The following is a 52,993-nucleotide window of genomic DNA, read 5'->3' on the forward strand; positions in this document are numbered from 1 at the left end:
CAAGACGGATTTTCAGGGTATAATGACGCCATGATTTTTCCACGACCACAATTACAGCAAGACATCACACATGCGCTGACGCGCAGCCGGGTCGTCGCGCTCATCGGACCGCGCCAATGCGGCAAGACGACCCTGGCCCGCGAGTTCGTCCCCGCGGACTCAATGAACTACTTCGACCTGGAAGACCCGATCAGCCTGGCCCGGCTCGACCAGCCCATGACCGCCTTGCAGGGTTTGACCGGATTGGTGGTGATTGACGAAATCCAACGCCGGCCCGAGCTTTTTCCACTGTTGCGCGTGCTCTGCGATCGCACGCCCCTCCCGGCGCGTTTCCTGATCCTGGGCAGCGCCTCGCCCGCCATGCTGCGCCAATCATCAGAAACACTGGCCGGCCGGCTGGAGATCATCCGCATGGCCGGTTTCAGCCTGGCCGAGGTCGGCGTCGAGATGCAAATGCGCCACTGGCAGCGCGGCGGTTTCCCCCTCTCTTTCCTGGCTGCATCGGACGCTGACAGCCTGGCCTGGCGCCGGAACTTTATCCAAACCTTTCTGGAACGAGACTTGCCACAGTTGGGCGTGAGCATTTCCGCGGCCAGCATGTTTCGTTTTTGGAACATGCTGGCCCATTACCACGGCCAGGTCTGGAATGCCGCCGAAACCGCGCGCAATTTCGAGGTCAGCGAGTCCACGGTGCGGCGCTACCTCGATCTGCTCGAGGGCGCCTTCATGGTGCGCCAGCTTCGGCCCTGGTTCGTCAACCTGGGCAAGAGGCAGATCAAGTCACCCAAACTCTATTTTCGGGATACCGGCATCCTGCACCAGATGTTGGGCCTGCGCGAGGAACGTGATCTCTGGCTGCATCCCAAGAGCGGCGCCTCGTGGGAGGGCTATGTGATCGAAGAGGTCATCAAGGCGGTTGATCCGGACGAGGCCTACTTCTGGGCCACGCACTCCGGCGCAGAGCTTGATCTGCTGCTGTTCACTGGTGGCCGTCGCGTGGGCGTCGAGTGCAAGCGCATGGACGCGCCGCGGCTCACCCCTTCCATGCGCAGCGCGCTGACGGATCTGGCGCTCGATCACCTGATCGTCCTCTATCCCGGTGAGCGCCCCTATCCCCTGGCCGAGCGCGTCACCGTGTTGCCCCTGGCATACCTGGCGCAGGGAAGCCAGGCCCTGGACGCGGCGTTGGCTGTCCACGGCGCCACATGGATCAGCCCGCCTTGATCTGCCCCCCGACCCCCCAACTTTGGGGGAGACGCATTCCCCCAGGATTGGGGGGCAGGGGGGCACTCCGGGCGCTATCGAGACCATTCTCACTGCCTGGCTGAGCAGTTACCGCGCGGCTCTGATTGCCAGCCGCGGGGCGAAGATGCTATAATCTCCCTGGGGCGCTATCTCACCCTCAACGCGGCGCGGCAGACGGGCAGGACCACCCTCTTTCGTGAGGCGGAGGTGGAGGCTGGTTGATCATTGACGAGTTCGACGCGGTTCAGGAGGAGGTGCAATGATGCTCAAACTGTTGCCCATCGGCATCCAGAGCTTTCGCAAGCTGATCGAAGGCGGCTATCTGTATGTGGACAAGACGCGCTGGATCTACGAACTGATCCGCAACCCCTCGGGCGTCTATTTCCTGGCGCGGCCGCGACGCTTCGGCAAGAGCCTGCTGATCTCGACCCTGGAGGAGATCTTCCGCGGCAACCGACCGCTCTTCCGCGGGCTGTGGCTCGACGACCAGCCCTACGACTGGCAGCCCTTCCCGGTCATCCGCATGGATCTCAGCCTCTATCGCGCCGAGAACGCTGAGCACCTCAAGCTCGTGCTGGCCGAGATGCTGGGCGAGTTGGGGGAACGGGCCGGCATCGCGCTGGGGCCGGGCGACCACCTCAAGCGCTTGCGCGAGCTGGTCTGGCGGCTGGCGGGCGACGGCCGCGTCGTGATCCTGGTAGACGAGTACGACAAGCCGCTGCTCGATCACCTGGACGACCTGGCCGAGGCGCGCCGCGTGCGCGAAGTGTTGCGCGGCTTCTATGGTGTCATCAAGGGCATGGACGCCCACATTCGCTTCGTTATGTTGACCGGTGTGAGTAAATTCAGCAAGGTCGGCGTCTTTTCGGGATTGAACAACCTGGAGGACATCAGCCTGGACACTCGTTTTGCGACCTTGCTCGGCGTGACCGAGGCGGAACTGCTCGACCATGCGACCGGCTATCTGGCGCAAATGGCCGATCAGGAACAGGTTGCCTTCGATGCGCTGCTGGCGCAGGTGCGCAACTGGTACAACGGTTTCTGCTTTGCGGCCGATTGCCAATCGGTCTACAACCCCTTCTCCTTGTGGCTCATGCTCAGCCAGAAGCGATTCGGCAATTTCTGGTTTGACACGGGCACGCCGACCTTCCTGATCAAGTTGATCGAGCAGCGCGGCTACGACGTGCGCGAGCTGGGCAACCGCGACTCAAGCGACCTGGCCTTCAGCGCCTACGATCTGGACGAGCTGCCGATCGTGCCGCTGCTCTACCAGACCGGCTACCTGACCATCAAGCGCTACGATCCGACCAGCCGCCTCTATCGCCTGGGCTACCCCAATTACGAAGTCGAGCACGCCTTCCTGACCTACCTGCTGGCTGCGTTCACACCATCTGACATCGGCGCGGCCGGCGCGGAGTTGTGGCGGCTGCGTGAGGCGCTGCAGGCGGCCGATTTCGATCAGGCCTTCGCCATCCTGCGCGCCTTCTTCGCCAGCATCCCCTATGACATCCAGATGCCCCAGGAGCGCTATTACCAGACCGTCTTTTACCTGGTGTTCCGCCTGTTGGGGCTGCAAACCGGCGTGGAGGTGCGCTCCAGCCGGGGTCGGGCCGATGCGATCGTCGAGCTGGCCGAAGGGGTGTTCATCTTCGAGTTCAAGCTGGAAGGAACCCCGGCCGACGCGCTGGCCCAAATCCGGCGGCAAGGCTACGCCGAGCCGTACCTGGGCAGCCTCAAGCCGGTCTACCTGATCGGCGTGCGCTTCGACCTGGCTCAGCGCACCATCGCAGGATGGGAAATGGCGCGCAACTGAACAGGTGTCGGTCATCGTCCCCGTCTACAACGACGAGCGCTTCCTGACCGGGGCGATCCAGTGTGATCCCTTCGGCCAGCAGGCTGATCATCAATCGTATCGGCCTGCTGCTCAAGCAGGCGGTGCGTGATGACCTGACCCCCGCGCCGCCGCCTTCGACGCCCGCAGCGCACGCAGTGTGACCCACGGGTTGGGCTGCTTTTTGGCCCCGAAGTCGGTCCAGGTCTTGCCGGCGTAGTCGTACTCCAACGGCCAGCGCCCCGCGGCATCCTGCTTGGCGCGGATCACATCGAACGCGTGGGCCAGGCGCGGGTCGTGACCGTAACCCAATGCGACCAGCGCTTCGACGTTTTGCAGCAGATCGGTGACGTAAAAAACGGGAAAGCCGAACTTCCACCAGTTGCTGCTGGGCTTCTCGGCCCAGCCATTGGGGTATCCGGCCAGGGCGGGGTCTGTGCCCAGCAGGAAGGCGATCCCGCGGCCGATGGCCCGTTCCATGGCGGGTGTTCGCCTGGCGGCCGGCCAGCGCCCCAGGGCCAGCATCACCTTGACCGCGCCCCAGGCGCACGGCAGCTTGTTGTTCGACCCGCAGGCGAAGTCCGGACCGCATTTGCCCGCGTAGTAGCGGACCGGCGCACTCTTTTCCTCCAGCGGTGCGATCCCCTCGCCGGTGACGCTGCGCGCCAGCCAGTCGAAGGCGGCTTCCAGCCGCGAATCGGCGCAGCCCAGCTCCAGCAGCGCCCAACAGAGGTTGCCCTGCAGGCAATCGGCCGTGCCGGAGGGCGCGCCGTTGACCGAGAACTGACCGCCGGGCGTCAGCGCGTGATCCAGCAGGTAGGCGCAGGCCCGGCCGATGCGCTCATCTTCACTGCTCGCAGCGCCCAACTGCGCCAGCAAGATGACTGCCCAGACGGAGCCGCGATACTTGGGATAGTAACCGGGGCCAGGCTCGGCCCAAAAGCCGGCCGCGTCCATCTGTGCGAGGACGGCGGCAATCGGCCCGGCGCGGTGTGCGGCGCGGCGCGCCTCCGCCAACTGCGGGTCATCGGCCGGCCGATCGAGCAGGTCACGCAGCGCCAGGTAGCGCACGCCCGGCCCATTCTCGGCCAGCAGCCAGGGGAGCGGATCAGCTTTCAGAAGAGTTTTCCCGGTCATGGATTGCCTCCGAAGACATCGAATCAAAGCTCCATTCTCGTTGAGTCAACCTATCACGAATTGTAGCACAAGGGTTCACGTTACACCATCCGTGGGTTCAGTAATTCCAATTGACCTTTTCTTGACCTGTTCACCCTCTTTCTTGTCTCCTCTTTGACGCGCTCCTGAGTACACTGTTGTCATCTTCGACAAATCTCAGGATTTCTTTTTATGCTAGATAACCAACGACTTGATTCGAGTAAGGGCTACACCGTCATCGAGCGCACAGAAGCGCCCATCGCCCCGCAAAAGTCCATCTGGGTACGGCTTATCGGCCAACCCCTGCGTAGCATTGACCTGCCGCATCAGACGGTCGGGAAGCTCGTGGGGCTGGCGGTGTTCGCCTCCGACGCGCTTTCCTCCACCGCGTATGCCACCCAGGAGATTCTGATCATCCTGGCGGCGGCCGGTACGATGGCGCTCGGTTATGTCTTTCCCATCGCCATCGCCATCACCGCCCTGCTGGTAATCGTCACTGTGTCCTACGAGCAGACGATTCACGCGTACCCCGGCGGCGGCGGCGCCTACATCGTGGCGCGCGATAACCTGGGCGAATTACCCGCGCAGACCGCCGGCGCGGCCCTCCTCACCGACTACGTTTTGACCGTGGCGGTGTCCGTCTCATCTGGCGTCGCGCAAATTGCCTCTGCGTTTCCAGATCTGTTTCCCTATCGCGTACCGCTCGCAGTGGCCCTGGTCGCTGTTGTCATGTTGATCAATCTACGCGGGGTCAAGGAATCCGGTGCGACCTTCGCCTTGCCCACCTACTTCTTCATCGTGATGATGTTTGCCACGGTTGGCGTTGGCCTGTTCCGCGCCCTCTCTGGGACGCTGGGAACCGTGAGCAATCCCCCCCATGCGGTGCTGGAAACCGGTTTGGGCGTCGTGACCCCCTTCCTGCTCCTGCATGCCTTCTCCAGCGGCACGGCCGCGCTGACCGGCATCGAGGCGATCTCCAATGGCATCACGGCCTTCCGCGAGCCGCGCAGCCGCAACGCCGGCATCACCTTGATCTGGATGGCGGCCATCCTAGCCACGTTGTTCCTCGCCATCAGCTTCCTCTCGCGCGTCATGGCCGCCGTGCCCTCCGAGGAGGAGACAGTCATCTCGCAGCTGGCCCGGACCGTGTTCAATGGACAAGGCCCTCTCTACCTGGGCCTCATCGCCGCCACCACCCTGATCCTGGTCCTGGCCGCCAACACATCGTTTGCCGACTTCCCGCGGTTGGCTGCCCTTCACGCCGGCGACGGCTTCCTGCCCCGTCAGCTCACCTTGCGAGGCAGTCGGTTGGTTTACTCGTATGGCATCGTGGCCCTTGCACTGGTTGCGAGTCTGCTCATCATTGCGTTCAACGCCAGCGTCACCGCCCTGATCCCGCTCTACGCGATCGGCGTCTTCCTCTCCTTCACGCTGTCGCAGGTTGGCATGGCCCGGCGGTGGTGGAAAGCCGGCCATTTGTCTCCCGGTCAGGAGGTGAACGAGCCGGGGTCCGTGCTGCGCTACCAACCGGGCTGGCAGGTCAAGATGGTGATCAATGCCTTCGGCGCCTTTTGCACCGCCGTCGTCGTCATCGTCTTCGCCGTCACCAAATTCAGGGATGGCGCCTGGATCGTCATCTTCCTGACGCCCACCCTGGTCTTCATCTTTTTCCGCATCCATGCGCACTACAAGCGCCTGGCGAAGCAGCTTTCGCTGGAAAACTACCAACCGCGCGTGCCTTCGTTTCGTCACCGCGTCATCCTTCCCATCGGCGGTGTCCACCAGGGGACCCTTGAAGCGCTGCACTATGCCCGCATGCTGTCCCATGATTTGACCGCCGTCCATGTCTCCGTGGAGCCGACCGAAACCGAGCGCATCAAGGACAAATGGGCGACCTGGGGTGAAGGAATCCGCCTGGTGGTTCTCGATTCACCCTACCGCGTCATGTACGAACCGCTGCTCGCTTACATCGAAGAAGTGGCCAGCCGGCGCCAGCAGAACGAACGCATCACGATCGTCGTACCCCAGTTCGTACCGAAGCACTGGTGGCATAACCTGCTGCACATGCAGACTGCGACTTTCCTGCGATTTGCGCTGCTGTTCAAGAAGAACATCGTAGTGACCGACGTACCCTACCAGGTCGAGTAGCATAAGCCGCGCTGGGTGTGAATGGATGGTTGGGGTACATCATGGAGGTGTCTCGGTGAGCGATCTCGCGTTCGTGGGCCTTGCACTGGCTTTCTTCGCCGCCAGTTGGGCTTTCGTGTGGATGTGCGAATGGCTGAAGGGAGGTGACGCATGAGCCTGATGGTTGTGGCTGTCGGTCTGATCACGCTGTCGCTGTTGGTCTATCTGTTCGTGGCTCTGTTGAAACCGGAGAAATTCGGATGAGTACTTTGGATTGGCTCTTACCTGTTGTCTATCTGGTTGTCCTGCTGCTGCTCGTCAAGCCGCTGGGCGGGTTCATGGCGCGCGTGTATGGCGGTCAGCGGACCTTTCTTCACCCCGTGCTGGCGCCCGTCGAGCGCATCTCCTATCGCGCCGCGGCGGTGAACCCCGATGCCGAGATGACCTGGAAGACGTATGCCGTGGCGATGCTGGTCTTCAACCTGCTGGGTCTTCTGGTTGTCTATCTGCTGCAACGGCTCCAGGGTATCCTGCCGTTCAACCCGCAGGGACTCGCGGCGGTGTCGCCCGATTCATCCTTCAACACCGCGGTCAGCTTTGCTACCAACACCAACTGGCAGGGCTACGGCGGCGAAACGACGATGAGCTACCTCACGCAGATGCTGGCGCTGACCGTGCAGAACTTCGTCTCCGCGGCGACGGGCATGGCCGTGCTGATTGCTTTGGCTCGCGGGATTGCCCGTCATACGGCGCAGACGATCGGCAATTTCTGGGTTGATCTGACGCGTTCGACCCTCTACATCCTGCTGCCGCTCTCGATCCTGCTCGCCCTGGTGCTCGTTTCGCAGGGCGTGGTGCAAACCTTCAATCCCTATCAAAATGTGGCCTTGTTGCAGCCCGCGATAGACGCCAATGGCAATATGGTGACGGAACAGGTGCTCGCCGTCGGCCCGGCGGCTTCACAGATCGCCATCAAGCAACTGGGCACCAACGGCGGCGGCTTCTTCAACGTCAACTCGGCGCACCCGTTCGAGAATCCCACACCGCTGTCCAACTTCCTGGAGCTGTTAGCGATCCTGCTGATCCCAGCGGCGCTCTGCTACACCTTCGGCAAGATGGTGGGCGACACGCGCCAGGGCTGGGCCATCCTGGCGGCCATGACTCTCATCTTCGTCGTGCTGGTCGCGGTAGCTGTCTGGGCGGAACAGAGCGGCAACCCGGCGCTCGCTGCCTTGGGCGTTGACCAGGTGCAAAGTGCTGCCAACCCCGGCGGCAACATGGAAGGCAAGGAGGTGCGTTTCGGTGCTGCCAGTTCTGCGCTTTGGGCGACGGCCACAACAGCCGCGTCGAACGGCGCGGTCAACGCGATGCACGACTCCTTCATGCCGTTGGGCGGTCTTGTGGCGATGTGGCTGATGCAGTTAGGTGAGATCATCTACGGCGGCGTCGGCTCCGGGTTGTACGGAATGCTGGCGTTCGTCATCGTCGCGGTGTTCGTCGCCGGGTTGATGGTCGGCCGCACGCCGGAATACCTCGGCAAGAAAATTGAAGCCTACGAAATGAAAATGGCTTCGCTCATCCTCCTGATTCCGATCCTCGCGGCGAAGATAGGCACCGCAGTGGCAGTTCTGGCTCCTGGCGGCATTGCCACCATCTTCAACCCTGGGGCGCATGGTTTCAGCGAGGTGCTCTATGCCTTTTCGTCGGCGGCCGGTAATAACGGCAGCGCCTTCGCCGGCTTAGGCGCGAACACGCCGTTCTACAACACGGCGCTCGGCATCGTCATGCTGATCTCACGCTACTGGCTGGCGATCCCAGCCCTGGCGATTGCCGGCTCGCTCGTGAGCAAGAAGAAAGTTCCCGCGGGCGCGGGGACGTTGCCCACGCACACGCCGCTCTTCATCGCGTGGCTGATTGGCGTCATCGTGATCGTCGGCGCGCTTAGCTTCATCCCGGCGCTAGGACTTGGGCCGATTGTCGAGCATCTCATGGTCTTTGGCCGCTAGTAAGATAGGTATTGCAATGACTACCCAACTCAAGAAACAGACTCCCATGCGGCGTGAGCTGTACCAACGCGCCATCCTGGAGTCGTTTGTCAAACTGAATCCGCGCTTGATGGTGCGCAATCCCGTCATGTTCGTGGTGGAAGTGGGCAGCGTACTCACCACGCTCCTCTGGATACAGGCTCTGTTCGGCCGCGGGGAAGCGCCCGCAGCCTTCATCGGCGCCGTCGCGATCTGGCTGTGGTTCACCGTGCTGTTTGCCAACTTCGCCGAAGCCGTGGCCGAGGGGCGTGGCAAGGCCCAGGCCGAAGCGCTGCGCCGCACACGACATCAGACCCAGGCCAGGAAGCTGTCGCAGCCTGTTGATGCGATCCTCCGTGAGCTGCGGGCGGCCACGAACGGCGCGCTTGCGGAGCGTCCTTCCTATAAATGTGAATCTGTTTCCTCGGCCGCGCTGCACCGTGGCGATGGCGTCCTGGTCGAGGCCGGCGACACCGTCCCGGCCGACGGCGAGGTGATCGCCGGCATTGCGTCGGTGGACGAGAGCGCGATCACCGGTGAGAGCGCGCCCGTGATCCGTGAGGCCGGCGGCGACCGCAGCGCCGTCACGGGTGGGACGCGTCTGCTCTCAGACTGGCTCCTGGTGCGCGTCAGCGCTGACCCCGGCGAGGGCTTCCTCGACCGCATGATCAGCCTGGTGGAGGGCGCGAAGCGCCAGAAGACGCCGAACGAGATCGCCCTGAACATCCTGCTGGCCGGTTTCACGATCATCTTCCTGGTCGTGTGCGCAACCCTGCTGCCCTATTCGGTGTACAGCGTTAGCGCCGCCGGTCAGGGCACGCCGGTCACGATCACCGTGCTGATTGCCCTGCTGGTCTGCCTCATCCCGACTACCATCGGCGGCCTGCTCTCGGCCATCGGCATCGCCGGCATGGACCGCTTGATCCAGCGCAACGTGATTGCCATGTCGGGCCGCGCCGTGGAAGCAGCCGGCGATGTGGACGTGCTGCTGCTGGACAAAACGGGCACGATCACGCTCGGCAACCGCCAGGCGGTGGCGTTCATCCCGGTGAATCACACCGATCCGCGCGCCCTCGCCGAAGCGGCGCAGCTTTCCTCGCTGGCTGACGAGACGCCGGAGGGCCGCAGTATCGTCGTGCTGGCGAAGGAACAGTACGGCCTGCGCGGCCGCACCGTCGGCGCGGGACCCGAGGCGCCTGAGGGTATGCACTTCATCCCCTTCACGGCGCAGACGCGCATGAGCGGCGTGGATATGGATGGGACACACATTCGCAAGGGCGCGCCCGACGCCATGTTGACATACATCCTGGGTTTCGATCGGCCGGTGCCGCCCGACCTGAGACCCGCCGTGGACGAGATTGCACGCACTGGCGGCACGCCGCTCGTGGTGGCCCGCAATGGCGAGGCATTGGGTGTCATCCACCTGAAGGACATCGTCAAGGGCGGTATGAAGGAACGTTTCGCGCAACTACGGCGAATCGGTATCAAGACGATCATGATCACCGGCGACAACCCGCTGACGGCCGCCGCCATTGCCGCGGAAGCGGGCGTGGATGACTTCTTGGCGCAGGCGACGCCCGAAGCGAAACTCAAGCTGATACGCGAGTACCAGGCCGGCGGCCGGCTGGTGGCGATGACCGGCGACGGCACGAACGACGCGCCCGCGCTGGCCCAGGCCGACGTCGCGGTGGCGATGAATACCGGCACGCAGCCGGCGCGCGAGGCTGCCAACATGGTGGATCTGGACAGCAACCCGACCAAGCTGATCGAGATCGTGGAGATCGGCAAGCAGTTACTGATGACGCGCGGCGCGCTCACCACGTTCAGCATCGCCAACGACGTCTCCAAGTACTTCGCCATCATCCCGGCCGCGTTCGCTTCGACTTACCCGGCGTTGGCCGCGCTCAACTTCATGCGCCTTACGTCCCCGACCAGCGCCATCCTGTCGGCGGTGATCTTCAACGCCCTGATCATCATCGCGCTGATCCCGCTGGCGCTGCGCGGCGTGGCCTATCGGCCGGCGCCGGCCGCGCAACTGCTGCGCGACAACCTGTTGATTTACGGCGTGGGCGGGCTGGTTGCGCCGTTCGTCGGTATCAAGCTGATAGACATGTTTTTGGCATTTCTGAGGTTAGCATAGTAGAGACGTTGCATGCAACGTTTCTACTATGGCGCATTTGGCGCATCATGGAAGAGGTCCACAATGATGAAAACCCTGTTTCGGCCGGCGGCTGTGCTGCTGGCCTTGTGTACTCTCCTGACCGGCATCGTCTACCCGCTTGCGGTGACCGGCCTGGCCCAGGTGATATTCCCGTCTCAGGCCGACGGCAGCCTCATCTGGCAAGATGGTCGGATCGTCGGTTCGGCGCAGATCGGCCAGTCGTTCGATGATCCCAGGTATTTCTGGGGCCGCCCATCGGCAACGGCGCCGTTTCCCTACAACGCGGCGGCGTCATCCGGCTCCAACCTCGGGCCGAGCAACCCCATGCTGTTGGAAGCCGTTGACGCACGCATCGCCGCGCTGCGTGCTGCCGACCCAGGCAACATCCAGGCGGTTCCGGGCGATCTGGTGACCGCCTCCGCCAGCGGCCTCGATCCGCACATCAGCGTCGCGGCGGCGCTCTACCAGGCGCCGCGCGTGGCGCGGACGCGTGGCCTCACCGCCGAAGCTGTCGTGCAACTTGTGGCGCAGCACACCGAAGACCGCCAGTTGGGATTCCTGGGTGAGCCGCGCATCAACGTGCTGAAGTTGAACCTGGCGCTGGATGGGGTAGAATAGGCCCCAGACGTATCTTCTCGATAATCCGGGGTAGGGGCATGGCCTTGCGCCTGCCCGCGTGGGCGACCGCAAGGGTGCGCCCCTACAAATTGAGAAGATACCCCCAGACGATCAATCCGAGGCGAGAGACGGACGCCATCGTCAATCGCCCGCAGAGGACACCTGTGTCTGAAGAACACGTCCGCCCCAACCCTGACGATCTCCTGGCCCACGTACAGGCGGAGGAGGCGCGCCAGGCGCGCGGCAAGTTGAAGGTCTTTCTGGGCTACGCGGCCGGTGTCGGCAAGACATACGCCATGCTGGAAGCTGCGCACCAGCGTCTTGCCCAAGGCATAGATGTCGTGATCGGCTGCGTGGAGACCCACAACCGGCCGGAAACCGAGGCGCTGGTTGCCCGGCTCGAGGTCATCCCGCGGCTACAGGTTGCCTATCGCGGAGCCACACTACCCGAGATGGACGTGGAGGCTGTGTTGGCGCGGCGGCCCCAACTCGCGTTGGTGGACGAGTTGGCGCACACCAACGCGCCCGGCTCGAGCCATCCCAAACGTTACTTCGACATCCAGGACCTGCTGGCAGCCGGCATTGACGTTCATACCACGCTGAATGTCCAGCACCTGGAGAGCCTGAATGATGTGGTGGCGCAGATCACCGGCATTACGGTACGCGAAAAGGTGCCAGACAGCATCCTGGACGCGGCCAGCGAGATCGAGGTGGTAGACCTGCCGCCGCCGGAGCTTTTGCAGCGCCTGCAAGAGGGAAAAGTTTACGTACCCGAACAGGCCGCACGCGCGATCCAGCAGTTCTTTCGGATGGGCAACCTGACAGCCTTGCGCGAGCTGACCCTGCGCCGCACCGCGGCCCGAGTAGATGAGCAGATGCGCGCGTACATGCAGACCCGCGCGATCTCCGGCCCCTGGCCAGCGGGCGAACGGTTGCTGGTTTGTGTCAGTTCGCACCCCTTGGGCGAGCGGTTGGTGCGCGCCGCGCGGCGCCTGGCCGACGAATTGAAGGCCGAGTGGTTCGCTGTTCACGTGGAGACGCCGGGCAACGCACGCCAGCCGCAAACACGCGCAGAGCAGGTCACGCGCATCCTCCAGTTGACCGAAGAACTCGGCGGCAAGGCGTTCACCGTGCCAGGCCAGGACGTCGCAAATGCCATCCTGGATTATGCGCGGCGACACAACGTCACCAAAATCATCGTAGGCAAACCATTGCGCCCGCGCTGGATCGAGTACCTGCGTGGTTCCATCGTGGATCGCCTGATCGCGCAGAGCGGCAACATAGATATCTATATCATCAGCTCAGAAGTCGAGAACAAACCTTCGGCTGCATCTGCACCGTGGCGGCCGCATCGCCCCTGGCAGTGCTACGCGTGGAGCGCCGCGCTTGTCGGCGCGGTTACGCTGCTCGGCATACCGATCCATCGCGTGATTTCGCCGGTCAACCTGGTCATGCTCTACCTGGCTGCGGTGGTTATCGCTGCCATCTACCTGGGCCGCGGGCCGGCAATCCTGGCATCAGTGTTGGGGGTGTTGACGTTCGATTTCTTCCTGATCGAACCGCGGCTCACCCTGACCGTGGCCGATACGGAGTATATCTTCACCTTCATCGGACTGTTCGTCGTCGGCCTGGTCATCAGCTCGCTGGCGGCCCGCTCACGCGAGCAGGCCGAAGCGGCGCAGCGTCGCGAGCTGCAGGCCGTCGCGCTCTACGAACTCAGCCGTGATCTGGCTGCGGCCGGTGGGTTGGATGACATCCTGCAGGCGGTCATCCGCCACGTCGGTGAGACGTTCGGTCGCGAGGGCGTCATTCTGCTGCCCGTGGGTGATTCACTGCAGCCGCGCGCGTTCAGCCCAGGCCTGACGCTGAAAGAGAACGCGCTGACTGTCGCTTTATGGGCGTTCAAGCACGGACAACCGGCCGGCCGCGGGACCGATACCCTCCCGGCCGCCGAACTGCGTTGTATGCCCCTCAAGACCGTGCGTGGTGTGGTGGGTGTCTTGGGCGTGAAACCAACCGATCCAGGCTCATCCCTGGCGCCAGAGCAGCGGCGTTTGCTCGAAGCCTTTGCCAGCCAATCTGCCCTGGCCATCGAACGCGCCGAGCTGGCCGAACAAGCGCGGCAGGCCCGACTCTTGCGTGCTACCGAGGAGCTTCAGCAGGCCCTGTTGAACTCGATCTCGCACGATTTGCGCACACCGATGGTGTCCATCACCGGCGCTCTTACCAGCCTGGAGGAGGACGGCGCCAGGCTCGATGAGGCGACGCGGCACAGCCTGACGGTCATGGCGCGCGAGGAGGCCGAGCGCCTGAATCGCCTGGTGGGCAATTTGCTGGACATGACCCGGATCGAGGCCGGCGCGCTGAAAGCGGTGGAGGAGCCTTGCGACGTTCAAGAGGTGATCAGCGCCACCCTCGAGCGGCTGCAGGGAAGGCTGGCGAATCGGCCGGTGATCGTGGATGCGCCCCCGGTGCTGGCGCCGATGGATTTCGTCCTGATGGTCCAGGTGTTGGGCAACTTGCTGGACAATGCACTCAAATACTCGCCCGACAACACGCCCATCGAAGTGACGGTTCGTTCGACCGGCGGCGCGCTGGAGATCGCGGTCGCCGATCGCGGCGTTGGCGTGCCGCCAGAAGACCTGGAGCGAATCTTCGACAAGTTCTACCGCGTCCATCGCCCAGGGGAAGTAAGCGGCACGGGCCTGGGCCTGGCGATTTGCAAGGGCATCGTCGAGGCGCACCGCGGCCGTATCTGGGCGCAGAATCGGCCGGGCGGTGGAACGATCATCACCATGGCGCTGCCTTGCGAACAGAGCAGCAGCGGCAAGGGCAGTGGGAATGACGTTGGGAAGGAGGAATGAGGCAGAATGAGCGACGGTGGACCGCGCGTGTTGGTAGTGGATGACGAGCAGGCTATTCGCCGCTTTCTACGCGTTTCTCTGTCTGCGCACGACTACGTCGTCCTGGAAGCGTCCAACGGCCGCGAGGCCTTGTTGGCCGTGGCCGCGCACCATCCCGACCTGGTGATTCTCGACCTGGGCTTGCCCGACCTGGACGGCATCGAAGTCACGCAGCGGCTGCGCGAATGGACACAGACTCCCATCATCATCCTGACGGTGCAGGAGCAGGAAGCCGCCAAGATCGAGGCGCTGGATGCCGGGGCTGACGACTACGTCACCAAGCCGTTCGGTATGGGCGAACTGTTGGCGCGTATGCGGGCGGCGCTGCGTCGTGGAACGGCGCCGACAGGAGAACCGGTATTTACCGTTGGGCAACTGACCGTTGACTTGGGCCGACGGTTGGTCACTGTGGCCGGCGGCGAGGTGCAGTTGACTCCAAAGGAGTATGAGCTGCTGCGCATGTTGGTGACGCATGCGGGGAAGGTTCTGACGCATCGCCAACTGCTGCGCCAGGTGTGGGGGGTGGCCTATCAGACCGAGACGCATCTGCTACGCGTGAACATGAGCAACCTGCGGCACAAGCTGGAACCGGATGCTGCCCGGCCAAACTACATCCTCACCGAACCGGGCGTGGGCTATCGGCTGCGTGCGAATGAGTGAACGGGCCTGCAGCCTGGCATAGATGACCGTGCGCCGCCTGCTCAACCAGGCCAGCGGCCTGGGCCTGCCGCTGGCGTCGGTCAGTTCCACAGAAGCAGAAAGCGGGCGGCATCAGGCCTTGTGAGCGATGGTCACTTCCCACTCGGTCGCATCAGCGAAGGGCAGGCCGGCCCAGGCAGGAAAGGAATCGAAACGGTCAAAGCCGGCTGCCTGCAGGGCTGCGCAAGACAGCCGGGCGATAGGCCTGATCGCTGAGTCCGTAGGTCTGCAGCTCTCCTGTCTCCAGGTTGAACACATAGAAGCGCTCCAGGATCGCCTGCTGCGCCTCGTCCCAGGTGCGCTCGCCCAGGTGCAGATGCTCGAAATCGCCCCACAGGCCGCCGCGGCCTGTAAACCACCAGGCGCCGGGCTTCTTGTCAATGCCCTCATAGGCCAGCAGCTCCAGCGCCAGGCGACCGCCCGGCCGCAGGGCCGCGGCCGTGTGCTGCAAAAGCGCCGCGCCGCTGGCCGGCGGGAAAACCGAGAACTGGCCGTAGAGAAAAAGTGCGGCGTCGAAGGCTTGCCCGGCCAGGAGGGGCAGCGCGGTTTCCACATTGGCCAGGCGGTAGTCAATCTCCAGACCGGCCGCCTGCGCCTGCATCCGTGCAAATCGAATCGCGGCCGGGCTGAAGTCAATCCCCGTGACCCGGCAGCCGCGGCCGGCCAGGCGCTGACTGTACAGCCCCGGCCCGCAGGTGATGTCAAGCACACGCGCGCCCGGCGCCAGGTCAAGCCACGACCAGAGCGCGTCTACCTGCTGTTCGATCTCCTCCAGCCGGCGGCTGCCCGCGCCGTGACTCTGATCGAGATGCTCGGCCAACATGCGTTCGCTGAAAATCGGATCGTTCCAGGGCAGGTTGGCGCCGTCTTGCCAGGGTTGACCGGGCTGCGGGCGGTTGACCAGGAACTGCAGCCCGCGGCGCACCTGCTCGCCGAAGGCCTGCGGATCGGCCGCGCCGGGGATGAAATGGGACAGTGAGCGTTTTCTTTTCATGAAACCTTCATCTTATTCTCTCCCTCGGGGGCCGTCGGGCCCGGGCCGGCGGCGGCGGCGGCGGCGGGGGGGGGGGGCGCCGGGGGGGCGGGGGAGGGCCGGGCGGCGCCGGGCGGGGGGGGGGGGCCGCAATATCGAAAGCCTGGCCTGCGCCACCGCGCCCTATGCGCCGGACCCCTACAACTTTCGCGCCGGGCAGACCATCACCATCCCCGCGCTCAACACCATCTGCCACGAGGTCACAATGGGGGAGACCATTGACCATGTGGCGACCCTCTACGGCGTGACGGCCGACAGCATCGTGGAGATCACCTGGAACGCGCTGCGCCAGCCGCCCCACCTGCTGATGACAGGCCAGCACCTGCTGGTGTATCAGCGCGAGGGGGTGGAGCAGCCGCTGATTGCCCTGCCGCGGCGCAGTCTGCCGCGCTGGGACCTGTCCGCGCTGCCGTTCGATCCGGCCCATCCCCCGGATGGCACCCATGTCACGCCCGATGGCTTTTACTGGCAAGGCGTGTGGCCCTACGGCGATGGCAACTTCGCCTGGCCGCTGACCGGCGCCCGCATGACACAAGGTTTCGATCAGGCGCGTCACCGCGCCCTTGACCTGGCTGTGGCAGCCGGTACTGAGGTCACCGCGGCCGACAATGGCACCGTGGTGTTGGCCGGTTGGAACAGCCAGGGTTACGGCTACCGCGTGGTCATTGATCACAACAATGACTATGTCACCCTCTATGCTCACCTCAGCAATTACTACGTGCAGCCCGGCGATGTGGTGGAGAAAGGCGCGGTCATCGGCGCGGTCGGCTCCACCGGCAACTCCACCGGCCCGCATCTCCACTTCGAACTACGCGACTTTGGCCGCCTCGTAGACCCGGCAGGGTTTTTGCCCAGACGGTGAGGAAGTGCAGAGCGCAGAGTGCAGAGCGCAAAGTGCAGAGTGCAGAGCGCAAAGTGCAGAGTGCAGACGATGTACTTTTGTTGTTGCTGCTGTACTTTGTACTTTGTACTTTGTACTTTGTACTTTGTACTTTGTACTTTGTACTTTGTACTTTGTACTTTGTACTATGCTTTGTACTTACGGCTCCAGGATCAACTTTCGTTCCAATACCTCTTCCACCTGGGCGCGGCTCCAACTCAGCGGGTGATATTCGCCTTCGCGCCACGGTTCGATCTGGTCGCTGTAGTGCCGGTTGCCGGGTTGACCCGACTGGCCGACGTTGAGTACGCTCAGACTCTGATCGAAATTGTCGAGATCAATGATCTGCCGGTAGGCCGAAGCCACGGTGACGAAGCCGAGGGGCATCTTGAGCGGGAACGCGCTCTGGGCCACGGTGGCGCCATCGCCATCCACGGCAACCGGTCCGCGGCTGAAGAGCCAGCCCAGGCGCGTCTCGCCCAGCGGATGGCGGAAGACGGCCTGATGCAGGCGTCCCCACTGCCAGCGCCGCGGATTGTCGCCCACCGTCTCCAGCAGGGTTTTGACCGCCTGCGTCAGGGTTTCCTGCAACAGCTCATCGCGGGTGCGGGGATGGGCGCCATTCGCAAACCAATAGGCGTCCGGCTGTTCGAGCAGTTGCAGCAGACGGTGGCTGGCGCGGCCCAGGAAGGGGGTCAGCGGGAAGAGCGCACTGTGCGCCTGCCCCAGGTAGGCCGCGAACGCGGGGCCGAGTTTGTCGCCAAAGACTTTTTGCAGCAGATAGACGTGACAGAGGGCAAAGATGGCGGCGCCGGCGCTATCGCGATCGGCGCGGTAGTTCCATTCGACCAACAGGCGCAGCGCGGTGCGTTCCCACGGGTCGTCCGGGTTGAGCACGCTGAAGTAAGACACCATCTGCTGCGCGGGCAGCGAGAGCACGTCATTTTGCAGCACCTCGAAGTCGCGACGCGTGTGGCGCGGTTTGCTGCGCAAGACATCGGCAATGCGTCGGGCGCGAAAACCATCGGCCCATTCCAGCGTCAGGAAAAAGGGGTAGTCGTCCCCCACCAGCTTCTGATTGGCGCTGACCACGTATCCTGACGCCGGGTTGAGCGCCTGCGGCAGCGCATCGGCCGCCACCCAGCCGCTCCATTCGTGCGTGCCGGTCCAGCCTGGCGCGGGCGCCAGGCCCAAACCCTGGCTGCGCGCCGGAACCAGGCCCACCAGCAGCGAGGCGATGGCGCCCTCGCGGTCGGCGTAGACCACGTTCTGCACCGGAGTCGCCCATTGCTGCGCCGCGGCCTGAAAATCGGCCCGGGTCTGCGCCCGGTTCATGCCCAGCAGCGCATGCACAAAACCGCCCGCCTCATGCCCGCTCCAGCGCAGGGCCAGCGGAGGATAATCGCCCTCCGCGCCTGGCAGCAACCCATTGAGCAGCGGCCCGTGGCGGGTGCTGATGATCTCCAGCCTCTCCGGCTGCGCCTGCCCGCGCACGCGGATCGTTTCGATCAACACCTGCGCCTCTTCCCAACCCTCCTGGAAGCGAAACAGGCGGGGATCGGTCGGGTGGCGCTGTTCCACGAACAGGTCTTGCGTGTCCACCGGCGCGTTGGTCAGCCCCCAGGCCAGGGCGGCGTTGTGCCCGTGCAGGATGCCCGGCAGGCCCGGCAGGCTGGCGCCCGTCACGCGCAGGCCGTCGGCCGCGGTGACCTCCAGGTGATTTTCGTAGAGGGGACAGGGCATCTGCACTGCCAGGTGAGGGTCGCTGGCCAGTAACGGTTTGCCGGAGGCCGCGCGCCTGCCATCCACCGCCCAGGCATTGCTGCCCGCGCCAGGCTGACCACCGGCCCCGAACCAGGCGCGCATCTGATCGTACTGGCCGAGCAAGAGGCCGGCCACCTGCTGTAAGCCCTCGACGCCGGGCACGATGAGCGGGACGCCGGGCGCATGCTCCGGCTCCAGGTCCGCGGTGCGCTCTGGCCCCAGGCGGGCCAGCAGGGTTGTGCGCAGCAGTTCGCTCTCCCAGTTGCCGCTCAGGCTCCAGGCGAAGACGCGGGCGCAGGCCAGGCAATCGAGCGGCGTCCACGGCTCGGGGCTGAAGCGCAGCAGGGTGAACTCGGCCGGCGGCCGCGGGCCGAGGCGGGCGATGATGGCGTTGACGCCATCCGCGTAGCGCTGCAGCGCGGCCAGCGGCCGCGGCGGCAGCGCGGCCAGCTCACGGGCGGCGCTGCGCTGCAGGCCCACCGTGCGGCTGAGGCGATCTGCTTCCAGGCCCTGGCTGCCGAACAGTTCGGCCAGGCGCCCCTGGGCCACGCGGCGGCTCAGCTCCATCTGCCACAGGCGGTCCTGGGCATGAATCACGCCCTGGGCAAACCACAGATCGGCCTCGCTGCCGGCGTAGACGTGCGGGATGCCCCAGCGATCGCGCAGCACTTCCACCGTGGCCTGCAGGCCGGGCAGGCGCAGGCTGCCCTGGTGCTGCGCCAGGGGACGCAGCACCACCCAGGCGTAGACGATGACCAGGCCCAGGGCCAGGAGGCCGGCGATGATGAGCAAAATGAGTGTGATGAGGATGGCCGTAATCATGAAGAATCCGTTCGTGGGGGCCACGCGTGCGCCGCCCTTGTGAGATCGAGCTAGAGCTGGCTGGCGACGGCCTGCAGATTGGCCACGCGCTGGGCAAAGGCACGCGACTCCGCGTACCAGCGTTGGATGTACTGGAACAGATCGGGGTCAATGAAAATCTCGAGCTGCGACACGCCCTCTTGCGTCCAATAGCGCTCGATGGCTGCGTCAAGCGCGGTCGCATCGGCCGCCAGTTGGTTCAGCAGGGTCTTCAGGTCGCCCTGCGCGGGTAAACTCATGTGGATCTCCTCTGTGGTGGGCTGGCGGGGGACCGGCGAACGGGCTTATTATAAAACATCCGGCGAAGAACGGTCAACTCAGGCGCAACAGGAATTCCAAACGTGGCCGCACTTGCCCGATGGCGTGACTTGTGCTAAACTAAACAAGCGACTGAGGTGCGCTCTAAGATAGGCTCGATGACCTCGGGCCGATGATCAAGAACGTTTCGATGCTTGCAGCGTTATCATGTACGATTGCGTAGGCTTGCCCGCTCATGGCCAGCGCCTCCCGAGTCACCGAGATCGCGGTAGGATTTGCAGCAGTCCTCCGAAAGCCGGTATGAAACGTAACCAGGCCCCTGATGTTTGTCTGCTATGGCCCGCCTAATCCTGACCGTACACGATCGGTTGGCTCTGTCACACTTCAGAGCCGCCGCCTATCCGCTCATGGGGGACATGACACTGATCTGTCATTGCAGCTTCACGCCTGTATGTTCTCCCTCAAACCCCAACTGCCAGCATCGAAAGAACGTCTCTCTTTAGTCTTGGACTGACGCTAATAGAGGTTTTGGGTCGGTCTGCGGCCTGAAGCCGGCAAGCAGCGTGTTCGTTGCAGCCTTCGCTCCGACGCGTGATCATTCGTTCGTATCTGCTCAGGCCGCGGCGACCCGCGGGCCGGCGCTTGCAGTTGCACCTGGAGCACATGCCGCACGGGCGTCCACCTGCGCTGAGCCGTTACGTTGTCCTGTTCGTTTCACCAGGGGCCGCCAGCGCCCAGTGCCTGGCAGCCGGGCGGTGCATTGCCTTCGACCGCCAGTCAGGAGTCACCCATTTCTCAGAATCTTCCACTGCCGGCCCCGGTCATCGTCACGGGCTGCGCCGGTTTCATCGGCGCACGTGTTTGCCAACACCTGTTGGCGGCCGGTCAACCGGTGCTCGGTCTCGACAATCTGAACGACGCGTACGATCCGCGCCTCAAGACGTGGCGCCTGGCGCAGCTTGAGCATCAGCCGGGCTTTGTCTTTCAGCGCCTGGACATCGGCGACCGCCCCGCGCTGCGCAGCCTGCTGACCGCCAGCCAGCGCCAACCAGGCCCGGCCGGCGGGTTCGCGGCCATCATCAACCTGGCCGCGCGGGCCGGCGTGCGGCCCTCGGTGGACGATCCCTGGGCCTACCTGGAGACCAATGTCATCGGCGCGCTCAACCTGCTGGAGGCCTGCCGCGAGTTCGACATTCCCAAGTTCGTGCTCGCCTCCTCCTCCAGCCTGTATGGGCAAAGCACAGACCTGCCCTACCGCGAGGATCAGTCAACCGCCCGCCCGCTGTCGCCCTACGCGGCGTCCAAAAAGGCGGCCGAGGCGCTGTGCTACGCCTATCATCACCTGCACGGGCTGGACATCAGCGTGCTGCGCTATTTCACGGTCTACGGCCCGGCCGGACGGCCCGATATGGCGCCGCTGCGCTTCGTGCAGTGGATCAGCGAAGGCCGGCCGGTGACCATTTTCGGCGACGGGCAGCAGTCGCGTGACTTCACCTACGTGGATGATATTGCCCGCGGCACGCTCGCGGCCCTGCGCCCGCTCGGCTACCAGGTCATCAACCTCGGCTCCGACGCGCCGGTCATCCTGCTGGATGTCATTCGCCTGGTGGAGCGCCTGGTGCAGCGGCCGGCGCAGCTGATTTTCCGCCCGGCGCACGCGGCCGACGTGTCCGCCACCTGGGCCGACATCAGCCTGGCCCGGCGCCTCCTCGCCTGGCAGCCGCAAACCAGCCTGGAGCAAGGGTTCACGCAGTTGGCGGCCTGGTACCAGGCCAATCGCGCCTGGGCCAGCCAGATCATCACACAGTGAAGGGAAGAGAGAGGGAATCATGACCGTTGCGGTAATCGGCTGTGGGTATTGGGGCAGGAACCTGGTGCGCAATTTTCAGCAGCTCGGCGCGCTGGCCCTGGTGTGCGATGCTACTACAGCCGGGCGGGCCACTGCGGCCCAACTGGCGCCGGCCACTCCCATTGTGGCCGACGTGCAGGAGGTCTGGCAGGCGGACGTGCCGGCCGTGGTGATCGCGACGCCGGCCGAGACCCATTTCGACCTGGTGCGCCAGGCTCTGCTGGCCGGCAAGGACGTTCTGGTCGAAAAGCCGCTGGCATTGACCTATCGCCAGGGCGCGGAGTTGGTGCAGTTGGCCGCGCGGCAGGCCCGCATCCTGATGGTGGGGCACGTGCTGGAGTATCATCCGGCCATCGTGCGCCTGCAGGAGCTGGTGCGCAGCGGCGCCCTGGGCAAGGTGCGCTACGTCTACTCCAACCGCCTGAGCCTGGGCAAGGTGCGCCGCGAGGAGAACATCCTCTGGAGCTTTGCCCCGCACGATGTGGCGGTCATTCTGCGCCTGCTGGGCGAGCTGCCGTTCCAGGTGGTGGCCTGCGGCGGCAACTACGTGCAGCCGAACATCGCCGATGTCACCGTGACCAACCTGCTGTTCGACAACGGCGTGCGCGCTCACATCTTCGTTTCCTGGCTGCACCCGTTCAAAGAGCAGCGCCTGGTCATCGTGGGCAGCCAGAAGATGGCGAGTTTCGATGATGTCTCCAAGCAGTTGGTGCTCTACGATCAGCGCGTGGACATCGAAGCAGGCATGCCGGTGCCGGTCAAAGGCGAGGGCGAGGCGGTGCCGTTCAGCGACGCGGAGCCGCTGCGGCAGGAGTGCCTGGCCTTCCTGGAGAGCCTGCGCAGCCGCCAACCGCCGCTCACCGACGGCGTCAGCGGGCTGCGGGTGCTGAGCGTGCTGCAAGCCGCGCAGCGCTCCCTGGTGATGAACGGCGAGCCGGTGTCGTTGGCGATCGAGGGGGGAGTGCAGTAGGAACGACTCGCCCTATCAGCGTTCGAGGGTTGTGGGGAGGTGTATGATGGCGGGTTCACCAGCGACGATCGTGAAGGAAACATACCCCGAAGCGCTGCCGTCCCAGGCCGTAGGATATGCAAAGCGGCCGTACCGATGGCAAGGGGTCAGGCAAAGGCTCGGGCGTCAGACGCGCCCAAAGATAAGTTATGCTGAGTTTCTAGCCTGGATGGATGAAGATACCCTGGCCGAATGGGTAGATGGAGAGGTAGTGATGACCAGTCCGGCGTCGCAACGACATCAACTGCTGATCGGGTTCCTGGAAAAGGTGTTGGGGGTGTTTGTCGAACAACATCACCTGGGCCTGGTGCTGAGCGCTCCTTTCCAAATGAAAATGAAACAAGGCCGCGAACCGGACTTATTGTTTGTCGCCCAGGAACACCTGGACCGACTCCAGGAGACTTATCTGGACGGGCCGGCCGACTTGGTGGTGGAAGTTGTCTCGCCGGAAAGCCTGGCGCGAGATCGGGGGGCTAAGTTCGTGGAGTATGAGGCCGGCGGTGTGCCCGAGTACTGGCTGCTGGACCCGTTGCGGCGATGGGCCGAGTTTTATTGTCTGGGGGAGGATGGGCGGTATCGCGCTGCTTTTGCTGGAACGAAGGGCACGTATCACACAAAGGCTTTACCGGGCTGCTGGCTGCGTGTGGAGTGGCTGTGGCAGGAACCGTTGCCGGACGTGGCGCGCGTGACGTGGGAAATCATCGGGGTCGAGAAACTACGCCAGTTGCTGGCCGAGCTGGAAGGACAGGCAGCCGATCAGCAGCCGACACCCTGAATCTGTTCCGGTTCGGAGAACTTCATTATGGATATTCAGAATATCCCGATCTGGGCCTTCATCCTGGTTGGCTTCGTGGCCCAGATGATTGATGGCGCGTTGGGCATGGCGTACGGCGTCAGCTCCACCACCGTTCTCGTCAGCCTGGGAGTGCCGCAGAAGTTCGCCAGTGCGGCCGTCCATGCCTCCGAGGTGGTTACCACGGGCATCTCGGGCCTTTCGCACTGGCGCGCAGGCAACATTCACTTCGACCTGGCCAAAAACCTGCTGATCCCCGGTGTGTTGGGTGGTGTGATCGGCGCGTACCTCCTGTCGAACTTCGAAGGCGACATCATCAAGCCGTTCGTGGCGGTCTATCTGATCATCATGGGCTTGATCATCATCTTCCGGGCGTTTCGCAGCCTGGCCCCGCGCGAAGTGCGTTCCTGGCTGCTGCCGCTGGCGTTGGGCGGCGGGTTCATGGATGCAGTAGGCGGCGGCGGCTGGGGCCCCATCGTCACCTCCACGCTAGTGGCGCGCGGCAACATACCGCGCTTCACCGTAGGGTCCGTGAATGCCACGGAGTTCTTTGTCACCCTGGCGCAATCCATTACCTTTGTGATCGCGCTGGGCAGCGGTGAATTCATCAAGTATGGCACGGTCATCCTGGGATTGTTGATCGGCGGCGCCATCGCCGCCCCGCTGGCCGCGTTTGCGACCAAGCGGCTGCCGCACCGGCCGTTCATGCTGCTGGTGGGCTTGTTGATCGTGGTCCTGAACGTGCGCACTCTGATCCTGACGCTGCAATAGATCTATCATGAGTAATTATTCGTGGCGCCTCCCTGGCCTCCGGTCGCGGAGCAACCGCCGGAGCTGGCCGTCGAGATCGCCTGACGCAGCGCCAGGAGCACGAATCCGAACACTTCGTGAAAATCAGTGAAATTCGTGGCAAAAAGACCTGATCTCTGCCACGAATTACACCAATTACCACGAATCCGAACACTTCGTGAAAATTAGTGAAATTCGTGGCAAAAAAACCTGTTCGTGGCAGGCATAGCGCATGAACCCTGACTGGCCCAACAGCCACACCTTCTGGCGCGACCAACGCGTCACCGTCACCGGCCGCCGCCGGCTTTCTCGGCTCGTTTGTCGTCGAGAAGCTCCAGGCGCGCAACGCGGCCGAGATCTTCGTCCCGCGCATCGAGGACTATGCCCTCCGCGACCTGGCCGTGATCGCGGGAGATCTTGAAGAGGAGGATCGGAATGAGTGCGAGTTTGACCGTTGTTATGGAGCCTTTGATTCGACGCAAGATATTCACGACCGAGGAGCAAGCCATCCGGGAGTTGCTGCGGGATTACATCCTGCGCCAGATCGCCATGTTGCAGCGGGAAGCGACGCGTTTTGAGCGCAAGTACGGTATGCACTTTGAGCGATTTGGCGAGTATCTGCACGAACGCTCGGTTCTTCTAGAAATGAGCCAGCTTCCTTCCCAACAGCATCAGGCCCTGGGGCAGGCCATCATGCAAGAAGAAGATGACTGGCTGGATTGGAAGGTCGCTCGGGAGATGCTGGAGAGTTGGCTGGGCCTGCGGCAAGAGACGGTGTCGTGACGTCTCTGCCAGCTATCCTGGGCACTTTGAATGCCATCTTGCAGGCAGACCCTTTGTGCAAACGGGTGGCTAACGTAGAGACCAAGGAATTTGCACCCGACCAATTCCTCTTGAAAATTCGTGCCGAATTGACGGGTAAGACCAGCCTGCAGGTGCGCGTGTATTACAACCGGGGTCATGTAGACTATGCCTATCAGCTTTTCGCCGAAATTCCCTTGCTCCGCACGGATTGTTCGATCCTGGTGATGGCTCAAAGGTTGGGGATACCGCACGTCTTCGCCTTCGATGAGCACATTCATCAGATGTCAGGGTTGGGGATCACCCCTGTACCTGGCGCATAGACACTTGCGGGCACGGATCCACGGAGAACCCGGATGCACGGGCACAAAGCGGAACGCGGCATGATTTGATTGGCGAGAACTCGTGTCATTCGTGGCAAACGGAATCTCCGCCACGAATTGCACGAATTACCACGAATCGAAACCCTTCGTGAAAATTAGTGAAATTCGTGGCAAAAACACTCAATCTCCGCCACGAATCACACCAACTACCACGAATCAAAAACACTTCGTGAAAATTAGTGTAATTCGTGGCAAGAAAACCCCAATCTCTGCCACGAATGCCACGAATTACCGCGAATCAAAACACTTCGTGAAAAATCTAAACGAGGCGAGCTTTGGGATATGTCAACAAAATCAGATGCTGAATTGGATATTGCTAAGGTTGTCGCTTTCTGGATGACGGAGGCTGAAGAAGCTCTGGAAGTAGCTGATCATTTGATAGCCAAGGCCGACTACTCGTACGCACTCTTTTTCGGCCATCTGGCTGTCGAAAAGGCGCTGAAGGCGCAGTATGTCTTCAGGCAACAACAGCATGCACCACCTCTTCACAATCTTCTGCGTCTCGCCCGCGCCGCAGAACTGGACATTGATGAGGAGACTTCGGAGAAACTGACCACGGTGACTGCCTTCAATTTGGAAGCCAGGTATCCCGATTTCAAACGTTCTTTTCGTCAAGCCTGTACGCCCGAATACACGGCGCAGCAGATGAGCGTGATCAAGGAGTTGATGCGATGGCTGAGATCTCAGTTGCCGTCCAGCACAGCGTAGGAGAATTTCTCGCTGCAGTTCGTGAGCAGCACCGCATCACTGCGGCCTATCTCTACGGGTCAGAGGCCCGTGGGCAGGCTGGCCCATGGAGCGATATTGATGTAGCGATCATCTCGCCCGATTTTGGTGATGATCTGTTTGTGGCACAACTTGCCCTGATGAAACTTGCCGCCAAGATGGATGACCGTATCGAACCGCGCGCTTTCAGCCCGGAGAACTTCAACATCAATAACCCATTGGCTTGCGTGATTCAGGACACGGGTGTTCGGATCGTCTGAACAGCGAATCCAGCACGCATCCGGAGTACGAGTCGTACAGTAGACCCCGCCACGAATCAAAACACTTCGTGAAAATTAGTGAAATTCGTGGCAAAAACCATTCGTGGCAGGCACATCGCATGAACCCTGACTGGCCCGACAGCACCACCTTCTGGCGCAACAAACGCGTGACCGTCACCGGCGGCGCCGGCTTCCTCGGCTCCTTTGTGGTGGACAAGCTGCGAGAGCGATGGGCTGCAGACATCTTCGCGCCCCGCAAACGGGAGTACGACTTGGCGCAGTAGGACGCGGCGCCTGCCCTGTTGGAAAAGTGGAGGTATTTTCTATGTCCAGAGTCATTGAAATGGTACTGCCTGACCAACTGGTGACCGATGTACAACCAATGTTGGTTCAGGGTGGGATGAATCTGAAGGACTACATCCTGGAGGCGGTGACATGGTACACGCGCTACCTGCGTCAAGAGCCGAGACGACCCTTTGGCTTTGCTCAGGGCATGCCTGGGATGGTCAGTTGGACAGACGATAACGCCGGTGAGCAAGCGTTGCTTCTGCGGCAAATTCACGAGGAGTTGGCCCCCTACAGTATGGAGGCCCTGCAAGCGGCTCTGGGTGAAGAGGAGGAAGAGTGGGAGGCGTTCCTTGCCTGATCCGAAGTTGCGTCGGGGCGCTGTGTACTTGCTGCGTGGGTACACGTTCCCGCATGAGAGAGATTCGGAAGGCGTGGCCAAAGCGCGTCCAGTGCTGATCCTACAGGACGATGTGGAGAATGGGAATCCACGCTATCCGTTTGTGATCGTTGTGCCCCTGACAAGTCGCAAGGTAGATGCTATCTATGCAGAGGATGTGTTGTTGCCGAAGGGCACAGCCAATTTGCCAGAGACATCCAAGGCGCTGTTGGGGTTGATCTTCACAGTCAGCAAAGAGGCGTTGATACGCTGGATTGGTCAGGTAGATGAGGATCACCTGGCTCAGGTCGACGCTGTACTACAGCGTTTGTTAGGGCTTTCTCATCGAAGTGAAGGGAGAGGCAGCCCGGTGAGTAGAGGTTGAACAACGATGAGCAATGATTGGCCCAACAACGCCACCTTCTGGCAAGACAAACGCGTCACCGTGACCGGTGGGGCTGGCTTCCTCGGCTCCTTCGTGGTGGAGAAGCTGCGGGAGCGAGGCGCGGCCCCCCTGCCCCCCAATTCTGGGGGAGACCTGGTGCAGCGCGAGGCGGCGCTGGCCCTGCTGCACGATGCCCGGCCTGACCTGATCACCGGCCTGGCTATTCTTAGCCTAATGAGATCACGCCAGACAGCACGAGAACGATTATCATGCCTACCGCTCTAGAACTTACACGAGAGGGCTGGAAGCCTTATCTGGAAGCACCCAGACGTCCGCCCTCTCCGCCCAAACCAACAGCAGAAGAACGGCGAACGCGAGAACGGCTGGTAACGACTGCGCGCCAGGCCGCAGCATTGCTCAAGCGCCGCTTTGCCGTGCGTCGTGTGATACTCTTTGGCTCCCTGGCAGACAGCGACTGGTTCTCCGTTGACTCGGATGTTGATATGGCGGTCGAAGGGTTAGCCCCTGGTGATTACTGGGAAGCCTGGCGACTGGTGGAAGGCGTGATTGGAGAGCGTCCGGTTGACCTGGTTGAGATTGAATTGACCGGGGAGTCGTTGCGACGTATGATCGAGCGCGAAGGGATAGAGCTGTGACGTCACCCTATCAACTGCTGGCCGAGCGGATTCAGGGTGAGGTCTTGGAGCTAGATCGGGTGGTGCAACGCTCGCTGACAGGCTGGGCCAGATCTCGACAAATGCCCGAAGAGGATATGTACTTGGACGGGGTAGCCTTGAATCTGCACAGCTTTTACTCAGGGATAGAGCGGCTGTTCGAACTGGTAGCGCAACGGATTGATCACAACCTTCCCACGGGGCAGACCTGGCATCGAGACCTGATTGAACTGATGGCGCAGGATGTCTCAGGTGTACGCCCTGCGGTAGTCGGCAAGCAAAGGGTTCGTGCGCTCGACGAATTTCGCCGCTTTCGCCACCTGGTGCGTAACGTCTACACGATGAATCTGGTTCCTGAAAAGATGAGCGGTCTATTGATGAGCCTCGATGAAGAATGGCAGCTACTCCGTGCTGAACTGCTGGCCTTCGCGGACTTTCTGGAAGGCCTGGCGCGGGTGGGTGAGGATCAGGATGAGCGTTAAATACGCCCGACCCGCAGCCGCCCATGTCGAACCTGCAACCCCATCCTGGCCCAACAACGCCACCTTCTGGCGCAACCAACGCGTGACCGTGACCGGCGGGGCTGGCTTCCTCGGCTCCTTCGTGGTGGACAAGCTGCGTGCGCACGGCGCGGCCCCCCTGCCCCCCAATTCTGGGGGAGACCTGGTGCAGCGCGAGGCGGCGCTGACCCTGCTGCACGATGCCCGGCCTGACCTGATCATCCACCTGGCGGCCAGGGTAGCGGTTCGGGTTCGAGGATGGGCTGCGGCGGACGATTGAGTGATATTTGACAGTGAGCAAGATCAATGGTTAATTGCGGAGTGGGAAGTAACGCATGAAGTTCGCCCACTTAGCCTGTTTTCGACACACCAATGGGTAGTAGGTCATAAGGGACTTGCCACAAGCCGTCGCGTAGAACGTTTGAGCGAAAACAGAACTGTTCCTACAGGTTGTATGCGATTTGCCAATGACCACAAGCTGTTGTATAAAACTTCGCGAGCTGAAAGCAGCGCTGCTTAGGGCAGGATTCATCCGGCGGGCAGGTAAAGGCAGTCACACACCTCCGGAGTTCCCTTCCGCGCACACGCATGGTGACTCATACGAAGAAGCTGCCAGGCGCGGGCGAGAGGTCCTCGATCTGCTACAGGAGTGCTACACAGAAGCACACCATCCCTTGCCTGAGCCTGTAGGCTTTGAGTTGGTTACGGCGTGAAATGCAAATATGATTGCCGATGGCGAACATGCGCGACATCATTGCGTTGTGCCTTGCGACGAACCGACCTACACCGTCAACGCATAGCATTTCACATCACACGTTGAAATTCGTGGCAAGAAAACCCATTCGTGGCCGAAGGACGATACAGAGTCATTCGATGAAAGACCAACTTCTTTCCAAGATTCATGATCACACCGCGGTTCATCGAGCGCATCGTGCCGGTGTCATCCACCCAGGCGGCGGAGATGGTGAAGCTGCTGGAGAACACCTTCCGGGCGGTGAACATCGCGCTGGTGAACGAGATCGCGGTGATGTGCGACAAGCTGGGGCTGGATCCTGGGAAGTGATCGAGGCGGCCGCCACCAAGCCTTATGGCTTCATGAAGTTCACGCCGGGGCCGGGGGTGGGCGGGCACTGCATCCCGCTGGATCCGTTCTATCTGTCGTGGAAGATGAAGACGCTGAACTACAACGCCCGCTTCATCCAGTTGGCCGGCGAGATCAACAGCGACATGCCGCGCTACTGGGTGGCGAAGGTGGTGGATGCGCTGAACGAGGCCGGCAAGCCGCTCAAGGGCAGCAATGTGTTGGTGTTGGGGGTGGCGTATAAGAAGGACATTGACGATGTGCGGGAGTCGCCCGCGCTGGACATCATCGAGCTGCTGCGTCAGCGGGGCGCCGATGTGCGCTACCATGACTCTTACGTGCCAGTTATCCGCCACAACGGTTTCGCGATGGCCGGCGAGACCGCCCTGGACGCCGCCCTGGCCGCGGCCGACTGCGCGGTGGTGGTGACGGATCATGCGTGGTATGATTGGGCGGCGATCAGGCAGCGGATGGAGTTGATCGTAGATACGCGACATGTGGTAGGACGGGAGTAATAGCCGGTATCGCGACGAGGGCAAACGGGAGGAAGCTGACGACATGTTGACAGAATATCTGGGCACAGCTTTGGAATCGGCGCACTACGAATTGATTGACGACTTAGAGCCGTACTACGGTCACATTCCGGCCTTGAAAGGTGTCTGGGCGGTCGGTCAGACGTTGGAGGACTGCCGCCGGCGCCTGGCAGCGGCGTTAGAGGATTGGGTGCTCTTCAGTATCGCTCGAGGTATGGAGTTGCCAAGCCTGGGCGACGTCGCAATTCGGCTTCCGCAGCGAGTGGCCGTCTGATGCCTGGACGTCTCGTGCCGGTGTCGCGTCGTGAGTTCATCCGACGCATGTTGCGACTGGGCTTCGAGGGTCCGTTATCTAGCGGGCGCCACGAGTTCCTTGTACGCGCTGATCGCCGGTTGATCGTCCCGAACCCGCATCGCGGTGACATCAGCGTTGACCTGCTCGTGCGTCTGCTGGATGAAGCCGGTGTGACACGCCAAGAATGGGAAGCAAGCGCTTGAGGTAGTCAACCTTCTTCGGTCGCTGGCGCTGGACGTGATCGAGCTGCTGCGACACAAAGGCGCGGACGTGCGCTACCACGAAACCCTTTGTGAAAATTAGTGAAATTCGTGGCAAAAACCCAATCTTTGCCACGAATGACACGAATTACCACGAACAGGAAAACAATTCGTAAAAACTCGTGGCAGAGAAAGAAATCCATGAATCACTCTCTCGATCGTGAAACGTCGCGGCTCAACACCCGCGCTGGTGTGGCTTGTCGTCGTGGGGATAGCCCTCGTTGGTCTGATGGCAATGTCCAACACACTGCTTGTAGATCTGACCTCATCGGCGCCGGCGAGCGTTGCGCAGGCGCCGCTGGCGCCGGGCACGGAAGGACTGCTGCGCCAGACCGCCAGCCATCTCTCGAAGCTGCTGAGCGGTGCCAGCGTCGGCGGCTTCCCAGGCTTCGAACCGCCGAAAGATGACAAAGAGTATCAGCGCAAGGTCAGAGAGCGGGATTACAAGGCTCAAGACGTCAACGATTGGGCCAAAGAGATCACCAATTTTCTGAGCCAGATCGTGAAAAAGAATCCTGGCATGTCACTTGAAAAGATATTGCAGGAACAGGGATTGTCGGAGTTTCAGGTTGACGACTTTGTCGGAGCCTTGAAGAACCTACACTATACAGCGGATGGAATGAAGGGCTCCGGCGTGAGTGCAGAAACAGTCGCGAGACTAGAGACGCTGATGGAAAAGTTGAGGGTTCCCACATGGGGCTATTAGGTAGTTATCGCGAGTTCCGGCGGCGACAGAACGGATTACTAATTTGGTTGCGTCTGGAGGAATGGCCCAAAGATATTCCTCTTGCCCCAGGGACGCGGGTTGCCGAAACGGGCGAGGGGCCATTCGATCCATACTGGCGCATCGTTCTGGAACCCGACAAGACGATTGAAGTGGTAGTCGGATGGTTTGTCGTACCGCTTGGCTTTGAGGAGACCATTGCTTGGTATCGGACCAAGTTGGTGGAGTTGGGTTGGACAAATGGATCAAAAGATGGATACGTAATGTCTGAGAAGGCATTGTTGCGCTTTCAGCATCCGGAGACACATGTGCAGTTAGAAGCAAGCATCCAATGGTGGCAGTATAAAGAAGAAACCACCGCCATGATCCGCCGCATCGTCGAGCATCCCTGGTCGCCGGTCGCGGAGCAACCCCTGGAGCTGACCGCCGAGATCGCCTGACGCAGCGTCAGGGATACGGGCGCTGAGCGAGGATCTCCTGCTCAACTGGGATTTGGCAGTCTCTGGTGAGCCGCCTTTCAGGATCGCGCCACTACAGTAGGAATACAAAAGATGTTGATTGATGTCGTGAAGGTGGCGCCTTATCCAGACTTTACCCTGGAACTTGAGTATGCTAATGGAGAGAGACGCCAATTCGATACAACTCCCTTGTTGACGCTCCGCCCCTGGACAACCCTGGCGACTTGGTCACTGTTTCGTTGGGCGCGGGTCGAATATGGTACAGTCGTTTGGCCTGGCGACATTGATATCGCTCCTGAAACGCTCTATGAGTGCTCGAAACCGATCGTGGGGGAGTTGGGAGAATCTGCGATGGGCAGCCATAGTCAATCGGTTGACACGAACCAAGAAAACGCATGAATCAAATGCCACAGGGCGTAATGTTAGGGGAGACGGGTGAAGGGCCGTTCTCCCCCTACTGTGACTTGATTCTCAAGAACGACCAAACGATTCAAGCAATCGTTGGTTGGTTCATTATACCCCTGGCGCTTTCTGAAACGATTGCCTGGTATCAAGTTGAGATGGCGAAACAGGATTGGGCATATCAAGCAGACAAAAGCTCGCGACTTGCAGAATCGGCGATTTTGCGCTTCGAGCAATTGACCACCAGTCTCCGCGCCATGATTGATCTGCGAGCACGATCGCACATCCTGCAGACGGACGCCATGATCCGGCGCATCGTGGTGCATCCCTGGGCGCCGGTCGCTGAGCAACCCCTGGAGCTGACCGCCGAGATCGCCTGACGCAGCGTCAGACCACGAATCAAAACCCTTCGTGAAAATTAGTGAAATTCGTGGCAAAAAACCCATTCGTGGCCGAAGGACGATACAGAGTCACTCGATGAAAGACCAACTGCTTTCCAAGATTCACGATCACACCGCGGTCGTGGCCGTGATCGGCCTGGGCTATGTGGGCCTGCCGCTGGCCGTGGCCTTCGCTGAGAAGGGCTTCCCCGTCGTCGGCATCGAAGTGGACGGCAGTAAGGTCGCCGCGGTTCAGCGCGGCGAGTCGTACGTGCAGGATATTCCATCGGAGCGGCTGGCAGCGCTGACGAACGACGAACGACGAACGATGGAGGGCCATCAGCCACCCTGGCATGTTGGTGGTGCTGGAGTCCACGACCTATCCGGGCACGACTGAGGAGTTGCTCTTGCCGATGCTGTGCCAGGCCATGGGGGTCGAGCGCTGCGCGGTCGGCCAGCAGTTCTTCCTGGCCTTCTCGCCGGAACGCATTGATCCGGGCAACCAACGGTATACGGTGGAGAACACGCCGAAGGTGGTGGGCGGGACCACGCCGGCCTGCCGGGAGGTGGCCGAGGCGCTCTACGGGGCGATCATCGAGCGGATCGTGCCGGTGTCGTCCACCCAGGCGGCGGAGATGGTGAAGCTGCTGGAGAACACCTTCCGGGCGATGAACATCGCGCTGGTCAACGAGATCGCGGTGATGTGCGACAAGCTGGAGTTGGATCCCTGGGAAGTGATCGAGGCGGCCGCGACCAAGCCCTACGGCTTTATGAAGTTCACGCCGGGGCTGGGGGTTGGCGGGCATTGCATCCCCCTCGATCCCTTCTATCTTTCCTGGAAGCTCAAGACGCTGAACTACAACGCGCGCTTCATCCAGTTGGCCGCTGAGATCGCCTGACCCAGCGCCAGACTACGAATCAAAACACTTCGTGAGAATCAGTGAAATCTGTGGCAAGAATCTCCGTCCTTGGCATGATGATCTCTTGTCCTGAGGAGATTGCCTACCGCATGGGTTTCATCGCCCTGGACACCTCATGGAGCAGAACGTGCGAGGCGATAGCGCACGGCGCGACCCTGACCTATCCGTTCAACTTTTTGCAGGTCTAATAGTTTGTTTATGACCTGACTCACCGTGGGACGAGCAACTCGGGTGTGTTGGACAATCTGTAAAGGTGATGCTTCGGGCACAGTTTGCAGATAACGCCAGACTGCCAGTTGATTGGGCGACAACGTCTTCTCAAAATTTGCGTCAGAGAGTAAGGCAACCGCCATCTGTGACTGTAATCGGACGATCTTTAAGAAAAAAGTGAGCCAGGGAACAATGTTTTCTTGCTCAGAGCCGAGCGTCTTTTGGCTAGTGCGCAAGGCCAGGTAGTAGTCTGGTTTGTTGTCTTCAATCAGCTTTTCGTGCGAGACATAGGGCATGTAAAGATAGCCAGCTTTGAGCAATAGCAAATTGGTCAGAATACGCGATAGGCGACCATTGCCGTCCTGAAAAGGATGAATTTGCAGGAATTCAACCAGAAAGTTGCCAATCACTAACAATGGATGAAAGGCGCCGGTCTGCAATGCTTGTGTGGTCCATGCAATCAATTCCTGCATGGCAGTGGGCGTTAGGTAGGTAGGTGTCGTGTCAAACAGAATGCCGATCGATTGACCGGCTGCATCAATCATATGCACCTTGTTGTCGATTTTCTTATAGTCGCCGCGGTGCAACGCATCTTTTTCAACGTACTTGAGCAGTTCTTTGTGAAAATGCTTGATGATGCTTTCACGCACAGAAAGTTCCTGCCAATTCTCGAAGACGTTCTGTAACAATTCAAAGTAGCCGGTTACTTCTTGACTGTCGCGGTCGGCAAAACGTTGGATGGCAATGCCACGCATGAGTTTTTCAATCTCTTCATCAGAGAGGCGGGCGCCTTCGATGCGGGTTGAAGCGCCAGTTGACGTGACCAGCACGGACTGTTTGAGGCGGGCTAAAGTTTGGGGATTGAGTTGAACGCCGCCTATCCACCGGCCTTTGAGCTCATCAATCTCGGCAATAGCGGTTAGGATGGTAGGCGGAAGCAGTTGCAAGCGTTGGTCAAATTGATCCATAGCTAGACATCCTTTCTCACATAGTCTGTGTATGAGATTATATGAGATTATATGAGATTTTTCAAAATCAGACTAGACGCTCATGCGTTGGATCCCTGCGCCAACCGTGGATGAAAATGCAGCGCAAATTTGTAGTGTCCACGAACATGTCAAACACTTAACATAAGACGTGACGCGCCATTTTGGCCGATTAGATGTGTGCTTCCCCGGCGCTAATGGCCATTTGTGGCGGAACACGTCCCGACGATCCGCTGGCGCCGCGGCCGGGACTGTTCAAGATGTTAGTGGACACTACACGAACAGGAAAACAATTTGTAAAAACTCGTGACAGAGAAAGAAATTCATGAATCACTCTCTCGATCGTGAAACGTCGCGGCTCAACCCCGCGCTGGTGTGGCTTGTCGTCGTGGGGATAGCCCTCGTTGGTCTGATGGCAATGTCCAACACGCTGCTTGTGGAGCTGACTGCATCGGCGCCGGCCAGCGTTGCGCAGGCGTCGCTGGCGCCGGGCACGGAAGGACTGCTGCGCCAGACCGCCGGCCATCTCTCGAAGATGCTGAGCGGGGCCAGTGTCGGCGGCTTCCCAGGCTTCGAGCCGCCAGACGACGATAAGCGCTACAAGGACAAGATTCGCAATCAATCGTATAGCGGAGAAGAGGCGAATTACTGGACGAAAGAGATCAACAACTTTCTGAGTCAGATCGTCAAGAAGAATCCCGGCTCGACGCTGCAAGAGATACTGCAAAGGCTGGGTTCGACATCAGCGGAGATTGACGACTTTATCAAGGCGTTACAGCAGACGTACAGCACTGCCGAAAGTATGGAAGGTTACGGCGTGAATGAGATCACGGTAGAGACGCTGAAATCTCTGTTGATCACTTTGGGAGTTTCTCTATGATCAGAGCACCTAGCCCGCGTCCGATCAAGCGACGCCGCGACGAGTTGTTGATCTTTTTGCATCCCGATGAGTGGGCGTCGGATGTGCCTTTGCCGGAGGGAAGCACGATTGTCCATTTGGGCGAAAACCATGAAATACCGTTTCACCCCCAATGGCACTTTTTCCTTCAACCCGATCAGACGGTTGAACTTCTGGTTGGATATTTCATCTTGCCGCTCTCGTTTGAAGATGCCATTGTCTGGTATCAGACTGAATTGGCGAAGCAGAGTTGGATACGCGGGCCCAAAGAAGGCTATTATATGCCGCCTAAAGCGTTGCTGCGCTTTCAGCATCCCGAGACTTGCGCTCGGGTAGAAATAAGTCTTTTATGGTGGGATCATCGGCAAGAGACCACCGCCATGATCCGCCGCGTGGTCGAGCATCCCTGGACTCCGGTCGCGGAGCAACCCCTGGAGCTGACCGCCGAGATCGCCTGACGCAGCGTCAGACCACGAATCAGAACCCTTCGTGAAAATTAGTGAAATTCGTGGCAAAAACCCCCCCCATTCGTGGCAGGCATATCACATGAACCCTGACTGGCCCAACAACACCACCTTCTGGCGCAACAAACGCGTGACCGTCACCGGCGGCGCCGGCTTCCTCGGCTCCTTCGTGGTGGAGAAGCTGCGCGAGCGGGGCGCGGCCCACATCTCCATCCCCCGCCGCCAGGACTACGACCTGGTGCAGCGCGATGCCGTGCTGGCCCTGCTGCACGACGCGCGGCCCGACCTGATCATCCACCTGGCGGCCAGGGTGGGCGGGATTGGCGCCAACCTGACCCATCAGGCCGAGTATTTCTACGAGAACCTGATGATGGGCACGCAGCTCCTGCACGAAGCCTATGTGGCCGGTGTGCCCAAGATCGAGGATGTCGGCGTGCTCAAGGCCGTGCATGCAGGTCTGCGTCGGGCGGAAACGCCTGAGGAACTGCGCCGCCTGTATCAACGGTAGCCGTGAGATTTCGACGCGGCCCACTGTAGGGCAGTCAGCTTCAATCTGTGTGAATCCTGACAATCCGTATCATCCATGTCCTTATTTTCAGGACAGGCGACACGATTGAGGACACTGATAACGATGAAAAGCGGACGCTGATTATCGCTGAAACAACTGATCACGCAGATCAATTCAGATCAGCGTCATCTGCGTCCCGCATTTTCACATCAGCGAGCCATAGATCGGGCGTGAGTGTGCGTATTCATGGGGAAGCAGGCTGAAAGGTAGGAGGTAAATCATGCTAACAATCGCTTATTCTCAGGTTCAAGAGCTAGTCATGCGCCTGCCAGTCAAGAAGCTACCACTGGCCTACGATCTATTGGCTAGTCTAGTTGAGGAGAAAGAAGCTGAACCATTGTCTCCTCAAATCCAATTCATGCTTTTGCCTTTGGCCGAGCGACGACACCTGATGGCACAACAAGCAGAAAAGATGGTGACATATTATGAGCAGTCGGCAGTAGAACGGCAGGCATGGCAGATGGAAGACTTCAGCGATGCGTATTAACCGTGGCGAGATTTGGCGGGTGAGCCTGGATCCAACCATCGGCAGCGAGATTCGCAAGACACGTCCAGTTGTCGTTGTCAGTTCTGATGCCATAGGCGCGTTGCCAATTAAATTGGTGGCTCCGCTCACTGAGTGGAAGGATTACCTTGCTCAGAATATCTGGCACGTGAAGGTTGCGCCAGATAGCACGAATGGACTGACGAAAATATCAGCGGTTGATACTCTGCAACTACGGGGGGTAGATACTCAACGGTTCGTCCAGAAACTGGGCAGTGTCTCTCCTTCAGTCATGCGGTCAATCGTAGCGGCGATAGCAGCAGTGATTGAATACTAGCTCGTCTTCAAGCATTGCGGGGACGAGGTGGTGGTTTCCCGCATGTCGGACCTGGCCCAACAGCCACACCTTCTGGCGCAACCAACGCGTCACCGTCACCGGCGGGGCCGGCTTCCTCGGCTCCTTCGTGGTGGAGAAGCTGCGGGAGCGGGGCGCGGCCCATATCTTCATCCCCCGCCGCCAGGACTACGACCTGGTGCAGCGCGATGCCGTGCTGGCCCTGCTACACGACGCCCGGCCCGATCTGATCATCCACCTGGCGGCCAGGGTGGGCGGGATTGGCGCCAACCTGACCCATCAGGCCGAGTATTTCTACGAGAACCTGATGATGGGCACGCAGCTCCTGCACGAGGCCTACGTGGCCGGTGTGCCCAAGTTCGTGGCTGTCGGCACCATTTGCGGCTACCCCAAGTTTGCCCCCATCCCCTTCAGGGAAGAAGACCTGTGGAACGGCTACCCGGGACAGGCCTGCGCGACCTGGCAGACGACGTGCGGCTGAAGCAATGGCGGCCGGCGCAGCTTAATTTAGGGTGATGCAAGTACGAATTACCACGAATCAGAACAATTCGTAAAAACTCGTGGCAGAGAAAGAAATCCATGAATCACTCTCTCGATCGTGAAACGTCGCGGCTCAACCCCGCGCTGGTGTGGCTTGCCGTCGTGGGGATAGCCCTCGTTGGTCTGATGGCAATGTCCAACACGCTGCTTGTGGAGCTGACCGCATCGGCGCCGGCGAGCGTTGCGCAGGCGTCGCTGGCGCCGGGCACGGAAGGACTGCTGCGCCAGACCGCCAGTCATCTCTCGAAGCTGCTGAGCGGGGCAAGCGTCGGCGGCTTTCCAGGTTTCGAGCCGCCAGGGGATGACGACAAGTATCGGCGCAAGATCGAGGAAAGGTCGTACACGGCCGAAGAAGTCAACTACTGGGTCAAGGAGATTAACAACTTCCTCGGCCAGATCGTCAAGAAGAATCCCGGCATGTCGCTGGAAGAGATTTTGCAGAAGCAAGGGTTGAACCCAGAACAGATTGTCGCATTCATCAGGGCTTTGCGAAACATACATTCGATCACCGCAGGAATGGAAAGCATTGGAGTCAGCGGAACCACGACAGCGGCTTTGGCCGGCTTGATGAACACCCTGGGAGTCTCTCCGTGGTGAGCGCACCTGGCTCCCTTTCATTTCAGCGAACTCACGATGGCATCATGGCTCATTTGGGTGTGGACGAATGGCCTGCGGATGTGCCTTTGCCTGCAGAGGCGGCTGTCGTTGAAACAGGAGATGGCCCTTTCTGGCCTTACTGGCGCCTGGTGTTGGAACCCAACCGGACGGTGGAGGTCGTTGTTGGGTGGTTCAAGACGTCGCTGCCGGTGGAAGAAGCCGCTGAATGGTTCGTGAACGAGATGGCAAAACTGGGCTGGCAATCGGACCTGACCGGGTATCAGCAAACGGCTGGGTGGCACGAGCTTAGTTTCGGGCATCCTGTGTCCGGCGTCCGCGTCGAGATCAGTCTTCACGACTGGCCGTATAAGCAGGAAACCACCGCCCTGATCCGGCGCATCGCCGTGCATCCCTGGGCGCCGGTCGCTGAGCAACCCCTGGAGCTGACCGCCGAGATCGCCTGACGCAGCGTCAGACCACGAATCAAAACCCTTCGTGAAAATTAGTGAAATTCGTGGCAAGAAAACCCCAATCTCTGCCACGAATCACACGAATTACCACGAATCAAAACACTTCGTGAAAATTAGTGAAATTCGTGGCAAAAACACCCAATCTCTGCCACGAATGACACGAATTACCACGAATCGAAACCCTTCGTGAAAATTAGTGAAATTCGTGGCAAAAAACCCATTCGTGGCCGAAGGATGATACAGAGTCACTCGATGAAAGACCAACTTCTTTCCAAGATTCATGATCACACCGCGGTTGTCGCCGTCATCGGCCTGGGCTACGTGGGCCTGCCGCTGGCCGTGGCCTTCGCCGAGAGGGGCTTTCCCACAGGGTCACACAAATTCGGAATGCTATCCTGAGGGAGTGGGCGTCTGAGTTTGACTTCTCTTGCCGCCGCAGTCTATAATAGCACCCTCTTGCCCAAGAAAACGATCCCGGCACGATCCAAGCCGGAATCCGCCTCAACGCCGAGCGCGGCAAGAAGGTCCTCATACGCTTCTCCAGACCTGAGGACCGCACCGGGCGGCCGCCCGGTGCGGTGTGAAACCCACATGTCCGCGCCCGTTGCAGCGTTCCGCTCCGGCGCGGCCCAGCGCAGGTTATTTTGGCTGCCCGCATCGCGCTGGCGGCACTGCGGAGCTTTGGCCCCCTGCCCGGCCCCGGCAATGCGACGCGAATGAACGCAGCTTCTCATTGATGGATGCGGACACGCGGATGAACGCGACCTGGGGCGCTCTTGCACCGAAAAGAAAAACGATGTTGAAAGATATGCGACATCCTTTCGACCTTTGCCAAGATCAATCAATTGACGCTGACTCCCGGTGTTTTGTGAGCCTGCCCGCGTGGGCGACCGCAAGGGTGCGCTGAGAAGATACCCCAACAGCACCCTGACCTGCCGCAACCAACGCGTCGTTGTGACCGGCCCTTCGACAAGCTCAGGGCAGGCTTTGTGTCGGCTCGTTCAGCGTCGCGAAGCGCCAGGCCCGCAAGGGCCCGATCCGTGATTAATCGGGAGTGGCTTATGATGGCACAAACGGCTCGCGACCGATTGGCGCTGCGTAGCCGAGACGAGCTCGCAGAAGTTGTTTTTTTGCCAGGAAACGTCCATGAAATTACCGCCAAGTAATGAGTTGGGTGATCTGCCACCAGGCGTGCATCGTACGACGATGGAAGTTGTTGTTGAGCGATTTGGCCACGGTTCGGAGCAGCGCAGACTGGTTACCAGGCGCTTGCTTCACATCTTCGTTCTGGCGCAGCGAACCGATCATCTTTCACGTCTGATTGTGTTTGGAAGTTACGTGACGGACAAGCTGAACCCAAATGATGTTGATGTCATCCTCGTCATGGACGATGAGTTTCGTTTAGGGCATTGTCCCATTGAAGCAAAAGGGTTGTTTGATCATGCCACGGCCCAAGCTCGTTATGGGGCAAGCATCTTCTGGGTCAGGCTAGGTCTGCTGTTTGGTGAGACGATCGAGGATTTCGTCAGTTATTGGCAGATCAAACGAGATGGCTTGAAGCGTGGCATTGTCGAGGTGGTACCAGCATGATATCCAATGATCACGAAGTAGAGATCAGCCAACAGCGGATTGCGCAATTTCAGCGTTGGCTGGCGCAATTGCGCAGAACAGCGCGTCTTGATGAGTTCGAGGCGGTCAGCAGCGGGTACAGGTTGGAGATTGAACGGATGCAAGCAGAAGTCTTGGAGTATCTGCTTTGCCCCCTGCCTGTCGAACGCGAGCTGCAACTGGCTTGAAGTCATCGAGACGATGACGCCAGCGCAAAACCCGCAACTGCAATCCTTCTGGCCCGCCAGCAACACCTTGCGGCACAGCCCGCGCGTGCTGGTGACCGGCCGCCGCGGGGTGCTTGGGCCGGCACGGCGTGGCGAAGCTGCGCGAGCACGGCGCAATCCAGATCGCAGTCGTTGATCGTGACCGCTACGACCGGCGCGACCTGGCAGACGACGTGCGGCTGAAGCAATGGCGGCCGGCGCAGCTTAATTTAGGGTGATGCAAGTACGAATTACCACGAATCAGAACAATTCGTAAAAACTCGTGGTAGAGAAAGAAATCCATGAATCTCTCTCGATCGTGAAACGTCGCGGCTCAACCCCGCGCTGGTGTGGCTTGTCGTCGTGGGGATAGCCCTCGTTGGTCTAATGGCAATGTCTAACACGCTGCTTGTAGATCTGACCTCATCGGCGCCGGCGAGCGTTGCGCAGGCGTCGCTGGCGCCGGGCACGGAAGGACTGCTGCGCCAGACCGCCAGCCATCTCTCGAAGATGCAGGGTGGGGCCAGTATCGGCGGCTTCCCAGGCTTCGAACCGCCAGACGACGATAAACGCTACAAGGACAAGATTCGCAATCAATCGTACGGCGGAGAAGAGGCGAATTACTGGGGGAAAGAGATCAATAATTTTCTGCGGCCAATCGCGGACAAGAATCCGGGCTTGACGTTGGAGCAGATCCTGCAGCGCGCGGGTTTGTCACCCGAACGGATTGATAGTTTCTTGACGGGGCTGAAAAACGCGCACGCTACGATTAAGGCTCTTGAGGGGTATGGAGTAACACCTGAAACGGTTAGAACCCTTGAGACTTTGATGAAGACACTGGGAGTTGCGCCATGGTAATGACTAACAGTCTGCGCCCGATTGTCAGGGGCTACAACCAAATCAAGTTCCATCTGCGCATGGAGGACTGGCCGCAGGATATTCCTTTGCCGGAAGGGGCAATCTCGGTGGAAATGGATGGCAAGCCCTTGTGGCCTTATCAGGTAGTTTACCTTGAGCCGGACAAAACCGTTGAGACTGTAAACGGTTGGTTCATCATGCCGATCTCGATTGAACAGGTCTTTGCGTGGTATCCGGCCGAAATGGAAAAGCGCGGCTATCAGGAGGAGAAACGCTCGCATACCTTGCCGACATGGGCTTGGCTGCGCTATCATCACCCTGAAACTGATGTCAGTGCGGAAATCAGCATCCGATGCAATCCCCACCTGTGTCAGACGCGGGCGATGATCCAGCGCAGCGTGATTCAGCCGTGGTCGCCAGAAGTAGAGGCACAGTGATTGACGACCGACCGTGATGCAAGGCGGGTGATGAAGCCGTGGTGACGCGAATGCGGCCCTGATGAAGCTGGCTGCCCGAATTGATGACCATGAGTCAAAACACTTCGTGAAAATTCGTGAAATTCGTGGCAAAAAGACTCAATCTCCACCACGAATGACACGAATTACCACGAATCAAAACCCTTCGTGAAAATTAGTGAAATTCGTGGCAAAAACCCAATCTCCGCCACGAATGACACGAATTGACACGAATCAGAACAATTCGTAAAAACTCGTGGCAGAGAAAGAAATCCATGAATCACTCTCTCGATCGTGAAACGTCGCGGCTCAACCCCGCGCTGGTGTGGCTTGTCGTCGTGGGGATAGCCCTCGTTGGTCTGATGGCAATGTCCAACACACTGCTTGTAGATCTGACCTCATCGGCGCCGGCGAGCGTTGCGCAGGCGTCGCTGGCGCCGGGCACGGAAGGGCTGCTGCGCCAGACCGCCGGCCATCTCTCGAAGCTGCTGGGCGGGGCCAGTATCGGCGGCTTCCCAGGCTTCGAACCGCCAGGGGATGACGACAAGTACCGGCGCAAGATCGAGGAAAGGTCGTACACGGCCGAAGAAGTCAACTACTGGGTCAAGGAGATCAACAACTTTCTCGGGCAGATCGTCAAAAAAAATCCGGGCTTGTCGCTGGAGGAGATATTGCAGAGGCAGGGTTTGTCACAGGTTGAGACCAGAGAGCTCGTCGAAGCGCTTCAAGGCACGCACAACACAGCCAAGGTTTTGTCAGAATACGGCGTGAATCCCGAAACGGTCAAGATACTTGAATCGCTGCTGAAAACATTGAGGGTGCCTTTATGGTCATACTAGGTGGACTACGCCCGTTCGAGCGGCTACATGATGGTATTCAGGTCCGATTACGGCTTGAGGACTGGCCGACGGATGTGCCACTGCCGGCAGAGAGCGCAATCGCTAGGGTCGGGGAAAACCATGAAATCCCGTTGCATTCCTATTGGCGCATTGTTCTCGAACCGGAGCGCACGGTCGAAGCCATTGCCGGTCAGTTCATCTTTCCACTCTCGTTAGACGCGGCAATCGCCTGGTATCAGAGCGAAATGGCAAAATGCGGCTGGATCGAGCTGACCGAAAAAGGCTACAGAATGCCTGCATCCGCGGCGCTGCACTTTGAGCATCCAGCGAGCAAGGTCCGCGTTGTGGTTGGCTTGCGCGACTGGCCAGAGCGAAAAGTGTCAGACGCCTTCATCCGCCGCATCATCGAGCATCCCTGGTCGCCGGTCGCGGAGCAACCCCTGGAGCTGACCGCCGAGATCGCCTGACGCAGCGTCAGACCACGAATCCAAACCCTTCGTGAAAATTAGTGAAATTCGTGGCAAGAAAAAAAAATAGACCCAATTTTTGCCCCCGAAGGCACCAAATAACCCCCCCCCCCCCCCCCCCCGAAAAAAAAAGAAAAAAGTGCGGGAAAAAAAAAAAAAAAAAAAAAAAATGTTTGGCGCCAAGGGCGCCGATGTGCGCTACCATGACCCCTATGTGCCGGGCATCCGCCACAACGGCTTCGAGATGGCCGGCGAGACAGGCTACTGAGCCGCGGCCGACTGTGCGTGGTGGTGACAGATCATTCGTGCTATGATTGGGCCTCCATCAGGCAACACGTGCGCCTGATCGTTGACACACGACACGCAGTGTTTTGATATGGCAGGTGGCGACTGCACTCAGGGTAGGGTTGGGTGACTGGGATGGTGATGGGCAGCCGCGCAAGAGAAGCGAGATGACAGGAGAACAGCGATGCAACTTCAGATAACTATCGAGGTGTGGGATAAGGGGAAGTGGTTTGTGGCGACCTGTCCCGAATTGGACTTCATGGCCCAGGGCCCGACGCGTGAACAGGCCAGGCTTAACTTACTCGAAGTGATCAATATCCAGTGCCAAGAAATGACCGCCATGCATACGTTGAATGACTACCTGAGCGAGTGCGGCTATGTGCGACAGAACGGATCATTCATTGCGCAATCTCAGATGGTCGCCCTGGAACGTCAGGCCGTTCAGGTGGCTTGATGCCTAGAATCACACCTGTTGACTGGAAGACGCTTGTAAAGGTATTTGAGTTATACGGATGCCTTTACAAGCGCAAGGAAGGCTCACATCATATCTTGGTGTGTCCAAAAGCCCGTCGCGCCGTGGTGATACCCGAGTACGCCGAAATTGATCCGGACATCGTCAAGAATAATATGCGTACGGTCGGTATGACGCGTGAGGAGTATTTCGAGTTGCTGAGCAAGGTGTGAAAGAGCGAAGTGAATGCGCCGGCGCTGGACATGATCGATCTGCTGCGCCACAAAGGCGCGGACGTGCGCTACCACGAAACCCTTCGTGAAAATTAGTGAAATTCGTGGCAAAAAAACCATTCGTGGCAGGCATATCACATGAACCCTGACTGGCCCAACAGCGCCACCTTCTGGCGCAACAAACGCGTCACCGTCACCGGCGGGGCCGGCTTCCTCGGCTCCTTCGTGGTGGAGAAGCTACCGGAGCGGGGCGCGGCCCACATCTCCATCCCTCGCCGCCAGGACTACGACCTGGTGCAGCGCGAGGCCGTGCTGGCCCTGCTGCACGACGCCCGCCCCGATCTGGTCATCCACCTGGCCACCAGCGTGGGCGGGATTGGCGCAAACCGCGAGCATCCCGCTGAGTTCTTCTACGACAACCCATCGACAGGCTCAGGACAGGCCTGATGATGGGTGTGCCGTTGCTGCACGAGAGTTGGGTGGCGGGCGTGGAAAAGTTCGTGGCACTGGGAACGATTTGCTGCTACCCTAACCCTTCACTTCGACAGGCTCAGTACAAGCGACAGGCTCAAGACAAGCGACAGGCGCAGGGCAGGCCTTTGCATCGCGACAGGTAAGGAGAAACCGTGAACATAGACTATACCATTCAGGTTTGGAGGGAAGATCAGCAGTTCGTGGCGCATGCCATGCCCCTGGATGTGATGAGTTCAGGACCGACGCCAGCCGGGGCGCGTGCAGCCCTCTATGAGGCCGTTGAGCTCTTTTTGGCCACGGCGGCCGCCATGGATAGCCTGGACGAGATCCTGGAAGAATCTGGCTATGCGTTTAAGCAGGGAGAATGGTTCAGCCCCATTTGGGTAGCCATGGAGCGGCACTCCACCCCGATTGCGGCCTGAGCATGGCGAGAATCACACCTGTTCCCTGGAGACTTCTGGAAAAGGTCTTTTTGGCGACCGGCTTTCAGTTTGCACACCAACAGGGAAGCCACCGCGCCTACACCAAGCCAGGCGTCCTGAGACCGGTTGTGATTCCTACCTATGATGAGGTCCCGGTTTCAATTATCCGCAACAATCTGAAGATAGCAAAAATATCCAGAGACGAATATTTTCGACTTCTGGACCAAGTGCGATAGCATCCGACCTGGTCGCCTTCGTGTAATTCGTGGTTACCGTATTCGTAGTTGCTCTGGAGAACCGTACCAATGCACAATGCGTGGCCAAACAGCCCCGAATTCTGGCAAGACCAACGCGTCACCGTGACCGGCCGCCGCGGGCTTCCTCGGCTCCTTCGTGGTGGAGAAGTTGCGGGAGCGAGGCGCGGCCCCCCCTGCCCCCAATTCTGGGGGAGAACGGTTGCAGCGTACCACTGAATGGCAGCGACCTCTTTGATCCCAGAAAACCTGCACGACTTGATTGCCCAAGGTGAAGGACAGCGAGTGGAGTTCAAGCGCTCGCTGGCCGAGCTGGAAACAGGCGCTCGCAGCGTGACAGCCATGGCTAACGCTGACGGCGGCATCGTGCTGTTCGGTGTACGGGATGACGGCACGATCTCAGGGGTGGAGATGGGCGCCCAAACAAAGGAGCGGGTCGTTCAGGCCGTCACCGCCAACACCGACCCCACTCTCTACCCGTCGGTGGAGGTTGTAAAGCTCGGCGAACAGATCATCATTCTGGTGACAGTGCCTGAAAGCCAGGATAAACCGCACCTGGTGCAAGGCCGGGCTTACAAGCGCGTGGGCGCGGCCGATGTGCAGATGAGCCGGGGGGAGTACGAACGGCTATTGTTGCAGCGTCAGCAGGTTGAGTTTGACCACCAGCTTGTGAAAGGGGCAACCCATGCCGATCTCGATGAGGCAAGACTGGAATGGTACATCCGCCAGCGAGCTGAGAGGCGTGGGATCAGGACGCCTACTAGTTCAGTACGGGAAACCCTGATTAATCTTGGCGCCCTGGTCGAGGAGAAAGGCGAGCTGACGCCGACCGCAGGCGGTCTACTCTTTTTCGGCAGAGATCCGCAGCGCTTTTTCCCTCACAGCGAGGTGCGCATCGCCCGTTTCAAGGGCACAACCATGGGACACTTCATTGACAGCGTTGATCTACGGGGCACGCTGCCAGAAATGATTGACGAAGCCGAGCGTTTCATTCGGCGCAACACTCGGACGGCTGCCAAAGTGGTGGGTTTCAAACGCCGCGAGATCAGCGAATATCCCCACGAAGCCACGCGGGAGGCCATCTGTAATGCTGTCTGCCACCGGGATTATTTCATGGACGGCTCGACAGTGCGTATCATGATCTTTGATGATCGTATTGAAGTCAATAGCCCCGGCTCTCTACCACCTGGAGTCACGATAAAGAATATCGACCGCAAGCACGTCCTGCGCAACAAGCTCATCGCCAACTATTTGTACGACATCTATTACATCGAGAAATGGGGAACGGGCATCACGAAAATGCGGGGGCTGATGCACGAGCATGGACTGGCGGAACCGATCTTCGAGGATTTGAAGAGCTTTTTCTCCGTGACCTTCTACGGCCCTGGAGAGAAGATATTGAACTTGATCCCCGAAGAAGGTGTGGTTGATCTGCGAGAGCTGGGACTGAACGAACGACAAATCGAGGCGCTGCGGCTAATGGTCAATGAAGGGGTTGAGTTGAGCAATAGAGCGTATCGGGATATGTTTGCCGTCTCCCGTCCAACGGCGACGCGAGACTTGAGGAAACTGGTGGAGACAGGGTGGGTGCGGGAGACCGGAAAGGGACGGAGCCAGGAATATGCAGCACAATGAGGCGATTAGTGAAAAAATGAGGCGATTAGTGAGGCGATTAAGCCCCTCGGTTAGGGCTGAACGAACAGCAGCTACGAGCCTCAGAGCAAGGTGAGCCATGAGATGGCCCATCGGGAGTTGTCAGAACTGACAACAAAAGGGTTAATCGAGAAGCGGGGCGCAGGAAGAGGGACTTACTACATACTGGTTGATGAGTTGATGATTAGGTTGATGATTAGTTGATGATTAGTTGATGATTCCTGACGATTGGCCATAGCACGGCCCGAAAGAGCCCGTCTTCGAGGAGCGAGGGAGCATCTTACTTATATGACCCAATTACGGCAGTCCAACCACGAATCCTTCGGCTGCGCTCAGGACAGGTCCCACGAATTGACATGAAGGAAATCTTAGCGTGAATTCGTGGCAAAACGGAGCTCTCGCCACGAATTGCACGAATTGACACGAACAGAGAGACTTTAGTGCACGGGGCAGTCGGGAACAAAAAAAAAAAGCCCGGGCGGAGGGCGGGCCCCCGGGGGCAAAAGCCGGGGGGGGGGCCCCCGGGCCCAAGGAGCCCCCCCCCGCCCCGGGGGGGCCCGGGGGGCCCCCCCCCCCCCCCCCCCCCCCCCCGGGCGGGGCCCCCCGCCGCCCGCCCCCCCCCCCCCCCCCCCCGCCCCGCCCGGCGGCGGCGGGCGCCCGGCCGGCCCCCCGGGGGGGGGGCGGGGGGGGGGGCCCGAGCCGGCCCCGGGGGGACCCCCCCCCCCCTCCCCCCCCCCCCCCCCCCCGGCCCCCCCCCCCCCCCCCGCCCCCCCCCCCCCCCCCCCCCGCCCCCCCCCCCCCCCCCGGGGGGGCGGGGGCCCCGGCAAACTTCGTGAAAATTAGTGAAATTCGTGGCAAAAAAACCCCCAATCTCTGCCACGAATTTCACGAATTACCACGAATCGAAACCCTTCGTGAAAATTAGTGAAATCCGTGGCAAAAAACCCAATCTCTGACGCATTCGGAGCGCTAGTCCTATGAATGGAACATCGGTAACACCTTTTCAGGCCGCGTTGGATGTGATTGATCGCCTACCTCCTGATGATCAAGAGGCGATCATCGAGATTATCCGCAGAAGAATGATTGAACAGCGACGTCGTGAGATCGCTGCAAATGCCCAGATGACTCTGCAAGCGTTTCGTGAGCGCCGCGCCAGTTACGGGACAGTGGATGATCTGCGTCGAGAACTAGAAGCATGAGAAAGCTGGTTTGGGACAACAGCTTTCGTCGGGCGCTCAAGGGACGAACTCGCAACGACCGGGGCCTACAAACAAGGATTCTCGATACGTTGGATCAGCTTGTGGCTGACCCATTTCACCCAACGCTGAAGACTCATAAGCTCAAGGGACGCCTCGATGGACTGTGGGCATGCTGGGTCGAATATGATTGCCGGATCATCTTCTTGTTCGGGCCAGACCCAGACGGCAATGAAGATGCTGTTGTGTTAGTTGACCTCGGCACGCACGACGAAGTCTATTGACCCTGGCCTGGTAAGAATCGGTCCGACTATGGCGCCAATTCGCTCGGTCACCAACGAGTCGTAAAGTAGACCCTACCACGAATCCAAACCCTTCGTGAAAATTAGTGAAATTCGTGGCAAAAAGACCCAATCTCTACCACGAATCAAAACCCTTCGTGAAAATTCGTGAAATTCGTGGCAAAAACACTCAATCTCTGCCACGAATTGCACGAATTACCACGAATCAAGACCCTTCGTGAAAATTAGTGTAATTCGTGGCAAAGAAAACGTTGATTCTCGCCACGGATTGAAGCGTACGATTGAATGGCATTGATCTCTTTGCTCCCTGAAAACCTGCACGACTTAATTGCCCAGGGTGAAGGACAGCGAGTGGAGTTCAAGCGCTCGCTGGCCGAGCTGGAAACAGGCGCTCGCAGCGTGACAGCCATGGCTAACGCTGACGGCGGCATCGTGCTGTTCGGTGTGAGGGATGACGGCACGATCTCAGGGGTGGAGATGGGCGCCCAAACTAAGGAGCGGGTCGTTCAGGCCGTCACCGCCAACACCGACCCTACTCTCTACCCGTCGGTGGAGTCTGTAAAGCTGGGCGAACAGATCATCATTCTGGTGACAGTGCCTGAAAGCCAGGATAAACCGCACCTGGTGCAAGGCCGGGCGTACAAGCGCGTGGGCGCGGCCGATGTGCAGATGAGCCGGGCGGAGTACGAACGGCTGCTTCTCGCTCGTCATCACCTGCCTTTCGACCAGCAATTGGTAGAGGGGGTGACGTATGAGGATTTGGACGAGGCTAAGGTACAGGATTTTCTGCGGCGCCGCCAGGAGGCCTATCCCGACGCGACTCCACCTGGCGCTTCATTGCCAAAAGTGATTGCCGAAATGCTGGCAGGAGCACGGGAACGGGACGGAGAACTGGCGCCCACCTACACTGGCCTGCTTTTTTTCGGCCGCAATCCACAGCGTTTCTTGCCACGCGCTGAGGTCAAGTTGGCTCGTTTCCAGGGCGTGACGACATTGGCCTTCATTGACCGGCTCATCGCTTGCGGAACACTGCCGGAGATGTTAGACGAGGCAGAGCGATTCATTCGGCGGAACACGCGCACGGCGATGAAGGTGGTGGGATTCGAAAGCACGCAAGTGACCGAGTATCCGTATGACGCTATCCGGGAGGCATTGGTGAACGCCATGGCCCATCGGGATTATGACCACAGCAGCGGCATCCAAGTCAATGTATTCGATGACCGGCTGGAGGTGATGAGCCCGGGCAAGGCGCTGATCCCGCTCAGCGAGTTGGAAGGCTCGCACGTCACCCGAAACGAGACCCTGTGTCGCCGATTCCGGGATATCGGGGAAATGGAGCAATTCGGCACGGGGATCACGAAGATGAAGCGGTTGATGCGAGAACATGGCCTGGAAGAGCCCGTGTTCGAGGAGCGCGGCACTTTTTTCAAGACGACCTTTCCGGGACCAGGCGACCAAATTCTGGGCCTGGTTCCCCGGGCCGGAGTGACTAACCTGCGAGCGTTGGGACTGAACGAGCGGCAGATCGAGGCGCTGCGACTGATGGTCAATGATGGATTGGAGATGACCAGCAGTTTGTATCAGAATGTATTTGATCTGCCCAGGAATACAGCATCGAGGGATTTAATGAGATTGGTGGAAACAGGTTTGGTAAAGCGATTGGGAACCAAGAGAGGGAGTCGATATGTTGCAGGATGATGGTGCATAATGTCGCGTTGTGGTGCATAATATGGTGCAAATGACCCATCAGAAGTGGGGGTGGATTGGCATGAGTAGATGCGCATCGCATCTCGCCAGTTCCGGCCCACTGAGCCTGTTTTCGACACAGAACAGATGTTTCCATACAACACCATACAACAGCTTGTGGTCATTGGCAAATCGCACACAACCTGTAGGAACAGTCCTGTTTTCGCTCAAACGTTCTACGCGACGGCTTGTGGCAAGTGCCTGATGACCTACTACCCATTGGGGTGTCGAAAACAGGCTGAGATTACTGAAAACGGACACTCTGCGATGACGTCCCAGCCCAAACAACCATCCTGGCCCAACAACGCCACCTTCTGGCGCAACCAACGCGTCACCGTGACCGGCGGGGCCGGCTTCCTCGGCTCCTTCGTGGTGGAGAAGCTGCGGGAGCGAGGCGCGGCCGACATCTCCATCCCCCGCCGTTAGGACTACGACTTGGTGCAGCACGAGGCGGTGCTGGCCCTGCTGCACGACGCCCGGCCCGATCTGATCATCCACCTGGCGGCCAGGGTGGGCGGCAATTCTGATTACTGGGATGCCTGGCGCCTGGTGGAGGATGTCATCGAAGAACGCCCTGTTGACCTGGTTGAAATCGAGTCAGCAGGGGAGCCGCTGCGGCGCAACGATCGGGCGTTACGCGTTCATCGGCGCGGGCGCGGTGGTGCGGGGTGACGCGCCCGACTATGCCCTGATGTTGGGCGTGCCTGCGCGCCAGCGCGGGTGGATGAGCCGCCATGGCATCGTTTGGCGAAGCCGCATGGGGATGGTATGATGGCCTGCCCGGAGAGCGGCTGGCGCTACAAGGAGGTTGAACCGGGCGTGTTGCGATGCCTGGATTGGCCGGAAGATCAGCCACTACCGTAAAGATTTTGTGCCCCTCATTACAGGAAACGTGCGATCTCTCGCTCGAGGGGCGCGGGGAAGTCCCGAATGATCGCCCAATGGCTTCTGGGCAAGAACTCCTTCAGTTCTCTCTGGAAGTCAATTCTCGATTGCCTGGTCGTTTCTAATACTTGCGCCAGGACATCTCGCCGGTGGGCCGGCAGCAAGTTGGCGCGCAGGATGAAGTAGAGGTCGTAGAAATCGCGTGCTTTCTTGCGGGAGAGAAGCGCCTGGATCTTCTCGTCAACGAGTTGCTCTCTGGCCAGCGCGACGACGGTGTACGCAGGGACCAAATCGGAGACCACTGTCATCGCCTCGCCTCGCTTTTCCCCCTCTCGGAGGGAGATCTCGAGCTGGATCGTAAGCGGGCCGTGGTTCGTTAGAAAAGCGATGATCGCCAGATACCCGCCGGTGGTTGTTTTTGACTCGGTGAGATCGAGGTTGATGTTCTCCCGGGCGATGGCCGCCAACGTTTCTAAGAGCGCTTCTTCCAGCGCGCGGATATCGGTGATCGAGGCGCTGAAGTCGAGGTCTTCTGAGAAGCGGGGACTGTTGTAAAGCGTTCTGAGAGCCGTACCCCCCTTAAAATAGATGTGGTCGGTCAGCGGCTGTTGGTAGAAATACGAAAGGAACAGGTGCTGGCAATACTCGCGGCGGACGTTCAATTCCGTTGTCTGAAATTTGGTCGCGAGCGACTTGAGGACGTGATCGGCGATCATAAGACTTCCTCGATGAGTTTGTCTAACCCTGTTCTTTGATACAGGGTGGCGTAGAAACGGATCTTCTGTTGATCCAGCTCAGTTGTGCGCAGGCGGTCGTTTCTGGGTTTCTTGCCGAGGGAGACGAAGTAGAGATAGTCAACGAGGGCCTTTTCCGGTTCCGCGAGCAGGACCGTCCGTTCCGCCCTCTTGACGGGGATATAACCGGTAAACGCTTCCCGTTTGATTGTAAAGTATGAAAAGGTCCGCTCGCCGACCTGAAAGGTACGCGTAGGCTGGGTCGTAGCCGAAGTGACGGAGTAGGCCATTTCCAAGAGAATGTTATACGTACTCAGCGCGTACTCAAACGAGACGTAGGAAGGGCGATAGAGGAGATTGGCGATCTCTTCCTCAGGCGGCAGATCGCTCTGCAAGGTATACAACCCTTTCTTGAGCCGCAAGAACAGTCCGTTCTGGGTGTATGTTTCCAGGAAGTATTTGGCTTTCGATCCGGTGGTGTGAAAAATCCGTTGGAAGTCCTGCGGGGTAAAGATGGTGGTTGTTTTTCCCAAAAGCACCTGGCGGACCGATAATGGTTTCAGCAAAGCACACATTTTTGCTCCTTTCTGAAATCATCATATCATAGAGCGATCTCTTTGTCAACCGTTGACTACCGTACATAGGGTAAGAAGCAGGTTTCGGCGTCAATGTTATTGTTGCTCACCCAGCGCGTGAAGCGTTTGACTCGACTATCCAACTTCGCGGCATCGGGCACTTTGCTGGCGACCTGGGGGAGGTGGGTAGACTTGCTTCCGACGATGCCACTGATGAGATCGGCTAAGGTACTGAGATGGCGGGCGAGATTGCCGGTGGGTTCTTTGGGATAAAGTTGCTTTATGCTCTGTCTTATGGCACGATAACGCCTCAGGTTGTCACTCATGAGTTTG

At 59.9% G+C, this 52,993-nt stretch carries 69 protein-coding genes and 2 pseudogenes; 63 read left to right on the plus strand and 8 right to left on the minus strand.

Translation table 11 applies throughout. The features are described 5' to 3' along the window. Positions 1-30 precede the first annotated feature (30 nt). Both IPF85_RS15570 and IPF85_RS15575 read left to right on the plus strand, forming a co-directional pair. The gene (locus tag IPF85_RS15570) at positions 31-1,224 is read left to right on the plus strand and encodes an ATP-binding protein (protein WP_343408995.1); all 1,194 of its coding nucleotides are present in this window, start codon (positions 31-33) and stop codon (positions 1,222-1,224) included. A 280-nt stretch (positions 1,225-1,504) separates the two neighbouring features. Next, the gene (locus tag IPF85_RS15575; RefSeq protein WP_343408996.1) at positions 1,505-3,058 is read left to right on the plus strand and encodes an AAA family ATPase; all 1,554 of its coding nucleotides are present in this window, start codon (positions 1,505-1,507) and stop codon (positions 3,056-3,058) included. A 111-nt stretch (positions 3,059-3,169) separates the two neighbouring features. On the opposite strand, the gene IPF85_RS15580 is transcribed toward IPF85_RS15575, so the two are convergent. After that, positions 3,170-4,213: a nitrogen fixation protein NifH gene (locus IPF85_RS15580; protein WP_343408997.1), complete on the minus strand. Its 1,044-nt coding sequence runs from the start codon at positions 4,211-4,213 to the stop codon at positions 3,170-3,172. Positions 4,214-4,423: 210 nt separating this feature from the next. Here IPF85_RS15580 and IPF85_RS15585 point away from each other — a divergent pair, with 210 nt between their 5' ends. The 7 genes from IPF85_RS15585 (at position 4,424) to IPF85_RS15615 (ending at position 14,724) form a co-directional block, all read left to right on the plus strand. Then, the gene (locus IPF85_RS15585; RefSeq protein WP_343408998.1) at positions 4,424-6,379 is read left to right on the plus strand and encodes an APC family permease; all 1,956 of its coding nucleotides are present in this window, start codon (positions 4,424-4,426) and stop codon (positions 6,377-6,379) included. A gap of 150 nt (positions 6,380-6,529) precedes the next feature. After that, positions 6,530-6,622: a K(+)-transporting ATPase subunit F gene (kdpF, locus tag IPF85_RS15590; protein ID WP_343408999.1), complete on the plus strand. Its 93-nt coding sequence runs from the start codon at positions 6,530-6,532 to the stop codon at positions 6,620-6,622. Continuing rightward, on the plus strand, positions 6,619-8,364 hold the full coding sequence (gene kdpA, locus IPF85_RS15595) for a potassium-transporting ATPase subunit KdpA (RefSeq protein WP_343409000.1): 1,746 nt from the start codon (positions 6,619-6,621) through the stop codon (positions 8,362-8,364). Before kdpF ends, kdpA begins: the two co-directional genes overlap by 4 nt. 16 nt (positions 8,365-8,380) lie before the next feature. Further along, positions 8,381-10,522, plus strand: a complete 2,142-nt coding sequence (gene kdpB, locus IPF85_RS15600; RefSeq protein WP_343409001.1) for a potassium-transporting ATPase subunit KdpB — start codon at positions 8,381-8,383, stop codon at positions 10,520-10,522. Positions 10,523-10,588: 66 nt separating this feature from the next. Next, the gene (kdpC, locus tag IPF85_RS15605; protein ID WP_343409080.1) at positions 10,589-11,161 is read left to right on the plus strand and encodes a potassium-transporting ATPase subunit KdpC; all 573 of its coding nucleotides are present in this window, start codon (positions 10,589-10,591) and stop codon (positions 11,159-11,161) included. 164 nt (positions 11,162-11,325) lie between these two features. After that, entirely contained in the window at positions 11,326-14,025 is a 2,700-nt protein-coding gene (locus IPF85_RS15610; RefSeq protein ID WP_343409002.1) for a sensor histidine kinase KdpD, read from the plus strand. A gap of 6 nt (positions 14,026-14,031) precedes the next feature. Then, positions 14,032-14,724, plus strand: a complete 693-nt coding sequence (locus tag IPF85_RS15615) for a response regulator transcription factor (RefSeq protein WP_343409003.1) — start codon at positions 14,032-14,034, stop codon at positions 14,722-14,724. 196 nt (positions 14,725-14,920) lie between these two features. On the opposite strand, the gene IPF85_RS15620 is transcribed toward IPF85_RS15615, so the two are convergent. Next, positions 14,921-15,757 (minus strand): class I SAM-dependent methyltransferase, encoded by an 837-nt coding sequence (locus IPF85_RS15620; protein WP_343409004.1) that lies wholly within the window; start codon positions 15,755-15,757, stop codon positions 14,921-14,923. On the opposite strand from IPF85_RS15620, the gene IPF85_RS15625 reads away from it, so the two are divergent. Further along, positions 15,756-16,658, plus strand: a complete 903-nt coding sequence (locus IPF85_RS15625; protein WP_343409005.1) for a M23 family metallopeptidase — start codon at positions 15,756-15,758, stop codon at positions 16,656-16,658. The genes IPF85_RS15620 and IPF85_RS15625 overlap by 2 nt on opposite strands. Before the next feature lie 177 nt (positions 16,659-16,835). On the opposite strand, the gene IPF85_RS15630 is transcribed toward IPF85_RS15625, so the two are convergent. After that, on the minus strand, positions 16,836-19,262 hold the full coding sequence (locus IPF85_RS15630) for a penicillin acylase family protein (protein WP_343409006.1): 2,427 nt from the start codon (positions 19,260-19,262) through the stop codon (positions 16,836-16,838). 50 nt (positions 19,263-19,312) lie between these two features. Then, on the minus strand, positions 19,313-19,540 hold the full coding sequence (locus tag IPF85_RS15635; protein WP_343409007.1) for a hypothetical protein: 228 nt from the start codon (positions 19,538-19,540) through the stop codon (positions 19,313-19,315). A gap of 719 nt (positions 19,541-20,259) precedes the next feature. Between IPF85_RS15635 and IPF85_RS15640 the strand changes: the two genes are divergently transcribed. The 25 genes from IPF85_RS15640 (at position 20,260) to IPF85_RS15760 (ending at position 33,424) form a co-directional block, all read left to right on the plus strand. Next, positions 20,260-21,369 (plus strand): NAD-dependent epimerase/dehydratase family protein, encoded by a 1,110-nt coding sequence (locus IPF85_RS15640; protein WP_343409008.1) that lies wholly within the window; start codon positions 20,260-20,262, stop codon positions 21,367-21,369. 19 nt (positions 21,370-21,388) lie between these two features. After that, a complete protein-coding gene (locus tag IPF85_RS15645; protein ID WP_343409009.1) occupies positions 21,389-22,378 on the plus strand; it encodes a Gfo/Idh/MocA family oxidoreductase in 990 nt (329 codons plus the stop codon). Positions 22,379-22,559: 181 nt separating this feature from the next. After that, the gene (locus IPF85_RS15650; protein ID WP_343409081.1) at positions 22,560-23,192 is read left to right on the plus strand and encodes a Uma2 family endonuclease; all 633 of its coding nucleotides are present in this window, start codon (positions 22,560-22,562) and stop codon (positions 23,190-23,192) included. Between the two features lie 27 nt (positions 23,193-23,219). Continuing rightward, a complete protein-coding gene (locus tag IPF85_RS15655) occupies positions 23,220-23,981 on the plus strand; it encodes a sulfite exporter TauE/SafE family protein (protein WP_343409010.1) in 762 nt (253 codons plus the stop codon). Between the two features lie 453 nt (positions 23,982-24,434). After that, a complete protein-coding gene (locus tag IPF85_RS15660; protein WP_343409011.1) occupies positions 24,435-24,782 on the plus strand; it encodes a hypothetical protein in 348 nt (115 codons plus the stop codon). Beyond that, the gene (locus IPF85_RS15665) at positions 24,779-25,123 is read left to right on the plus strand and encodes a hypothetical protein (RefSeq protein WP_343409012.1); all 345 of its coding nucleotides are present in this window, start codon (positions 24,779-24,781) and stop codon (positions 25,121-25,123) included. The genes IPF85_RS15660 and IPF85_RS15665 overlap by 4 nt, the downstream gene beginning before the upstream one ends. 342 nt (positions 25,124-25,465) lie before the next feature. Continuing rightward, entirely contained in the window at positions 25,466-25,891 is a 426-nt protein-coding gene (locus tag IPF85_RS15670; RefSeq protein WP_343409013.1) for a HEPN domain-containing protein, read from the plus strand. Continuing rightward, positions 25,855-26,169, plus strand: coding sequence for a nucleotidyltransferase domain-containing protein (locus tag IPF85_RS15675; protein WP_343409014.1), 315 nt, complete (start codon positions 25,855-25,857; stop codon positions 26,167-26,169). The genes IPF85_RS15670 and IPF85_RS15675 overlap by 37 nt, the downstream gene beginning before the upstream one ends. Positions 26,170-26,288: 119 nt before the next feature. After that, positions 26,289-26,453 (plus strand): hypothetical protein, encoded by a 165-nt coding sequence (locus tag IPF85_RS15680; RefSeq protein ID WP_343409015.1) that lies wholly within the window; start codon positions 26,289-26,291, stop codon positions 26,451-26,453. A 41-nt stretch (positions 26,454-26,494) separates the two neighbouring features. Beyond that, entirely contained in the window at positions 26,495-26,815 is a 321-nt protein-coding gene (locus tag IPF85_RS15685; RefSeq protein ID WP_343409016.1) for a hypothetical protein, read from the plus strand. A gap of 22 nt (positions 26,816-26,837) precedes the next feature. Then, positions 26,838-27,218: a type II toxin-antitoxin system PemK/MazF family toxin gene (locus tag IPF85_RS15690; RefSeq protein WP_343409082.1), complete on the plus strand. Its 381-nt coding sequence runs from the start codon at positions 26,838-26,840 to the stop codon at positions 27,216-27,218. Between the two features lie 6 nt (positions 27,219-27,224). Next, positions 27,225-27,503 (plus strand): hypothetical protein, encoded by a 279-nt coding sequence (locus IPF85_RS15695; protein ID WP_343409017.1) that lies wholly within the window; start codon positions 27,225-27,227, stop codon positions 27,501-27,503. Further along, the gene (locus tag IPF85_RS15700) at positions 27,488-27,874 is read left to right on the plus strand and encodes a nucleotidyltransferase domain-containing protein (protein WP_343409018.1); all 387 of its coding nucleotides are present in this window, start codon (positions 27,488-27,490) and stop codon (positions 27,872-27,874) included. Before IPF85_RS15695 ends, IPF85_RS15700 begins: the two co-directional genes overlap by 16 nt. Beyond that, positions 27,871-28,374 carry an antitoxin gene (locus IPF85_RS15705; RefSeq protein WP_343409019.1) on the plus strand — a complete coding sequence of 168 codons (504 nt, stop codon included), beginning with the start codon at positions 27,871-27,873 and terminating at the stop codon, positions 28,372-28,374. The genes IPF85_RS15700 and IPF85_RS15705 overlap by 4 nt, the downstream gene beginning before the upstream one ends. Next, a complete protein-coding gene (locus tag IPF85_RS15710; protein WP_343409020.1) occupies positions 28,364-28,672 on the plus strand; it encodes an NAD-dependent epimerase/dehydratase family protein in 309 nt (102 codons plus the stop codon). Before IPF85_RS15705 ends, IPF85_RS15710 begins: the two co-directional genes overlap by 11 nt. A 621-nt stretch (positions 28,673-29,293) precedes the next feature. Then, a complete protein-coding gene (locus IPF85_RS15715) occupies positions 29,294-29,455 on the plus strand; it encodes a hypothetical protein (protein ID WP_343409021.1) in 162 nt (53 codons plus the stop codon). Continuing rightward, positions 29,422-29,988, plus strand: coding sequence for a UDP binding domain-containing protein (locus IPF85_RS15720; protein ID WP_343409022.1), 567 nt, complete (start codon positions 29,422-29,424; stop codon positions 29,986-29,988). Before IPF85_RS15715 ends, IPF85_RS15720 begins: the two co-directional genes overlap by 34 nt. Before the next feature lie 43 nt (positions 29,989-30,031). Further along, positions 30,032-30,280 (plus strand): type II toxin-antitoxin system HicB family antitoxin, encoded by a 249-nt coding sequence (locus tag IPF85_RS15725; RefSeq protein WP_343409023.1) that lies wholly within the window; start codon positions 30,032-30,034, stop codon positions 30,278-30,280. Continuing rightward, complete coding sequence (locus IPF85_RS15730) at positions 30,280-30,504, plus strand: type II toxin-antitoxin system HicA family toxin (protein ID WP_343409024.1); 225 nt, start codon at positions 30,280-30,282, stop codon at positions 30,502-30,504. Before IPF85_RS15725 ends, IPF85_RS15730 begins: the two co-directional genes overlap by 1 nt. 217 nt (positions 30,505-30,721) lie before the next feature. Then, positions 30,722-31,267 (plus strand): hypothetical protein, encoded by a 546-nt coding sequence (locus IPF85_RS15735; RefSeq protein WP_343409025.1) that lies wholly within the window; start codon positions 30,722-30,724, stop codon positions 31,265-31,267. Continuing rightward, complete coding sequence (locus IPF85_RS15740) at positions 31,255-31,725, plus strand: hypothetical protein (protein ID WP_343409026.1); 471 nt, start codon at positions 31,255-31,257, stop codon at positions 31,723-31,725. The genes IPF85_RS15735 and IPF85_RS15740 overlap by 13 nt, the downstream gene beginning before the upstream one ends. 111 nt (positions 31,726-31,836) lie before the next feature. Further along, positions 31,837-32,142 (plus strand): DUF2442 domain-containing protein, encoded by a 306-nt coding sequence (locus tag IPF85_RS15745; RefSeq protein ID WP_343409027.1) that lies wholly within the window; start codon positions 31,837-31,839, stop codon positions 32,140-32,142. After that, the gene (locus tag IPF85_RS15750; RefSeq protein WP_343409028.1) at positions 32,139-32,525 is read left to right on the plus strand and encodes a hypothetical protein; all 387 of its coding nucleotides are present in this window, start codon (positions 32,139-32,141) and stop codon (positions 32,523-32,525) included. The genes IPF85_RS15745 and IPF85_RS15750 overlap by 4 nt, the downstream gene beginning before the upstream one ends. Before the next feature lie 97 nt (positions 32,526-32,622). Continuing rightward, complete coding sequence (locus IPF85_RS15755) at positions 32,623-32,922, plus strand: NAD(P)-binding domain-containing protein (RefSeq protein WP_343409029.1); 300 nt, start codon at positions 32,623-32,625, stop codon at positions 32,920-32,922. After that, positions 32,879-33,424 (plus strand): nucleotide sugar dehydrogenase, encoded by a 546-nt coding sequence (locus IPF85_RS15760; RefSeq protein WP_343409030.1) that lies wholly within the window; start codon positions 32,879-32,881, stop codon positions 33,422-33,424. The genes IPF85_RS15755 and IPF85_RS15760 overlap by 44 nt, the downstream gene beginning before the upstream one ends. A gap of 134 nt (positions 33,425-33,558) precedes the next feature. Here IPF85_RS15760 and IPF85_RS15765 read toward each other — a convergent pair whose 3' ends face one another. Continuing rightward, on the minus strand, positions 33,559-34,623 hold the full coding sequence (locus tag IPF85_RS15765; protein WP_343409031.1) for a Fic family protein: 1,065 nt from the start codon (positions 34,621-34,623) through the stop codon (positions 33,559-33,561). A 343-nt stretch (positions 34,624-34,966) separates the two neighbouring features. Here IPF85_RS15765 and IPF85_RS15770 point away from each other — a divergent pair, with 343 nt between their 5' ends. The 28 genes and pseudogenes from IPF85_RS15770 to IPF85_RS15905 all read left to right on the plus strand — a co-directional run. Beyond that, entirely contained in the window at positions 34,967-35,521 is a 555-nt protein-coding gene (locus tag IPF85_RS15770; protein WP_343409032.1) for a hypothetical protein, read from the plus strand. Beyond that, complete coding sequence (locus tag IPF85_RS15775) at positions 35,518-35,997, plus strand: hypothetical protein (RefSeq protein WP_343409033.1); 480 nt, start codon at positions 35,518-35,520, stop codon at positions 35,995-35,997. The genes IPF85_RS15770 and IPF85_RS15775 overlap by 4 nt, the downstream gene beginning before the upstream one ends. A gap of 88 nt (positions 35,998-36,085) precedes the next feature. After that, the gene (locus tag IPF85_RS15780) at positions 36,086-36,511 is read left to right on the plus strand and encodes an NAD-dependent epimerase/dehydratase family protein (RefSeq protein WP_343409034.1); all 426 of its coding nucleotides are present in this window, start codon (positions 36,086-36,088) and stop codon (positions 36,509-36,511) included. Positions 36,512-36,791: 280 nt separating this feature from the next. Next, positions 36,792-37,058 carry a hypothetical protein gene (locus IPF85_RS15785; RefSeq protein WP_343409035.1) on the plus strand — a complete coding sequence of 89 codons (267 nt, stop codon included), beginning with the start codon at positions 36,792-36,794 and terminating at the stop codon, positions 37,056-37,058. Beyond that, entirely contained in the window at positions 37,048-37,392 is a 345-nt protein-coding gene (locus tag IPF85_RS15790) for a type II toxin-antitoxin system PemK/MazF family toxin (RefSeq protein WP_343409036.1), read from the plus strand. The genes IPF85_RS15785 and IPF85_RS15790 overlap by 11 nt, the downstream gene beginning before the upstream one ends. Further along, the gene (locus IPF85_RS15795; protein ID WP_343409037.1) at positions 37,382-37,891 is read left to right on the plus strand and encodes an NAD-dependent epimerase/dehydratase family protein; all 510 of its coding nucleotides are present in this window, start codon (positions 37,382-37,384) and stop codon (positions 37,889-37,891) included. The genes IPF85_RS15790 and IPF85_RS15795 overlap by 11 nt, the downstream gene beginning before the upstream one ends. Positions 37,892-37,989: 98 nt before the next feature. After that, positions 37,990-38,547, plus strand: a complete 558-nt coding sequence (locus IPF85_RS15800) for a hypothetical protein (protein ID WP_343409038.1) — start codon at positions 37,990-37,992, stop codon at positions 38,545-38,547. Positions 38,548-38,591: 44 nt separating this feature from the next. After that, on the plus strand, positions 38,592-39,011 hold the full coding sequence (locus IPF85_RS15805) for a hypothetical protein (RefSeq protein WP_343409039.1): 420 nt from the start codon (positions 38,592-38,594) through the stop codon (positions 39,009-39,011). Positions 39,012-39,269: 258 nt separating this feature from the next. Beyond that, on the plus strand, positions 39,270-39,416 hold the full coding sequence (locus IPF85_RS15810) for a hypothetical protein (RefSeq protein ID WP_343409083.1): 147 nt from the start codon (positions 39,270-39,272) through the stop codon (positions 39,414-39,416). Positions 39,417-40,163: 747 nt separating this feature from the next. Beyond that, positions 40,164-40,607 (plus strand): hypothetical protein, encoded by a 444-nt coding sequence (locus IPF85_RS15815; RefSeq protein WP_343409040.1) that lies wholly within the window; start codon positions 40,164-40,166, stop codon positions 40,605-40,607. Further along, the gene (locus tag IPF85_RS15820; RefSeq protein ID WP_343409041.1) at positions 40,604-40,813 is read left to right on the plus strand and encodes a hypothetical protein; all 210 of its coding nucleotides are present in this window, start codon (positions 40,604-40,606) and stop codon (positions 40,811-40,813) included. Before IPF85_RS15815 ends, IPF85_RS15820 begins: the two co-directional genes overlap by 4 nt. Positions 40,814-40,826: 13 nt before the next feature. Beyond that, positions 40,827-40,988, plus strand: coding sequence for a hypothetical protein (locus IPF85_RS15825; protein ID WP_343409042.1), 162 nt, complete (start codon positions 40,827-40,829; stop codon positions 40,986-40,988). Positions 40,989-41,224: 236 nt separating this feature from the next. Then, a complete protein-coding gene (locus IPF85_RS15830) occupies positions 41,225-41,689 on the plus strand; it encodes a hypothetical protein (RefSeq protein WP_343409043.1) in 465 nt (154 codons plus the stop codon). Next, on the plus strand, positions 41,689-42,126 hold the full coding sequence (locus tag IPF85_RS15835; RefSeq protein WP_343409044.1) for a hypothetical protein: 438 nt from the start codon (positions 41,689-41,691) through the stop codon (positions 42,124-42,126). Before IPF85_RS15830 ends, IPF85_RS15835 begins: the two co-directional genes overlap by 1 nt. Before the next feature lie 293 nt (positions 42,127-42,419). Continuing rightward, positions 42,420-42,983: a hypothetical protein gene (locus IPF85_RS15840; RefSeq protein WP_343409045.1), complete on the plus strand. Its 564-nt coding sequence runs from the start codon at positions 42,420-42,422 to the stop codon at positions 42,981-42,983. Further along, the gene (locus IPF85_RS15845; protein ID WP_343409046.1) at positions 42,971-43,450 is read left to right on the plus strand and encodes a hypothetical protein; all 480 of its coding nucleotides are present in this window, start codon (positions 42,971-42,973) and stop codon (positions 43,448-43,450) included. Before IPF85_RS15840 ends, IPF85_RS15845 begins: the two co-directional genes overlap by 13 nt. 469 nt (positions 43,451-43,919) lie before the next feature. Continuing rightward, on the plus strand, positions 43,920-44,189 hold the full coding sequence (locus tag IPF85_RS15850; protein ID WP_343409047.1) for a hypothetical protein: 270 nt from the start codon (positions 43,920-43,922) through the stop codon (positions 44,187-44,189). Beyond that, positions 44,189-44,419, plus strand: coding sequence for a type II toxin-antitoxin system HicA family toxin (locus IPF85_RS15855; protein WP_343409048.1), 231 nt, complete (start codon positions 44,189-44,191; stop codon positions 44,417-44,419). The genes IPF85_RS15850 and IPF85_RS15855 overlap by 1 nt, the downstream gene beginning before the upstream one ends. A 138-nt stretch (positions 44,420-44,557) precedes the next feature. Beyond that, a pseudogene (locus IPF85_RS15860) lies at positions 44,558-44,949 on the plus strand (NAD-dependent epimerase/dehydratase family protein); the annotation flags it as partial. Between the two features lie 96 nt (positions 44,950-45,045). Beyond that, positions 45,046-45,315, plus strand: coding sequence for a hypothetical protein (locus tag IPF85_RS15865; RefSeq protein ID WP_343409049.1), 270 nt, complete (start codon positions 45,046-45,048; stop codon positions 45,313-45,315). Between the two features lie 2 nt (positions 45,316-45,317). Beyond that, positions 45,318-45,551, plus strand: a complete 234-nt coding sequence (locus tag IPF85_RS15870; RefSeq protein ID WP_343409050.1) for a type II toxin-antitoxin system HicA family toxin — start codon at positions 45,318-45,320, stop codon at positions 45,549-45,551. Positions 45,552-45,788: 237 nt separating this feature from the next. After that, positions 45,789-47,204, plus strand: a complete 1,416-nt coding sequence (locus tag IPF85_RS15875; RefSeq protein ID WP_343409051.1) for a helix-turn-helix domain-containing protein — start codon at positions 45,789-45,791, stop codon at positions 47,202-47,204. 995 nt (positions 47,205-48,199) lie between these two features. Then, a complete protein-coding gene (locus IPF85_RS15880; RefSeq protein WP_343409052.1) occupies positions 48,200-48,421 on the plus strand; it encodes a hypothetical protein in 222 nt (73 codons plus the stop codon). After that, positions 48,418-48,702, plus strand: coding sequence for a type II toxin-antitoxin system YafQ family toxin (locus IPF85_RS15885; RefSeq protein ID WP_343409053.1), 285 nt, complete (start codon positions 48,418-48,420; stop codon positions 48,700-48,702). Before IPF85_RS15880 ends, IPF85_RS15885 begins: the two co-directional genes overlap by 4 nt. A gap of 303 nt (positions 48,703-49,005) precedes the next feature. Further along, the gene (locus IPF85_RS15890) at positions 49,006-50,418 is read left to right on the plus strand and encodes a helix-turn-helix domain-containing protein (protein ID WP_343409054.1); all 1,413 of its coding nucleotides are present in this window, start codon (positions 49,006-49,008) and stop codon (positions 50,416-50,418) included. Between the two features lie 315 nt (positions 50,419-50,733). Beyond that, positions 50,734-50,892 carry a hypothetical protein gene (locus tag IPF85_RS15895; RefSeq protein WP_343409055.1) on the plus strand — a complete coding sequence of 53 codons (159 nt, stop codon included), beginning with the start codon at positions 50,734-50,736 and terminating at the stop codon, positions 50,890-50,892. Between the two features lie 9 nt (positions 50,893-50,901). Then, positions 50,902-51,138 carry a hypothetical protein gene (locus IPF85_RS15900; protein ID WP_343409056.1) on the plus strand — a complete coding sequence of 79 codons (237 nt, stop codon included), beginning with the start codon at positions 50,902-50,904 and terminating at the stop codon, positions 51,136-51,138. Then, positions 51,080-51,330: pseudogene (locus tag IPF85_RS15905) on the plus strand (N-acetyltransferase); the annotation flags it as partial. The gene IPF85_RS15900 and the pseudogene IPF85_RS15905, both read left to right, overlap by 59 nt. Before the next feature lie 17 nt (positions 51,331-51,347). Here IPF85_RS15905 and IPF85_RS15910 read toward each other — a convergent pair. From IPF85_RS15910 to IPF85_RS15920, 3 genes are read right to left on the minus strand one after another with little or no spacing between them, the layout of a single operon-like run. Continuing rightward, positions 51,348-52,067: a nucleotidyl transferase AbiEii/AbiGii toxin family protein gene (locus IPF85_RS15910; RefSeq protein WP_343409057.1), complete on the minus strand. Its 720-nt coding sequence runs from the start codon at positions 52,065-52,067 to the stop codon at positions 51,348-51,350. Next, positions 52,064-52,660 (minus strand): hypothetical protein, encoded by a 597-nt coding sequence (locus IPF85_RS15915; protein ID WP_343409058.1) that lies wholly within the window; start codon positions 52,658-52,660, stop codon positions 52,064-52,066. Before IPF85_RS15915 ends, IPF85_RS15910 begins: the two co-directional genes overlap by 4 nt. A gap of 56 nt (positions 52,661-52,716) precedes the next feature. Beyond that, positions 52,717-52,986 (minus strand): hypothetical protein, encoded by a 270-nt coding sequence (locus IPF85_RS15920; RefSeq protein WP_343409059.1) that lies wholly within the window; start codon positions 52,984-52,986, stop codon positions 52,717-52,719. Positions 52,987-52,993: the final 7 nt, after the last annotated feature.

The organism is Candidatus Amarolinea dominans (assembly GCF_016704685.1).
Lineage (GTDB): Bacteria > Chloroflexota > Anaerolineae > SSC4 > Amarolineaceae > Amarolinea > Amarolinea dominans.

Coding starts and splice junctions, on each gene's coding strand:
- IPF85_RS15645 (WP_343409009.1), top strand. CDS start 21,389: ATGACCGTTGCGGTAATCGGCTGTGGGTATTGGGGCAGGAACCTGGTG.
- IPF85_RS15850 (WP_343409047.1), top strand. CDS start 43,920: ATGCAACTTCAGATAACTATCGAGGTGTGGGATAAGGGGAAGTGGTTT.
- IPF85_RS15770 (WP_343409032.1), top strand. CDS start 34,967: ATGAATCACTCTCTCGATCGTGAAACGTCGCGGCTCAACCCCGCGCTG.
- IPF85_RS15630 (WP_343409006.1), bottom strand. CDS start 19,262: ATGATTACGGCCATCCTCATCACACTCATTTTGCTCATCATCGCCGGC.
- IPF85_RS15575 (WP_343408996.1), top strand. CDS start 1,505: ATGATGCTCAAACTGTTGCCCATCGGCATCCAGAGCTTTCGCAAGCTG.
- IPF85_RS15875 (WP_343409051.1), top strand. CDS start 45,789: ATGGCAGCGACCTCTTTGATCCCAGAAAACCTGCACGACTTGATTGCC.
- kdpC (WP_343409080.1), top strand. CDS start 10,589: ATGAAAACCCTGTTTCGGCCGGCGGCTGTGCTGCTGGCCTTGTGTACT.
- IPF85_RS15800 (WP_343409038.1), top strand. CDS start 37,990: ATGAATCACTCTCTCGATCGTGAAACGTCGCGGCTCAACCCCGCGCTG.
- IPF85_RS15890 (WP_343409054.1), top strand. CDS start 49,006: ATGGCATTGATCTCTTTGCTCCCTGAAAACCTGCACGACTTAATTGCC.
- IPF85_RS15760 (WP_343409030.1), top strand. CDS start 32,879: ATGTTGGTGGTGCTGGAGTCCACGACCTATCCGGGCACGACTGAGGAG.
- IPF85_RS15895 (WP_343409055.1), top strand. CDS start 50,734: ATGACGTCCCAGCCCAAACAACCATCCTGGCCCAACAACGCCACCTTC.
- IPF85_RS15825 (WP_343409042.1), top strand. CDS start 40,827: ATGACGCCAGCGCAAAACCCGCAACTGCAATCCTTCTGGCCCGCCAGC.
- IPF85_RS15670 (WP_343409013.1), top strand. CDS start 25,466: ATGTCAACAAAATCAGATGCTGAATTGGATATTGCTAAGGTTGTCGCT.
- IPF85_RS15855 (WP_343409048.1), top strand. CDS start 44,189: ATGCCTAGAATCACACCTGTTGACTGGAAGACGCTTGTAAAGGTATTT.
- IPF85_RS15835 (WP_343409044.1), top strand. CDS start 41,689: ATGACTAACAGTCTGCGCCCGATTGTCAGGGGCTACAACCAAATCAAG.
- IPF85_RS15910 (WP_343409057.1), bottom strand. CDS start 52,067: ATGATCGCCGATCACGTCCTCAAGTCGCTCGCGACCAAATTTCAGACA.
- IPF85_RS15680 (WP_343409015.1), top strand. CDS start 26,289: ATGAACCCTGACTGGCCCGACAGCACCACCTTCTGGCGCAACAAACGC.
- IPF85_RS15620 (WP_343409004.1), bottom strand. CDS start 15,757: ATGAAAAGAAAACGCTCACTGTCCCATTTCATCCCCGGCGCGGCCGAT.
- IPF85_RS15880 (WP_343409052.1), top strand. CDS start 48,200: ATGAATGGAACATCGGTAACACCTTTTCAGGCCGCGTTGGATGTGATT.
- kdpB (WP_343409001.1), top strand. CDS start 8,381: ATGACTACCCAACTCAAGAAACAGACTCCCATGCGGCGTGAGCTGTAC.
- kdpF (WP_343408999.1), top strand. CDS start 6,530: ATGAGCCTGATGGTTGTGGCTGTCGGTCTGATCACGCTGTCGCTGTTG.
- IPF85_RS15775 (WP_343409033.1), top strand. CDS start 35,518: ATGATCAGAGCACCTAGCCCGCGTCCGATCAAGCGACGCCGCGACGAG.
- IPF85_RS15840 (WP_343409045.1), top strand. CDS start 42,420: ATGAATCACTCTCTCGATCGTGAAACGTCGCGGCTCAACCCCGCGCTG.
- IPF85_RS15830 (WP_343409043.1), top strand. CDS start 41,225: ATGTCTAACACGCTGCTTGTAGATCTGACCTCATCGGCGCCGGCGAGC.
- IPF85_RS15570 (WP_343408995.1), top strand. CDS start 31: ATGATTTTTCCACGACCACAATTACAGCAAGACATCACACATGCGCTG.
- IPF85_RS15710 (WP_343409020.1), top strand. CDS start 28,364: ATGAGCGTTAAATACGCCCGACCCGCAGCCGCCCATGTCGAACCTGCA.
- IPF85_RS15805 (WP_343409039.1), top strand. CDS start 38,592: ATGGCTCATTTGGGTGTGGACGAATGGCCTGCGGATGTGCCTTTGCCT.
- IPF85_RS15625 (WP_343409005.1), top strand. CDS start 15,756: ATGAAACCTTCATCTTATTCTCTCCCTCGGGGGCCGTCGGGCCCGGGC.
- IPF85_RS15740 (WP_343409026.1), top strand. CDS start 31,255: ATGGGGCTATTAGGTAGTTATCGCGAGTTCCGGCGGCGACAGAACGGA.
- IPF85_RS15685 (WP_343409016.1), top strand. CDS start 26,495: ATGTCCAGAGTCATTGAAATGGTACTGCCTGACCAACTGGTGACCGAT.
- IPF85_RS15700 (WP_343409018.1), top strand. CDS start 27,488: ATGCCTACCGCTCTAGAACTTACACGAGAGGGCTGGAAGCCTTATCTG.
- IPF85_RS15765 (WP_343409031.1), bottom strand. CDS start 34,623: ATGGATCAATTTGACCAACGCTTGCAACTGCTTCCGCCTACCATCCTA.
- IPF85_RS15695 (WP_343409017.1), top strand. CDS start 27,225: ATGAGCAATGATTGGCCCAACAACGCCACCTTCTGGCAAGACAAACGC.
- IPF85_RS15675 (WP_343409014.1), top strand. CDS start 25,855: ATGGCTGAGATCTCAGTTGCCGTCCAGCACAGCGTAGGAGAATTTCTC.
- IPF85_RS15915 (WP_343409058.1), bottom strand. CDS start 52,660: ATGTGTGCTTTGCTGAAACCATTATCGGTCCGCCAGGTGCTTTTGGGA.
- IPF85_RS15715 (WP_343409021.1), top strand. CDS start 29,294: ATGATCACACCGCGGTTCATCGAGCGCATCGTGCCGGTGTCATCCACC.
- IPF85_RS15580 (WP_343408997.1), bottom strand. CDS start 4,213: ATGACCGGGAAAACTCTTCTGAAAGCTGATCCGCTCCCCTGGCTGCTG.
- IPF85_RS15845 (WP_343409046.1), top strand. CDS start 42,971: ATGGTCATACTAGGTGGACTACGCCCGTTCGAGCGGCTACATGATGGT.
- IPF85_RS15655 (WP_343409010.1), top strand. CDS start 23,220: ATGGATATTCAGAATATCCCGATCTGGGCCTTCATCCTGGTTGGCTTC.
- IPF85_RS15635 (WP_343409007.1), bottom strand. CDS start 19,540: ATGAGTTTACCCGCGCAGGGCGACCTGAAGACCCTGCTGAACCAACTG.
- IPF85_RS15660 (WP_343409011.1), top strand. CDS start 24,435: ATGAGTGCGAGTTTGACCGTTGTTATGGAGCCTTTGATTCGACGCAAG.
- kdpA (WP_343409000.1), top strand. CDS start 6,619: ATGAGTACTTTGGATTGGCTCTTACCTGTTGTCTATCTGGTTGTCCTG.
- IPF85_RS15870 (WP_343409050.1), top strand. CDS start 45,318: ATGGCGAGAATCACACCTGTTCCCTGGAGACTTCTGGAAAAGGTCTTT.
- IPF85_RS15585 (WP_343408998.1), top strand. CDS start 4,424: ATGCTAGATAACCAACGACTTGATTCGAGTAAGGGCTACACCGTCATC.
- IPF85_RS15780 (WP_343409034.1), top strand. CDS start 36,086: ATGAACCCTGACTGGCCCAACAACACCACCTTCTGGCGCAACAAACGC.
- IPF85_RS15820 (WP_343409041.1), top strand. CDS start 40,604: ATGATATCCAATGATCACGAAGTAGAGATCAGCCAACAGCGGATTGCG.
- IPF85_RS15750 (WP_343409028.1), top strand. CDS start 32,139: ATGAATCAAATGCCACAGGGCGTAATGTTAGGGGAGACGGGTGAAGGG.
- IPF85_RS15745 (WP_343409027.1), top strand. CDS start 31,837: ATGTTGATTGATGTCGTGAAGGTGGCGCCTTATCCAGACTTTACCCTG.
- IPF85_RS15615 (WP_343409003.1), top strand. CDS start 14,032: ATGAGCGACGGTGGACCGCGCGTGTTGGTAGTGGATGACGAGCAGGCT.
- IPF85_RS15755 (WP_343409029.1), top strand. CDS start 32,623: ATGAAAGACCAACTGCTTTCCAAGATTCACGATCACACCGCGGTCGTG.
- IPF85_RS15725 (WP_343409023.1), top strand. CDS start 30,032: ATGTTGACAGAATATCTGGGCACAGCTTTGGAATCGGCGCACTACGAA.
- IPF85_RS15790 (WP_343409036.1), top strand. CDS start 37,048: ATGCGTATTAACCGTGGCGAGATTTGGCGGGTGAGCCTGGATCCAACC.
- IPF85_RS15810 (WP_343409083.1), top strand. CDS start 39,270: ATGAAAGACCAACTTCTTTCCAAGATTCATGATCACACCGCGGTTGTC.
- IPF85_RS15785 (WP_343409035.1), top strand. CDS start 36,792: ATGCTAACAATCGCTTATTCTCAGGTTCAAGAGCTAGTCATGCGCCTG.
- IPF85_RS15885 (WP_343409053.1), top strand. CDS start 48,418: ATGAGAAAGCTGGTTTGGGACAACAGCTTTCGTCGGGCGCTCAAGGGA.
- IPF85_RS15815 (WP_343409040.1), top strand. CDS start 40,164: ATGAAATTACCGCCAAGTAATGAGTTGGGTGATCTGCCACCAGGCGTG.
- IPF85_RS15730 (WP_343409024.1), top strand. CDS start 30,280: ATGCCTGGACGTCTCGTGCCGGTGTCGCGTCGTGAGTTCATCCGACGC.
- IPF85_RS15920 (WP_343409059.1), bottom strand. CDS start 52,986: ATGAGTGACAACCTGAGGCGTTATCGTGCCATAAGACAGAGCATAAAG.